At 37.8% G+C, this 57,671-nt stretch carries 44 protein-coding genes, 2 tRNA genes and 2 pseudogenes (1 of these 48 cut by a window edge); 46 read left to right on the top strand and 2 right to left on the bottom strand.

Annotated elements, in window-relative coordinates; all coding sequences use genetic code 11:
- From QUE18_RS10945 to QUE18_RS10790, 32 genes are all read left to right on the top strand, one after another.
- Window positions 1-5,702, top strand: partial view of a SpaA isopeptide-forming pilin-related protein gene (locus QUE18_RS10945; protein ID WP_242852723.1) — the 3' portion only. It extends 760 nt beyond the left edge of the window; the window shows 5,702 of its 6,462 coding nt (coding positions 761-6,462); its start codon lies beyond the left edge, outside the window; its stop codon occupies window positions 5,700-5,702.
- A gap of 178 nt (window positions 5,703-5,880) precedes the next feature.
- Window positions 5,881-5,953 (top strand) — tRNA-Val (locus QUE18_RS10940).
- 37 nt (window positions 5,954-5,990) lie between these two features.
- Window positions 5,991-6,064 (top strand) — tRNA-Met (locus tag QUE18_RS10935).
- 106 nt (window positions 6,065-6,170) lie between these two features.
- Window positions 6,171-6,647: a 2-C-methyl-D-erythritol 2,4-cyclodiphosphate synthase gene (gene ispF / locus QUE18_RS10930; protein ID WP_009203589.1), complete on the top strand. Its 477-nt coding sequence runs from the start codon at window positions 6,171-6,173 to the stop codon at window positions 6,645-6,647.
- Between the two features lie 16 nt (window positions 6,648-6,663).
- Entirely contained in the window at window positions 6,664-7,824 is a 1,161-nt protein-coding gene (locus QUE18_RS10925) for a GNAT family N-acetyltransferase (protein WP_242852716.1), read from the top strand.
- A gap of 3 nt (window positions 7,825-7,827) precedes the next feature.
- Complete coding sequence (locus QUE18_RS10920; protein ID WP_009203591.1) at window positions 7,828-9,417, top strand: MBL fold metallo-hydrolase RNA specificity domain-containing protein; 1,590 nt, start codon at window positions 7,828-7,830, stop codon at window positions 9,415-9,417.
- A 2-nt stretch (window positions 9,418-9,419) separates the two neighbouring features.
- Window positions 9,420-10,154: a pseudouridine synthase gene (locus tag QUE18_RS10915; protein WP_009265473.1), complete on the top strand. Its 735-nt coding sequence runs from the start codon at window positions 9,420-9,422 to the stop codon at window positions 10,152-10,154.
- 10 nt (window positions 10,155-10,164) lie between these two features.
- On the top strand, window positions 10,165-12,102 hold the full coding sequence (gene ligA / locus QUE18_RS10910) for an NAD-dependent DNA ligase LigA (protein WP_040344280.1): 1,938 nt from the start codon (window positions 10,165-10,167) through the stop codon (window positions 12,100-12,102).
- A 109-nt stretch (window positions 12,103-12,211) separates the two neighbouring features.
- The gene (gene metA, locus QUE18_RS10905) at window positions 12,212-13,129 is read left to right on the top strand and encodes a homoserine O-acetyltransferase MetA (protein WP_009203593.1); all 918 of its coding nucleotides are present in this window, start codon (window positions 12,212-12,214) and stop codon (window positions 13,127-13,129) included.
- An 81-nt stretch (window positions 13,130-13,210) separates the two neighbouring features.
- Window positions 13,211-14,005, top strand: a complete 795-nt coding sequence (locus tag QUE18_RS10900) for a Cof-type HAD-IIB family hydrolase (protein WP_242852717.1) — start codon at window positions 13,211-13,213, stop codon at window positions 14,003-14,005.
- Window positions 13,999-15,264, top strand: a complete 1,266-nt coding sequence (locus QUE18_RS10895; protein WP_009203595.1) for a bifunctional folylpolyglutamate synthase/dihydrofolate synthase — start codon at window positions 13,999-14,001, stop codon at window positions 15,262-15,264. Before QUE18_RS10900 ends, QUE18_RS10895 begins: the two co-directional genes overlap by 7 nt.
- Window positions 15,251-16,450 (top strand): tetratricopeptide repeat protein, encoded by a 1,200-nt coding sequence (locus QUE18_RS10890; RefSeq protein WP_040344269.1) that lies wholly within the window; start codon window positions 15,251-15,253, stop codon window positions 16,448-16,450. The genes QUE18_RS10895 and QUE18_RS10890 overlap by 14 nt, the downstream gene beginning before the upstream one ends.
- 103 nt (window positions 16,451-16,553) lie before the next feature.
- Entirely contained in the window at window positions 16,554-16,913 is a 360-nt protein-coding gene (locus QUE18_RS10885; protein ID WP_008390562.1) for an STAS domain-containing protein, read from the top strand.
- Window positions 16,914-16,932: 19 nt separating this feature from the next.
- The gene (gene spoIIAB, locus QUE18_RS10880) at window positions 16,933-17,361 is read left to right on the top strand and encodes an anti-sigma F factor (protein ID WP_008390559.1); all 429 of its coding nucleotides are present in this window, start codon (window positions 16,933-16,935) and stop codon (window positions 17,359-17,361) included.
- On the top strand, window positions 17,354-18,079 hold the full coding sequence (locus QUE18_RS10875) for a SigF/SigG family RNA polymerase sporulation sigma factor (RefSeq protein ID WP_009203597.1): 726 nt from the start codon (window positions 17,354-17,356) through the stop codon (window positions 18,077-18,079). The genes spoIIAB and QUE18_RS10875 overlap by 8 nt, the downstream gene beginning before the upstream one ends.
- 90 nt (window positions 18,080-18,169) lie before the next feature.
- Window positions 18,170-19,537, top strand: coding sequence for a transcription termination factor Rho (gene rho, locus QUE18_RS10870; protein WP_009203598.1), 1,368 nt, complete (start codon window positions 18,170-18,172; stop codon window positions 19,535-19,537).
- A 130-nt stretch (window positions 19,538-19,667) separates the two neighbouring features.
- Window positions 19,668-19,868: a 50S ribosomal protein L31 gene (gene rpmE, locus QUE18_RS10865; protein WP_008390552.1), complete on the top strand. Its 201-nt coding sequence runs from the start codon at window positions 19,668-19,670 to the stop codon at window positions 19,866-19,868.
- A gap of 105 nt (window positions 19,869-19,973) precedes the next feature.
- Window positions 19,974-20,921, top strand: a complete 948-nt coding sequence (locus QUE18_RS10860) for a DUF1385 domain-containing protein (RefSeq protein ID WP_009203599.1) — start codon at window positions 19,974-19,976, stop codon at window positions 20,919-20,921.
- A complete protein-coding gene (gene prmC / locus QUE18_RS10855; protein WP_009203600.1) occupies window positions 20,914-21,765 on the top strand; it encodes a peptide chain release factor N(5)-glutamine methyltransferase in 852 nt (283 codons plus the stop codon). Before QUE18_RS10860 ends, prmC begins: the two co-directional genes overlap by 8 nt.
- Before the next feature lies 1 nt (window position 21,766).
- On the top strand, window positions 21,767-22,840 hold the full coding sequence (gene prfA, locus QUE18_RS10850; RefSeq protein WP_009265461.1) for a peptide chain release factor 1: 1,074 nt from the start codon (window positions 21,767-21,769) through the stop codon (window positions 22,838-22,840).
- Between the two features lie 71 nt (window positions 22,841-22,911).
- Window positions 22,912-24,810 carry an NAD(+) synthase gene (locus QUE18_RS10845; protein WP_009203602.1) on the top strand — a complete coding sequence of 633 codons (1,899 nt, stop codon included), beginning with the start codon at window positions 22,912-22,914 and terminating at the stop codon, window positions 24,808-24,810.
- 100 nt (window positions 24,811-24,910) lie between these two features.
- Window positions 24,911-25,891 carry a sugar ABC transporter substrate-binding protein gene (locus QUE18_RS10840; RefSeq protein WP_009203603.1) on the top strand — a complete coding sequence of 327 codons (981 nt, stop codon included), beginning with the start codon at window positions 24,911-24,913 and terminating at the stop codon, window positions 25,889-25,891.
- Window positions 25,892-25,903: 12 nt separating this feature from the next.
- Window positions 25,904-27,226 (top strand): sensor histidine kinase, encoded by a 1,323-nt coding sequence (locus tag QUE18_RS10835; protein WP_008390541.1) that lies wholly within the window; start codon window positions 25,904-25,906, stop codon window positions 27,224-27,226.
- Window positions 27,223-27,891 (top strand): response regulator transcription factor, encoded by a 669-nt coding sequence (locus QUE18_RS10830; RefSeq protein ID WP_009203604.1) that lies wholly within the window; start codon window positions 27,223-27,225, stop codon window positions 27,889-27,891. Before QUE18_RS10835 ends, QUE18_RS10830 begins: the two co-directional genes overlap by 4 nt.
- Entirely contained in the window at window positions 27,892-29,211 is a 1,320-nt protein-coding gene (locus QUE18_RS10825) for an ABC transporter substrate-binding protein (RefSeq protein WP_009203605.1), read from the top strand.
- A 161-nt stretch (window positions 29,212-29,372) separates the two neighbouring features.
- Window positions 29,373-29,807 (top strand): PTS sugar transporter subunit IIA, encoded by a 435-nt coding sequence (locus QUE18_RS10820; protein ID WP_008390535.1) that lies wholly within the window; start codon window positions 29,373-29,375, stop codon window positions 29,805-29,807.
- Window positions 29,808-29,827: 20 nt separating this feature from the next.
- Window positions 29,828-30,325, top strand: a complete 498-nt coding sequence (locus tag QUE18_RS10815; protein WP_009203606.1) for a PTS sugar transporter subunit IIB — start codon at window positions 29,828-29,830, stop codon at window positions 30,323-30,325.
- 26 nt (window positions 30,326-30,351) lie between these two features.
- A complete protein-coding gene (locus tag QUE18_RS10810) occupies window positions 30,352-31,206 on the top strand; it encodes a PTS mannose/fructose/sorbose/N-acetylgalactosamine transporter subunit IIC (protein ID WP_008390531.1) in 855 nt (284 codons plus the stop codon).
- Between the two features lies 1 nt (window position 31,207).
- Window positions 31,208-32,044, top strand: coding sequence for a PTS system mannose/fructose/sorbose family transporter subunit IID (locus QUE18_RS10805; protein ID WP_009265455.1), 837 nt, complete (start codon window positions 31,208-31,210; stop codon window positions 32,042-32,044).
- A 15-nt stretch (window positions 32,045-32,059) separates the two neighbouring features.
- Window positions 32,060-32,344 (top strand): hypothetical protein, encoded by a 285-nt coding sequence (locus QUE18_RS10800; protein WP_009203607.1) that lies wholly within the window; start codon window positions 32,060-32,062, stop codon window positions 32,342-32,344.
- An 81-nt stretch (window positions 32,345-32,425) separates the two neighbouring features.
- Entirely contained in the window at window positions 32,426-36,469 is a 4,044-nt protein-coding gene (locus QUE18_RS10795; protein WP_009203608.1) for a GH32 C-terminal domain-containing protein, read from the top strand.
- Window positions 36,470-36,577: 108 nt separating this feature from the next.
- Window positions 36,578-37,378, top strand: a complete 801-nt coding sequence (locus QUE18_RS10790) for a Cof-type HAD-IIB family hydrolase (protein ID WP_040344271.1) — start codon at window positions 36,578-36,580, stop codon at window positions 37,376-37,378.
- Between the two features lie 348 nt (window positions 37,379-37,726).
- On the opposite strand, the gene QUE18_RS10785 is transcribed toward QUE18_RS10790, so the two are convergent.
- Window positions 37,727-39,481, bottom strand: coding sequence for a penicillin-binding Tp47 domain C-containing protein (locus QUE18_RS10785; protein ID WP_009203610.1), 1,755 nt, complete (start codon window positions 39,479-39,481; stop codon window positions 37,727-37,729).
- Window positions 39,482-39,873: 392 nt separating this feature from the next.
- On the opposite strand from QUE18_RS10785, the gene QUE18_RS10780 reads away from it, so the two are divergent.
- The 11 genes and pseudogenes from QUE18_RS10780 (at window position 39,874) to QUE18_RS10730 (ending at window position 53,429) form a co-directional block, all read left to right on the top strand.
- The gene (locus tag QUE18_RS10780; RefSeq protein WP_009203611.1) at window positions 39,874-40,581 is read left to right on the top strand and encodes a response regulator transcription factor; all 708 of its coding nucleotides are present in this window, start codon (window positions 39,874-39,876) and stop codon (window positions 40,579-40,581) included.
- A complete protein-coding gene (locus QUE18_RS10775; protein WP_242852718.1) occupies window positions 40,553-42,706 on the top strand; it encodes a sensor histidine kinase in 2,154 nt (717 codons plus the stop codon). Before QUE18_RS10780 ends, QUE18_RS10775 begins: the two co-directional genes overlap by 29 nt.
- A 336-nt stretch (window positions 42,707-43,042) precedes the next feature.
- A complete protein-coding gene (locus tag QUE18_RS10770; protein ID WP_227085324.1) occupies window positions 43,043-44,242 on the top strand; it encodes a glycoside hydrolase family 3 protein in 1,200 nt (399 codons plus the stop codon).
- 100 nt (window positions 44,243-44,342) lie between these two features.
- Entirely contained in the window at window positions 44,343-45,770 is a 1,428-nt protein-coding gene (gene purF / locus QUE18_RS10765; RefSeq protein ID WP_008393191.1) for an amidophosphoribosyltransferase, read from the top strand.
- Window positions 45,771-45,786: 16 nt separating this feature from the next.
- Window positions 45,787-47,217 carry an adenylosuccinate lyase gene (gene purB / locus QUE18_RS10760; protein ID WP_040344282.1) on the top strand — a complete coding sequence of 477 codons (1,431 nt, stop codon included), beginning with the start codon at window positions 45,787-45,789 and terminating at the stop codon, window positions 47,215-47,217.
- A 199-nt stretch (window positions 47,218-47,416) separates the two neighbouring features.
- Window positions 47,417-48,073, top strand: a complete 657-nt coding sequence (locus QUE18_RS10755; protein ID WP_009203614.1) for an acyltransferase family protein — start codon at window positions 47,417-47,419, stop codon at window positions 48,071-48,073.
- 320 nt (window positions 48,074-48,393) lie between these two features.
- Window positions 48,394-49,848, top strand: coding sequence for an RNA-binding domain-containing protein (locus tag QUE18_RS10750; protein WP_286257501.1), 1,455 nt, complete (start codon window positions 48,394-48,396; stop codon window positions 49,846-49,848).
- A gap of 25 nt (window positions 49,849-49,873) precedes the next feature.
- Window positions 49,874-50,146 (top strand): DUF1294 domain-containing protein, encoded by a 273-nt coding sequence (locus QUE18_RS10745; protein ID WP_040344272.1) that lies wholly within the window; start codon window positions 49,874-49,876, stop codon window positions 50,144-50,146.
- Window positions 50,147-50,207: 61 nt separating this feature from the next.
- Window positions 50,208-51,560, top strand: a pseudogene (locus QUE18_RS13750) (diguanylate cyclase).
- A gap of 32 nt (window positions 51,561-51,592) precedes the next feature.
- Window positions 51,593-51,817, top strand: a pseudogene (locus QUE18_RS10735) (AAA family ATPase); the annotation flags it as partial.
- 202 nt (window positions 51,818-52,019) lie between these two features.
- The gene (locus tag QUE18_RS10730; protein WP_009203619.1) at window positions 52,020-53,429 is read left to right on the top strand and encodes an ATP-binding protein; all 1,410 of its coding nucleotides are present in this window, start codon (window positions 52,020-52,022) and stop codon (window positions 53,427-53,429) included.
- A 100-nt stretch (window positions 53,430-53,529) separates the two neighbouring features.
- Here the strand turns inward: QUE18_RS10730 and mnmL are convergent, their stop codons facing one another.
- Window positions 53,530-54,447, bottom strand: coding sequence for a tRNA modification radical SAM protein MnmL/YtqA (gene mnmL / locus QUE18_RS10725; protein WP_009203620.1), 918 nt, complete (start codon window positions 54,445-54,447; stop codon window positions 53,530-53,532).
- A 194-nt stretch (window positions 54,448-54,641) separates the two neighbouring features.
- Between mnmL and QUE18_RS10720 the strand changes: the two genes are divergently transcribed.
- From QUE18_RS10720 to QUE18_RS10710, 3 genes are read left to right on the top strand one after another with little or no spacing between them, the layout of a single operon-like run.
- The gene (locus tag QUE18_RS10720; protein ID WP_242852719.1) at window positions 54,642-55,763 is read left to right on the top strand and encodes an efflux RND transporter periplasmic adaptor subunit; all 1,122 of its coding nucleotides are present in this window, start codon (window positions 54,642-54,644) and stop codon (window positions 55,761-55,763) included.
- A 12-nt stretch (window positions 55,764-55,775) separates the two neighbouring features.
- Window positions 55,776-56,480, top strand: coding sequence for an ABC transporter ATP-binding protein (locus tag QUE18_RS10715; protein WP_009203622.1), 705 nt, complete (start codon window positions 55,776-55,778; stop codon window positions 56,478-56,480).
- Window positions 56,458-57,621 (top strand): ABC transporter permease, encoded by a 1,164-nt coding sequence (locus QUE18_RS10710; protein ID WP_009203623.1) that lies wholly within the window; start codon window positions 56,458-56,460, stop codon window positions 57,619-57,621. The genes QUE18_RS10715 and QUE18_RS10710 overlap by 23 nt, the downstream gene beginning before the upstream one ends.
- Window positions 57,622-57,671: the final 50 nt, after the last annotated feature.

Below are 57,671 nucleotides of genomic sequence, written 5' to 3'. Positions count from 1 at the left end.
AAGGAAGTGTAACAACCGATGACAATGGAGAAGCTTCTTATACTGTTCAAAGAACGGTAAGTTATAGTGTGACATCAACGAAAAAGACTTATGTAAAGAATTGGAACGATCTTTCAAAAAGTCAGCAAAAAGAAGCGACAGATAATGGCTGGTACGATTCTTCGGCAAAAGCATATGCTGTGGCAATGCAGGAAGCACAAAAACTTGCAGAGCAGAAGATTTCAGCCTTAAAGAGTGCCTCGGTCCACACTTGGATGGTCAGGGAAACAAAATCCCCATTCGGACACCTGATCCCAGATCAGACAGATCAGAGCAAAATGGAACAGGGTGGAGTCAGATCATTCACATTTAACTATACCAATGAATTTCAAAAGAGTGATCTGGAAATCTTTAAACAGGGAACTGTAAAGAATAAACGAGGGGATCTAGGAGTTGAAGCAAACTTGCAGAATGCTGTCTATGAGCTATATGCTGACCATGATATTACAGGCTCCGATAACAAGAGTGTTGTCTATAAAGCAGGAACACTTGTGACACAGATGGTAACTGATGCGGATGGTTATGCAAAAGTGACAGATCTGTATCCGGGATATTACCGTTTACATGAGAAGTATGCTCCGTTGGGATATAAGTTATCTAGTAATGATATATCAGTCACGGTCAATAAAAATACATCCAAGTATCTGAAGGAACAGCAATATGAAGGAATAATACAAGTTGTAAAGACGTTTGGCGAGGAAAATGTTCCAGAAGCACAGGCAGTTTTTGAGGTTTATGATTCCAAGAATAACTTAAAACAGACGATCACAACGAATGACAAAGGGATCGCAGAAACAGATTTACTTCCTTATGGAGCTTACCGTATTCATCAGACGAAAACGACCGATGGATATGATATGGTACCGGACAAATGGGTAAGCATTGATGGATCTAAAATGATCTATAAGGTTGAATCAAACGATCCAAAGCAGCATGCAGGGATCATGTTGACAAAGGTTACAAGGATCAGTGATAAGGAAACTGGAACTTATACAAAAAAAGAAGAATATAAGGCAGAATTCCAGATCATCGATCAGTCGACAAAGAAAGTCATAGAAACATTGATCACGGATGAAAATGGTGCAGCTCAATCTGGAAAGTTAGATCCTGGCATCTACACGGTTCATCAGACAAAAGGAAGTGATAATTATAAGATTGCTGATGATTTTGATGTAACGATCAAAGATGGCGATAAGAAATTTAAAAAATTTGAGCTGGATAATTATTATAATGGAAACAAGATCCGGGTCAGAAAAACGATGGTCAAGAATGGAAAGTCTAAACCAGAACCAGGGGCTGAGTTTGTTGTACTGGATGAATCTATGGTGAAAGATTTCAAGGATCAGACATTGGCAACGTCACAGGACAGGCTTCATTACATTGAAAAACTGAAAAAAGATAATAGAGATGCAATTCTTGGAACATTAGTCACAGATTCCGAAGGAAAGGCAGCGATGCTCTTAAAAGATTTCGTAAAGAAGACAGGGTTTATAGTCGTGCAGACCAGAGGTGTCGAAGACTATGACCTTGCGCTACCGCAGTATTCCACAGAAATGAAAGCATCGATCGAGGATGAAGTCAAAGTGTATGAATTCGTTTTAAAAGACGATTATACAAAATCCGCAAAGATTTCGATCAAAAAGCAAATGTCCGTAAATAAAGATAAGTATGTACCGGAATCTGGGGCGGAATTTCAGATCATTGATCCGCATGGAGAAGTGGTCGATACTCTGATAACTGATGAAAAAGGAGAAGCAACTTCAATCTCGTTAGCGATCGGTGTTTATACATTGCATCAGATCAAGGGTGATCCAAAGCATGAAATGATGGAAGATGAAGATGTGGTTTTGATCAAGTCTGATGTCCATAAGACAGTCACGTTTGGTCCGTATAAAGATGATGAAAATAAGATCAGGATCGAACTAGTCAAACGTTCATCAGAGACAAAGAAGCTGTTAAATGATGCAGTCTATGAAATCTATGATGAAGATCAGGATATTGTGGCAACTTTGACTACAGGAACGAGTGGAGATGGAACTGCAGAGTGCTATCTTCCATATGGAAAATATACGATTAAGGAAACTGCTGCGCCAGCAGGCTACAACATGGATGACGCAGAAGAAAAATCTTTTGAGTTAAGCGGGGAATCCACAAGCATCAAGATCACGTACGATAATGCTGGAAATGGAAGCTGCAGGTTTGAACAGATGGATACGCCAGTCTATGGAGAAATTACGTTCAGTAAGACGGGAGATATCTTAACAGATTATGACAAGGATTCTCAGAGTTTTATCTATGACAACGATCAGATCGCAGGAGCAGTCTATGGGCTGTATGCGGATGAGAATATCAAGAAAGATGACGGAACGCTTGTCTGGAAGAAGGACGAACTGATCGATCAAAAGACAACGACAAAAGAGAAGGAGATCCATTTTACAAGAAAGGATATGGATGGAAAAGAAACAACTAACTTCTATTTAGGAAAGTATTACATAAAAGAGATCAAGTCTCCGACAGGCTATATCAAAGATCAGGAAAAACATGAAGTAGAACTGACATGGGATACAACTGCAGGAAGTATCAATGATATTCGTGATGATGATAAAGTACCAGACAAGGAAGATCCGTTTGGAAATGAAGACAATAATGTAAGTACAGGTATTTATGTGTTGGAAAAAGGCGAAAAATTGAACCAGAAGATCAAGGATGCGGAATCTGTGACTTTCACGTGGAAGAGTGCACCAGAAGGAGCTGTGACAACGGATGTTTCTCAGAATAAAGATGGCAGTATTGTGCTTTGGAACGATGATGGAGATTGTTATATCTCAAGTCAAAGAGCCGGACAGGTCATCTACATGAATGCAATATCATCTAAAATGTTTAAAAATTGCAGGAATCTCACAGAGATCAATTTTAAAAATATTGATACATCCGCAGTCGTGGATATGAGTCAGATGTTTTATGCCATGGATTCCATCAAAACACTCGATCTTTCATCTTTCAACACCTCCAATGTAGAAGATGTCAGCCAGATGTTCTATGGAAATCCAGTTCTTAAGACAACATATGTCATGGATCAGATATTAAAGATCGAAGAAGATAAGTTTATCGAGGAACATCCGTTAAAGATCGTTGCCATGCCAAAGAACAGGTTCTTAAAAGGTGATAAATTCAAGGCAGAGGACTTTAGCTGGAGAATCCTTTATGATGACGATGGAGCAGAAGATGTGGAAGTGACGGATAAAGATGTGGCATTTACACCGACATATGCAGAAAAATCAGGAAAATACGAGATCAATATCAGTTTTAACAACCAAGGATCGTATAAAGATCTGCCAGAGAAAACGATCAAGACTACGGTAGAGGTTCTGGATCCAGAAGAGGAAGATATTGCCTTAAAGGTTGCAAAGAAAGCAAGTATTCATGTCAAAGCTAATGATACTCTGCAAAAATACGGCATCCATCTGATCAAGACCGATCAAGACGGAAACAAGCTGGCGGGAGCCATATTTGCCTTAAAAGCGAAAACAGATATCGTTAATAGCAAAGGAGAAAATATCTTTAAGAAGGGTGATACGATCGCCACCACTACATCACAGGATGATCAGTTTGAATATCTGGAATTTATTGGATTGCCGACCGATATCTATGCAAAGGATGGAACAGACAGTGATATGTATGAGGTAGAAGAAATCTACGCACCAGATGGATATGAGAAATCGGACAAGACATTAACATTTAAGGGTAAAGTGATCAATGATACGAAAGAAAATCTTATTCATGATGTAAAAGCCGAGAATAATACGGATAATGATACAACAACATATGTGCATGATTCAGATACTTTAGTCAACCAGAAACTGGATTATATTGCATTGAAGAAGATATGGGATGATCATGACAATGCAGCAAAGATCCGTCCAGATGTTGTTACGATCAAGGCAACACATAAGACAACAAAAGAAGTAAAGGTGTATACACTGACAAAAGATAATAACTGGACAATGTTTACGGATATCAAGAAGGATGATCGTGAAAAGTGGGAGTTTCGTGAAGATGTTCCCGAAGGTTATACTTTGACGAGTACACACTGGAATGATGCGATGTATGTAATTTCGTTTACGAACTTCCATGAAAATCCAGAATATGTCGATATCAATGTACAAAAGGTTTGGGAAGATGGTGACAATGGAGATGATCTGAGACCGATATCGATCAAAGCTCAATTATATAGAAATGGTGAGAAATACAAGAATGCTATTACATTAGACGAAACAAATAACTGGTCAGATGATGTAACGTATCATTGCCTCGATAAGTATGACAAAGCTGGCGAACCATTTGAGTATGAAGTGAAAGAAGAAGTCTATGATAAGCTGACAGGTAATGCAAAAACAGGATATGTCGATACTTACGAGACAAATGAGACAATAGATGATGATGGTACAACAACGAAGAATATCATGATCACGAATACGCATACACCAGATACGACGAAGAAAAAGGTTAAAAAGGTATGGAATGATCATGGGAATAAAGATGGCATACGCCCAAAGTCTGTCTTAGTTAATCTGTTGGCTGATGGTAAAGTGGAAGAAACATTGATGCTCAGTGCGAAGAATAACTGGAAAGCGTCCAGTAAGGTACTTCCTGTGAAAGTCAATGGTAAAAAAGTCAATTATACATGGAAAGAAGTCGAAGAAGGATTGATCACGGGAGAATCTGAGATCGGATACAGACCAACCTATGATACGGATGAAAATGATCAGGATCTTACAGTAATCACAAACACACATGACCGTACAGGGCCGAAAGGAAGCATTACGATCACAAAAGCATTGGACCCAGGTAATCTGAATATGGATGTTGGGGATCCGACTTTTATATTTACACTGACTGGAACCGATGTCTATGGAAAGAAACACAGTTATGAGAAGAAAGTCAAATTCACAAAGGCAGAGGTTGAAAAACAGATGAAAGATCATCCGGGAGATCTGATCGAACTGTCTGTGACGTTTGATGATCTGGAATATGGCACTTATACGTGTAATGAAGGAGGTATGATCAAGTATTTCAAATTACTCAATATTACGAGCAACAGCAGCAATGCAACGATCGATCAGGAGAAAGAAACTGTGACGTTCGATATTGGACCAACTGGAACGACAGCTAAAGCACAATTGACAGGTGGAGCGAAGTTTATGAATCAGATGATCCAAGGATCTGTAAAACTTATCAAGAAAGATTCTAAGGGGAAATCATTAAGAGATATCGAATTTGTGATCACATCATCTGATGGAGCAGAAGTAGCGAAGGCCAAAACAGATTCTGCTGGAGAAGTCACTTTTGATGGACTGCTCCCTGATACTTATACGATCACAGAGACAAAGACAGCGGTTGGAAAGAATCTGTTAAAAGAACCAATCATCGTTACACTGCCAATGACGATGTCACAGGCAGAGGTAGATAAACAGAATGTGGATACAAGTAAAGCGATCAAACAGGGAAATGATTATTACTTCTATCATCTGACGTACAATGTTACGAATGATTCTATATTGAATCTTCCAAAGACAGGTGGACGGACAGATGAGCTTTCATTCATAGGAGGAATCATTCTGATTTTAGGAGGATTATTTTTATTGCATAGAAAATTTCGATAAAATCCGAAAAAATATAAAAAAATAAATTATGAAGAAACCACGTAAATAAGCCATTTTTTACGTGGTTTCTATCTATAAAATAAAAATATCAAAAAAAAATTAAAAAAAGTGTTGACATTCATCGAAAATAAGAGTATATTATATTTTGTCGTCAGGCAAGAGAGCTTGAGAGACACAAGGGATCATAGCTCAGCTGGGAGAGCATCTGCCTTACAAGCAGAGGGTCATAGGTTCGAGTCCTATTGGTCCCACTATCCATGAACTACATGGATGAATTTCATAACATATGGCGATGTAGCTCAGTTGGCTAGAGCATACGGTTCATACCCGTAGTGTCAGCAGTTCGAATCTGCTCATCGCTACTTTCGGAAGACATATTCGATATGAATATGTCTTTTTTTCTGCTAAAAATCATGATAAAAGAGTGAAATCATGTTATAATAAAAACAAAAAAAGGAGAGCAAGAATATGCGTGTAGGAATGGGATATGATGTCCATCAGTTAGTAGAAGGAAGAGACTTGATCTTAGGCGGAGTAAATATACCATATGAGAAAGGATTATTAGGACACTCAGATGCTGATGTTCTGCTGCATGCGATCACAGATGCGATCCTTGGGGCAGCAGCATTAGGAGATATCGGAAAGCATTTTCCAGACACAGACCCTGCATATCATAATGCAGACAGCATGAAGTTGTTAGCAGAAGTTGTAAGATTGATCGAGGAAAAAGGATACGAGATTGGAAATGTGGATGCGACAGTCATTGCACAGAGACCAAAGTTATTAAATTATATTCCAACAATGAAAGAAAATATCAGTAAGACCCTCAAAGTAGATCCAGATCAGGTGAATGTCAAAGCAACGACAGAAGAACATTTAGGATTCACAGGAGAGGGACTCGGGATCAGTGCACAGGCAGTGTGTCTGCTTAATGAAACAAAATAAGAATAAAGGAAATAGCATGGAGATCGTTTATCAGAAAAACAAAGACAAACAGCCAGTATATGACATGTATCAGGAGATTTTTGAAGATCCAGAGCCGTTTGCACAGTATTATTTTGAAGAGATATATGCAACGAATCAAGTGATACTGGCAGAAGAAGACAACAAGATCTTAGGAATGATCCATTTAAATCCATACCACATAAGAGCAGGAAAGAAGACATATACATTAAATTATATTGTAGCAGTTGCGGTGTGGAAGGAATATAGAAGAAGAGGCATCATGGCAGAGATGCTTAAGAAGTGTTTCAATGATATGCATGAGCAGCAACAGCCATTTACGTATCTGATGCCTGCGAATAAAGCATATTATGAACCATTCCAGTTTCGATTTGTGATGGACTGGGAAGAAACAATGATCGATGATCATAACATTTTATATACAGATGATACAACGGATAGAAATCATAAGATCGTTCATATAATGGCAGAAGATTATCAGACGATCCAGAATTTTTTAGAGCGGTTTATGGAACAATACAAGATATATACAGTTCCGGATGAACCATACCTGAGACGACTGGAAAAAGAAAGCCAGAGTGGAGATGGAAGCCTCTTAGCTTATTATGAAGACGATCTGTTACAAGGCGTATTTGCAGAAAGTTTTGAAGAAGATGAAGTATATATCCGATGGGCGTATTCTTTAGAGCCAGAACATATGCTTAACCAGATCAAACAACGACACCAAGGTAAGAAGATTTATATCACAGAAGGGAATTTATTCAAGGAAAATTCAACAGGAAAGGATTTTATACAAAGCAAAAAAGTACCAAAGATCATGGCAAGGATCACGAACCTTACTGCTTGGGGAGATATCTTGCAAGGAAAGAATGATTTTACATTCAGGATATTGGTGAAAGATCCATATATCAAGGATCAGAATGGAGTATTCCAGTTTCAATGTCTGAATCATAAGATATCCATTCAACGTGCAGACATACCACAAGATGAGACATTAGACATACACACAACGGAGGCACAGGGATGGAAAGATGAAATTTCAATCGACGAGCTGACACAGGTGTTTTTTGACTACGATGCAGGACAGATATTAAAAGAGCATGAGTATCTAAAAGATATCGTGCCGGCTGGCCCAATCTATATTTCAGAGGAGGTATAAGCCATGAAGTTAATGTTTATCGGAGCGGATCATGAAGTGACCGGAAGTTGCCATTATGTGGAAGCTTGCGGCAAAAGATTTATTGTTGACTATGGAATGGAACAAGGGTTAAATGTATACGAGAATGTTGATCTTCCAGTGAATGCAGGGAATCTTGATTTTATCCTGCTGACACATGCACATATCGATCATTCAGGGCTGATCCCGCTGTTGTATGCAAAAGGGTTCAGAGGAAAGATCTATGCGACAAGAGCAACAACCGATCTATGTGAGATCATGTTGCAAGACAGTGCACACATTCAGGAATTTGAAGCGGAGTGGAAGAACAGGAAAGCAAGGCGATCTGGAAAACCAGAAGTTGTACCGATCTATACGATGGATGATGCGATCAATGTCATGCAGTATTTTGTGCCATGCCCATATGGCGGACAGATTGAAGTTGCTGACGGCATTACGATCAAATTTACAGATATCGGACATCTGTTAGGATCTTCCAGCATTGAAGTGTGGTTAAGAGAAGCAGATGTAGAAAAGAAACTGGTATTCTCTGGAGATATCGGAAACTTTAACCAGCCATTGATCAAAGATCCGAGCTATACGAGAGAAGCAGATTATGTTATTATGGAATCTACGTATGGTGACCGTTATCATGGAAAACATCAGGATTATGTGACAGAATTGACCGATGTGATCCAGAGGACCTTTGATCGAGGCGGGAATGTTGTGATCCCATCATTTGCAGTTGGAAGAACACAGGAACTGTTATATTATATCCGTCAGATCAAGGCTGAAGATAGGATCAAGAATCATGGAGATTTCAAAGTTGTTGTAGACAGTCCATTGGCAGTGGAAGCAACGAAGATCTTTAATATGAATATCGATGAAACATATGATGAGGAAGCTATGGAATTAGTGAAACAAGGAATTAATCCGATCACATTTTCCAATCTTCATTTATCCATTACGACAGAAGAATCAAAGGAGATCAACTTTGAAACAGAACCGATGGTGATCATTTCAGCATCCGGAATGTGTGAAGCTGGACGAATCAGACACCATTTAAAACATAACCTGTGGAGATCAGAGAATACGATCATATTTGTAGGATATCAGGCATATGGAACTCTGGGAAGATCACTGATCGAAGGAGCCAAAGAAGTAAAACTGTTTGGTGAGGTAATCAAAGTGGCAGCAGATATCGTACAATTAGAAGGTTTAAGCGGACATGCAGACAAGAACGGGTTATTAAAATGGGTCAATAGTTTCGAGAAGAAACCAGAAGAAGTATTTGTAGTTCATGGAGAAGATGCGGTCTGTGAAGCATTTACATCATGCTTAAAAGATGAATACAAATTCAAAGTCAGAGCACCATACAGCGGAGATGTGTTTGACCTTATTACAGGCGAATGGACTGAATGGGGATCAAGAGAACGCATCCAGAAGAAACCAAAACAGAGCAGTGCTTATATCAGACTTCTTACAGCCAGCGAGCGTTTGAAATCTGTAATTGAGCACAATGAGGGTGGAACGAACAAAGACCTGGGCAAATTTGCTGACCAGATCATCGCCCTTTGTGACAAGTGGGAAAGGTAACAATGCAAGAGACAAAACGTAAAACAGAAGATGCAGTGCGTATAAATAAATATTTAAGTCAGGCAGGAATCTGCTCCAGAAGACAGGCGGATACTTATGTCGAGGAAGGCAGAGTCGAAGTCGATGGAGAAGTTGCAGTAAGCGGAACTAAAGTACTTCCGGGGCAGAGCGTGACATTTGATGGAAAGCCGGTAAAGATTCAGGAAGATCTGATCTTTCTGGCTTTTCATAAGCCAAGAGGAATCGTATGCACAGCAAGCAAAGAAGAGAAAGATAATATTATCGACTATATTAACTATCCAACAAGGATCTATCCTGTAGGACGATTAGATAAGGATTCTCAAGGATTGATACTGCTTACCAATGATGGTGAAGCAGCCAATCAGATCATGAAAGCAAGAAATTATCATGAAAAAGAATACGAAGTAACAGTGAATAAACGAATTACGAATGAATTCATTCATGATATGAGGAATCCAGTACCATTAGATGAGATTAATGCAGTAACAAGAAGATGCAAAGTTATAAAAGAAGGACCAAACGAGTTCAGGATCATCTTGACACAGGGATTAAACCGGCAGATTCGAAGAATGTGTGAACACTTTGGATACCGTGTGACAAAACTTAAGAGAGTCCGTGTTATGAACATTAAACTCGGCGATCTGAAAGAAGGAAGATATCGAAAATTAACTCCGGATGAATTACGAGAGTTAAAGAAGGAGCTAAAAAGTGAATGATTTAGACAGAATGAAAGAACTCATTCATACACTAAATGAAGCAGGGAAAGCTTATTACCAGCAGAATAAAGAAGTTCTGAGCAACCTCGAATACGATAAGATGTATGATGAACTTTTAGAACTAGAGAAAAAGACGAACACTGTTTTATCAAACAGTCCAACGATCCATGTAGGGTATGAATTGATGACAGCATTGGAAAAAGAAGCACATCCATCTCCGATGTTATCATTAGACAAGACAAAGGAGCCAGATCAGCTGGCAGCATGGCTGAACGGCCAGGAAGGAATCCTGTCATGGAAACTCGATGGTTTAACGATCGTTCTGACCTATGAACATGGAGAACTCATCAAAGCCGTGACCCGTGGAAATGGGGAAGTCGGAGAAGTTGTAACAAACAACGCAAGGGTTTTTGAAAATGTTCCAAGACACATTGCATATCAGGGAACATTGGTCATTCGTGGAGAAGCGATCATTCCATATTCAGATTTCTATAAGATGAACGAAGAAATCGAAGATGTTGACAGTCAGTATAAGAACCCAAGAAACTTATGCAGTGGTTCCGTCAGACAGTTAAACAATGAGATCACAGCCAAACGCCACGTTCATTTCTATGCGTTCAGTGTCAGTGATGTTGAAGGTATGGATTTTGATAATTCCTTCGAGAAGAAATTAGACTGGGCAGCAAGTCTTGGATTTGATGTGGTAGAACATATCAGAGTCACAGAAGATACGATCCGAGATGAGATTGAGGAATTCTCAAAGAAGATCGAACAATTTGATCTGCCATCAGATGGACTGGTATTAGTCTATGATGATCTTGCATATGGAAAAAGTCTTGGAAGAACAGCCAAATTCCCAAGAGATTCCATCGCATTTAAATGGGCAGATGAGACAGCGGAGACAACATTAACTGAGATTGAATGGAGCCCATCAAGAACTGGACTGATCAATCCAGTGGCAATTTTTGAACCAGTAGAATTAGAAGGAACGACTGTCAGCAGAGCCAGTCTCCACAACATTAGTGTGATGGAAGAATTGCAGTTAGGAATCGGCGATGAGGTCGTTGTATACAAAGCTAATATGATCATTCCACAGCTTGCAGAGAATAAAACAAAGAGCGGCAATATAGAGATTCCGCATACTTGTCCTGCATGCGGTGGTGAGACAAAGATCGAAGATGAAAATGGAATCAGAACCCTAGTCTGCACCAACGAATTTTGCAGTGCAAAGAAGATCAAATCATTCTCGCATTTTGTATCAAGAGATGCAATGAATGTTGATGGACTATCCGAAGCAACATTACAGAAGATGATCGATGTTGGACTATTAAATGAAATTTATGACCTCTTCACTTTAAAAGATCACAAAGAAGAGATTCTGGAATTAGAAGGATTTGGAGAAAAATCCTACCAAAATCTGATCAATGCGATCAATGATTCCAAACAGCCTGCATTGGCAAACTTTATTTATAGTCTGGGAATTCCGAATGTAGGACTTTCCAATGCAAAATTGATCTGCAAACATTTTAAAGAAGATTTCAATGCGATCAGAGAAGCCGATGCAGAGGATTTTATTGCGATCGATCAGATTGGACCGATGATCGCAGAAGCTATGGTATCATATTTTCATACACCACATAATCAGAAGATCTTAGAACAACTGTTACAATATGTGCAGTTTGAGAAGAAAGAAGAAAGTAAGACAGAACAGATCTTAGAAGGAAAAACATTTGTTGTGACAGGATCACTTGATCATTTCGATAACAGAAAACAACTAAAGGAAGAGATTGAACAGATGGGAGGCAAGGTCACAGGATCAGTGTCAAAGAAAACAGACTATCTGATCAACAATGATAAAATGTCGCAGTCATCAAAGAATAAGAAAGCGATGGAATTAAACATTCCAATACTGAGCGAAGAAGATTTCCTTAATCTGATCGGACGATGATAAATATAGATTGCATAAAAAATGCAAGAGTTTTATAATAAATATCTGACAGGAAAAATGCTGTCAGCTTAAAAAGCAATCGAAAAAAGAGAGAAGGAGATTTGATAAAATGCCAATTCGAATAGATAACGATCTGCCGGCGAAGGCAGTCTTAGAAGAAGAGAATGTATTTGTGATGGATAAAGAAAGGGCATGTACACAGGATATCAGGCCTTTAAAGATTGCAATTTTAAATCTGATGCCAAACAAATTAGACACAGAACTTCATTTGCTGAGAAGTTTATCAAATACACCATTACAGTTAGATATTACATTTTTACAGACAGAATCTTATGTTCCGACTCATGTATCAGAGTCACACATGGAGAAATTTTATAATTATTTCTCAGAGATCAAAGACAAACGTTTTGACGGACTGATCATTACAGGAGCACCAGTAGAGTTAAAAGAATTTGAAGAGGTTGATTACTGGGATGAAGTTGTTGAGATCATGGAATGGTCCAAAACACATGTTACATCAACTTTGCATATCTGCTGGGCAGCACAAGCAGGACTTTATTATCACTATGGAATCAAGAAACATATCTTGAATAAGAAGATTTCAGGTGTTTATGAACACCATCCATTACATAATAAACTTCCTATTATTCGAGGATTTGATGATAAGTTCTACGTGCCACACTCTAGAAATACAGGAGTTGACGGAGAAGCCATCCGCAAGAATAAAGAATTAACGATCGTAGCAGAATCAGATGAGACAGGACCATACATTATTTTGAATTCCACAGGAAGTCAGGTATTTGTCACAGGACATCCAGAATATGATGTGATGTCACTGCATTATGAATATGTAAGGGATGTAAAACGAGGACTGAATCCAGATATACCAAAGAATTATTACAAAGATGATGATCCAACGAAGAAACCAGTGAAGTCATGGAGATGTCATGCAAATGCTATGTATTATAACTGGCTGAATTATTATGTATATCAGGTGACACCATACGATCTGGAAAAAGACAAATAAAACAAAGGTTGCTGTACAAAGTATGGCAGCCTTTTTGAAATAATGATACAGCATGTAGATGGAGAAAAGAAAGGAAAACAAATGATCAAACTAATCGCAACAGACATTGATGGAACATTAGTGGCAGATGGGACACTGGATCTGAATCCGGAATATTATGACGTGATCAAAGAACTGAAACGAAGAGGAACGATCGTGTTAGCGGCAAGCGGCCGTCAGAGAGCAAGTATCGAGAAAGTATTCACGCCAGTACTTGATGATATCAGTTTTATTTCAGAAAATGGAACTTGTATTCATTCCAAAGATTATCAATATGTAGATGTGATCGACCCAGAAATCGTAAGAACTTATATTGAAGAAGCAAGACAGTTCCCAGGATGTGAGATTGCGATCAATAAAGATAACATGACATATATGGAGAATATCGGGATTTACCAGCATCTGGTCGGAGACTATGGCTACAGAGGTGATCTTGTAGATGATGTTTTAGGGGATCCAGAAGGTGTATGTAAGATGAGTATTTTTCATCACAATTGCGCCGAAGATGTAGTTGGGGATGAGTTCATCAAACGATGGGGCAAGAAGATGAATGTTGTAGTATCCGGAAAATGCTGGGTTGATTGCGCCAACAAAGGTGCGAACAAAGGAAGTGCCTTAAGACATTTTCAGGAAGAATACGGAATCACACCAGATGAAACACTGGCATTTGGAGATAATTTAAATGATATCGAGATGTTAAAACGTGCAAGTCACAGTTTTGCAGTGGAGAATGCCAGAGATGAAGTAAAAGAAGCAGCGAATTTTGTAGCACCATCTTACAAAGAAGATGGGGTACTTCAGGTATTGAAAGCAGTACTGAGTGGTGAATTATGCTAACAGAAGAAATGACCATGACTTATGAAGAGTCTGTAAAATATTTATACAAAATCGCAGGATTCGCCACAAAATCTTCTCTCGAAGATATAAAATACTTTTTAGAACGATTGGGAAATCCTCAAAAAGAGCTGCATATGATCCATGTAGCAGGGACGAATGGAAAAGGATCCGTCTGTGCATTTTTAGAAGCACTCCTTACCCAGCATGGAAAGAAGACAGCTTCCTTTACCTCGCCACATGTTGTGAAGATCAATGAACGAATCAAGCTGTGTGCGAAAGAGATCAGTGATGAACGATTTGCATCAGCTGCGGTGAAGGTAAGACATGCCATTGAAACTGGAATAACAGAAGGAAAGAACAGTCCATCATTTTTTGAGGCAGTATTTCTGATGGCGATGGTGATCTTTCAGGAAGAACAACCAGATATCTGTATGATCGAGACAGGAATGGGTGGAAGATATGATGCTACCAATGTTATCTGTCCGAAGGTCAGTGTGATCACTTCAATCAGCGAAGATCATATGGAATTTCTGGGACAAACATTGGAAGAGATCGCAACACACAAAGCAGGGATCATTAAGCCAGGAATTCCAGTTGTGACAATAGAACAGGAACCCAAGGTAAAAGAAATCCTTTCTGAAGAAGCAAGGCAGAAAAAATCACGAATTTATGACATTTCTGAAGATAATCTTAATTTTAAAGAAAAAGCAGGAAAATATATTGATTTTTTAAATGCCAATGCGTATGATAAGGAAAGAGATGTGCGGACCAACATTGCAGGAGAATTTCAGAAGTCCAATCTTGCAGCAGCATTGCAGACAGCAGAACTTATCTGTGGACGACTCGATGAAGATAAGATTTATGAAGCACTGAGCCAGATCAGGATCAGCGGAAGGATGGAAGAGATCGCACCAGGGATCATTGTGGATGTATCGCACAATATCCAAGGAATGCAAGGATTTGTACAGACTGTGGAGGCAAACTACCATGGAATGAAGAAGCGGATCTTATTTGCAGCATCTCATCAGAATGAAGAAGAATATATGAAGAACATTCTGAAGACGATTCCAGAGATTGAAGCCTTTTATACAGTGGGGATTCATAAGAGAAGAATCAATGAAGCAGAATTTCAGGATGCTTTTCGTAAGATGATAGACAGGAATCAGGAAACAACGGTATGCTTTGTTGTCGGATCTTTTTATCTGGCAGGCATGGCCAAAGAGTTTATAAATCAGGAGGAAGAGAATGTTAGACTTTAACGAAGAATTAGCCAAGTTTCAACCATGTGCAGATTTGGAAGAAGCGGAAGAGAATATATATGGGAAAGAATTAGAAGAGATCAAGAAGAATAAGACAGAATTATATAAAGCCAACCAGATGATCAAGAAATACAATCAGGCATTAAACTACGCCAAGCAAGGGAATGATGACCTTGCGATGTTACAGTTAAAGAATGTTGTGGCAGCTATTCCTAATTTTGTAGATGCATATCTTTTAATGGCATTATTATCCATCAAGGGAGAGAATTATGATAATGCAAGAACATTCCTTGATACGATCTTAAAGATCGATCCAAACAACGAATCAGCAGTGGAATATGGCAAAGAATTTGAGACAAAAGTAGTCGAAGAAGAGCCACAGACAACTGAGCCAGAGAAGAAAGACAAGAAGAAAAAAGAGAAGAAAAAAGTTGTGAGCCAGCCAGAAGAACCAAAGAAAAAGAAGAATCCATTTAATATTTCTTCAATTCAGGAAAACGAAGCTGGAAAGAGCCCGATGTTTTACATGGTAACAGGAATTGTGATCGGTGTGATCGTGGCAGCAGTTTTGATCTATCCAACAGTACGTGCAAGCTTCAGTCATAAGAACTCTACACAGGTAGAAGATTATAAAGAACAGATCCTTGCCAAAGACACACAATTGAAAGCAAGCGAGAAGAAAGTTAAAGAAGCAAAGGCAGCACAGAAGAAAGCAGAAGATGAATTAGACGAGTACATTGGAACAAGCAAGAAAGACGGTGTCTATGATCTGCTGTTAAGTGCCTTACAGAAATACAGCGATCGTGATTATACAGGATCTGCAGATGCGTTATTAGATATCGACAGTAAGAAACTAACAACAAAGAATATGAAAGCGATTTACAAAGATCTGACAGCAAAGGTATATCCAAGTGCAGGAACTGGATTATATAGCAAAGGAAAGAATGCATACTGGGCAAAAGACTACAAGACAGCGATCTCTTATTTAAAGAAAGCGATCAAAGTCAGCGATACAAACCGTTATGCATATGATTACCTTGCCAAAGCTTATGAAGGTGCTTCCGATCAGAAGAATGCGAAGAAGACATATCAGACGATCATCGAAAAGTTCCCAGGAACATCTCAGGCGATCAATGCGAAGAGTCGAATTGATGCAATGGGTAAAAAGAGTGCCAAAAGTTTATAATTAATATTACACAGAATACAAGTTTACAAACAAAAGATAAAGGAAGAAGAACAAGCGAAAGTTTGAACTTCTTTCTTTTTTATTTTCTATCAGGAAATTCAAGATGATCTTGGAAAGGAACGTATCACAGCAAAGAGCAGGAAGGAGCGATCAGAATATGGCAACAGAATACAAGATAGAAAACAGGGTTTTATATATTTATCTGGATGGTGATCTAGATCATCACTTAGCGAAGAAAGTAAAACATAAATGCGATATCATTTTAAAATCATATCCGATCAAAGATATTGAGTTTGATTTTAAAAATTCAGGATTTATCGATAGTTCAGGGATTGGAGTGATCTTAGGAAGATATCGTCAGGTACAGGCGATGGGAGGAACGGTGAAAGTCAGCAATATGAGTGCATCAGTAAGAAAGATCATTCATATGGCAGGATTGCATCAACTGATAGAAGAAATATAGAGAAATGGGAGGATAAGAAATGTTGCATTTAGAATTTAACAGTGACTCAGAAAATGAAGGAATCGCAAGAATTGTGACGGCTGCTTATATCATGAAATTTGATCCGGATATGGAAGAAATGGATGATATCAAGACCGCAGTGTCAGAAGCAGTGACAAACTGTATTGTACATGCGTATCACAACCCAGATGGAAAGATCAGCATGGATCTTTCCGATCAGAATGGAATCCTGCGAATAGAGATTAAAGATCAGGGTATCGGAATTCCAGATGTCAAGAAAGCGATGGAACCGATGTTTACAACAAAACCAGAAGAAGAAAGGACTGGAATGGGATTTTCTTTTATGGAAGCATTTATGGATCAAGTAGAAGTTATTTCAAAACAAGGAGAAGGAACGACAGTGATCATGACAAAGAAAATAGGAGATCAAGACAAGCTGAATGGATAAGACGAGGGAACTGTTACGGCTTACCAAAGAAGGAAACGAAGCAGCACGAGAGCAGATCATTCTTAATAATGTTGGATTGATCTGGAGTGTTGTGAGACGATTTACAAACAGAGGATATGAGTCTGAGGATCTGTTTCAGATCGGAAGTATTGGACTTATGAAAGCCGTGGACAAGTTTGACCTGTCTTATGACGTGAAATTTTCGACTTATGCAGTACCGATGATCACAGGAGAGATTCGTAGATTCCTAAGAGATGATGGTATGATCAAAGTCAGCAGATCTTTAAAAGAAAATGTATACAAGATCATGAAAGCAAGAGAAAAGTTTTGCCAGCAGTATCAAAGGGAAGCAACGATCGAAGAAATCAGTGAGATTACGAAGATCACAAGAGAAGAGATCGTAACATCCTTAGAGGCAAGCAATGAAGTAGAATCCATTCATCAGAGTGCATATCAGAAGGATGGCAGTGAGATTTCTCTGCTGGATAAGTTATCAAAAGGAGAAAATGAATCTGAGAAAGTGGTAGATCATGTTCTGTTAAAGGAAGCCATGAAACATTTGGAACAGAAAGAACAGCAAATGATCTATTACCGATATTTTGAAGGAAAAACTCAACAAGAAATTGCGAAGATCTTTCATATTTCACAGGTACAGGTTTCAAGAATACAAAAAAAGATCTTAAAAAAACTAAGAAGACAAATGATTGGAAATATCTGAAAAACTATGCTAGAATAAAGAAAACACAAATCTGGATCGATCGTTAAAGGATAATTCATCCATTTTCCCAGGTAAAAGGAGTAAGATAGAATGACATATGAAAAAAAGTCGGTAATTGAATTACGTGAAATTGCCAAAGAAAGAAAAATAAAAGGCATTTCGACCTTAAAGAAACAAGAACTGATCGAAGTATTAGAAAACTATGATCAGGAACAATCAAAACAAAAGGAAGAACCGCAGATACAACGTGAACCAAAACAATCTTATTCAGAGCATCAAGAAAGAAAACATCATCAGAAAGAATTTCCAAAGAATATAAAGAGTCTGGACAGCGGAGAAAAAGCACATGGGATTCTGGAAGTTATGCCAGACGGGTATGGTTTCATCCGATGTGAAAACTATCTTCCAGGGGAGAATGATATCTATGTATCTCCGGCTCAGATCCGCAAATTCAATTTAAAAACAGGAGACATCTTAACAGGAGCGATCCGTATCAAAACCCAGAGTGAGAAATTCAGTGCCTTATTATTCGTAGAATCTGTCAATGGATATAAGCCAGAAATGGCAGCGAGAAGACAGCATTTTGAAGATCTGACACCAATCTTCCCTAACGAAAGATTAGGAATGGAAACAGAGAGATCATCCATACCAATGCGAATGGTTGACCTGCTATCACCCGTTGGAAAAGGGCAGCGAGGAATGATCGTATCGCCTCCAAAGACAGGAAAGACAACACTGTTAAAACAAATGGCACAAAGTATCAGCCAGAATTATAAAGATATCAAATTAATCGTATTATTGATCGATGAACGACCAGAAGAGGTCACAGATTTTAAAGAATCTATCGAAGGAAAGAACGTTGAAGTTATTTATTCCACATTTGATGAATTACCAGAACACCACAAGAGAGTGTCAGAGATGGTATTAGAACGTGCAAAACGTCTCGTAGAACATAAAGAAGATGTCGTAATTTTATTAGATAGTATCACAAGACTTGCAAGAGCTTACAACCTTACAGTACCGCCAAGCGGAAGAACATTAACTGGTGGACTTGATCCAGCCGCTCTCTATATGCCGAAGAAATTTTTCGGTGCAGCCAGAAATATGAGAGAAGGCGGAAGTCTTACCATCCTTGCCACAGCACTCGTAGAGACAGGAAGCAAGATGGACGACGTGATCTTTGAAGAATTCAAGGGAACAGGTAATATGGAATTAGTCTTAAACCGTCGTCTGGCAGAAAAAAGAATCTTCCCAGCGGTTGATATTGCCAAATCAGGAACAAGAAGAGAAGAGCTGTTGCTTACTAAAGATGAAAGAGAAGTTGTCACAGCACTTCACAAAGAATTATCCGGAAACCGTTCGGAAGAATTTATGGAACAGATGTTAGATTTATTTAAACGAACCCAAAACAACAAAGAATTTGTAGCACTAACCAAACGATCATTATTAAGAAAATAAAAAAAGTGATTGCAATTTCAAATAAATTGTGATAGAATAAAAAAGCTGTTTATAAAACAAGAAATGACGAAAGTCAAAGTATGTAAATGTTGGCAAAATCCAACAAATTTTTTAGAAGAGGTGAAAGAACATGCGTGAAGGAATCCATCCAAATTATTATCAGGCAAAAGTAGTATGCAACTGTGGTAACGAATTCGTAACAGGATCTACAAAGGAAGATATCCACGTAGAAATCTGCTCAAAATGTCATTCATTCTACACAGGACAGCAGAAAGCTACTCAGGCTCGTGGACGTATTGATAAGTTCAATCGTAAATATGGTGTTAAGTAGAAAAGTAAGAAATCAGGTTGAGGTTATCGAAATCTCAACCTTTTTTTTATGTAACGAGAAACTCAATGTAACGAGAAAAATCTCATAGAAATATAGGAGACAACAATGGCGGTTCGTATAGGCGGGCAGGCAGTGATCGAAGGCGTAATGATGAAGAATATGGATCGTTATGCAGTATCCGTGCGAAAGCCCAATGGCAAGATAGAGACGAAAGTAGAAGAATGCGTAAGCTTCGCAGAGAAACATCCATTATTTCAATTACCAGTTTTTCGAGGAATGGTAAATTTCCTGGAATCTATGGTGATCGGGATGAAGACACTGAATTATTCTGCATCTTTTTACGAAGACGAAGAAGAACAAACAGAGAGCAGGACAGAACAGCTCTTAGAAAAGATTCTTGGAGAGAAAGCAGAGAAGATCATCATGGGAATCGTACTGGTATTTTCACTGGCAATTTCCATCGGATTATTTATGATCCTTCCATACATCGCATCCGAAGCACTCGGAAAGCTGATCAGGAATGAATATGTGATTTTATTTATGGAAGGTATTATCCGAATAGCGATATTTCTTGGATACATTGTGTTGATCTCAAGAATGGAAGACATCAAGAGAGTCTTCATGTATCATGGTGCAGAACATAAAACGATCAACTGTTTAGAAGCAGGTGTTCCTTTAACTCCTGAAAATGTGGATAACTTTTCAAGATTACACAAAAGATGTGGAACAAGTTTTATTTTTATCGTTATGATCATCAGTATGGTATTTTTCTTCTTTATCAGAGTGGATACCATCTGGTTACGAATCGTATTAAGATTATTATTTTTACCATTGGTAGCTGGTGTTTCCTATGAATTTATCCGGCTGGCAGGAAGCAGTGACCACCCGCTTGTTCAGATATTTTCAAAACCAGGACTGGCACTTCAGAGACTGACAACGAAAGAACCAGATCACTCCATGATCGAAGTTGCGATCGCATCAGTGGAAGGTGTCTTCGATTGGAGAGAATATTTAGAAAATCTTCATAAAGGGGAACAAAAAGAAGATGAATAGAAGAGAATGGGTCCTCTATGGACAAAAGGAATTAGAAGAAGCACAGATCGAGAATGCATCCGGTGATGCATGGTATTTATTTTCCGAATGTTTTCATATATCAAGGGAAGACTACCTGTTTGGGATGACCGATGAGATCAATGATAAAGAAGCGGAAGAAAGATATAAGGAACTGATTCAGAAGAGAAAAGAACATGTTCCACTGCAATATATTTTAGGAACACAGGAATTTATGGGATATACATTTAAGGTAACACCAGATGTACTGATCCCAAGAGCAGATACAGAAACAGTATTGGAAGAAGTGCTTGATCAGTTAAAACAGTCAAAGAAACCAGATACGATACTGGATATCTGTACAGGATCTGGCTGTATTGCGATCAGTCTGGCATTGATTTTAAATCCAGAAGTATGTATTGGGACAGATATCAGTGAAAAAGCATTAAAAATCGCAAAAGCTAATGGCGAAAATCTCGCACCTATGGTAAAATTTATTCAAAGTGACCTTTTTGAGAATGTCACAGCAAGCTATGATCTGATCATTTCCAATCCACCATATATTACAACAGAAGAATGTGGAAAGTTAATGCCGGAAGTGAAAGACCATGAACCGATGTTAGCACTTGACGGGAAAGAAGATGGACTTTATTTTTATAAGAAGATCATCAAAGAAGCGAAAAATTATTTAAACCCAGATGGAATGCTCGCATTTGAGATCGGATATGATCAGGGAGAAGCAGTGAAGAATTTGATGGAAGCACAGGATTTTGCCTGTGTTGAGATAAAAAAGGACCTGGCAGGATTAGACCGGCTGGTCTTTGGATTTGCAAGAGAAGGAGAATAAGATGTTTGATAAGTTAGAAGGTTTAGTAGATCGTCTGGACACTGTACTGCAGGAATTGAATGATCCAGATGTAGCAGGTAACCAGAATCGTTTCCGTGATCTGATGAAAGAACAAAATGAGCTGACACCGATCGTGGAAAAATACAAAGAATACAAAGCAGAGAAACAGAATATCGAAGATAGTTTGATGCTTTTAGAAGAAGAGTCTGACGAAGAGATGAAAGAACTTGCCAAGGAAGAACTGAATGAATCTAAGGCAAATGTGGAAAGATTAGAAGAAGAGTTAAAGATTCTCTTAATTCCAAAGGATCCAATGGATGACAAGAATATCATCGTTGAGATGCGTGCCGGTGCCGGTGGAGATGAAGCTGGGTTATTCGTCGCTGACGTTGCACGTATGTATCGAAATTATGCAGAAAGCAAACGTTGGAAAGTAAATACATTAAGTTTTAATGAGAGTGGAATCGGTGGATTTAAAGAACTTGTATTCATGGTATCTGGACAGGGTGCATACTCAAGATTCAAGTACGAAAGCGGTGTACACCGTGTACAGAGAATCCCTGCAACAGAGTCTGGAGGAAGAATCCATACATCTACAATTACGGTAGCGATCATGCCAGAAGTGGAAGATGTGGAAGTAGAGATCGATATGAATGATTGTAAGTTTGATGTATTCCGTGCATCAGGAAATGGTGGACAGTGTGTCAATACAACAGACTCTGCGGTACGTTTAACACATATTCCAACAGGAATCGTTGTATCATGCCAGGATGAAAAATCCCAGTTAAAGAATAAGGACAAAGCGTTAAAGGTATTACGTTCCCGTCTGTATGAATTAGAACAGCAGAAAGCACATGATGAAGAAGCAGCAAAGAGAAAGAGCCAGATCGGTACAGGAGACCGTTCTGAAAAGATCAGAACATACAATTATCCACAGGGTCGTGTTACAGATCACAGAATCAAGCTGACACTTCACAAATTAGATTCTATCATGAACGGTGATTTAGATGAATTGATCGACAGCTTAACAGCAGCAGATCAGGCAGCAAAATTAAGTAACATGGAAGAAGAATAATACAAAGAGATTTATAAGGGGGTCAGGTGATCAAACCTGGCCCCTGCATATATTTAATTGAGGTATACAAAATGAAAGATGGATTTATCAAAGTTTCAGCCGCAACACCAAAGATCAAAGTGGCAGATCCTGCATACAATACAGAAGAAATTTTAAAGATCATCGATGAGACAGAAAAAAATGGAGCAAGTATTCTGGTATTTTCTGAATTAACGATCAGTGGATATACATGTGGTGATCTATTCTTGCAGCAGCCACTTTTAACAGAATGTAAAAATCAGCTTTTAAGAATTGTGAAAGCAACTGAAAATAAGAGTATGTTAGTTGTTGTAGGATGTCCGATCGTTATAAAACAAAAATTATATAACTGTGCGGTTGTGATCAGTGATGGCAGTATTTTAGGAATCGTGCCAAAAACACATTTACCAAACTATTCAGAATTTTATGAATTACGTCATTTTACATCTGGAGAAGGATTAGAAGAAGATCTTTGGTTTGGAGAAGAATTTGGTTATGTAAATGTAGCCGTGAATCAGTTATTCAAATGCAAAGAGATTCCAGAACTTGTGGTAGCATGTGAAATCTGTGAAGATCTCTGGGTACCACTTCCACCAAGCACATATCACGCAATGGCAGGAGCAACGGTGATCTGTAATCCATCTGCAAGTGTAGAGACAACAACAAAAGAATCTTATCGAAGAAGCCTTGTATCAAATCAGTCAGCAAGATTGTTAGCGGCTTATATCTATGCTGATGCAGGAGAAGGAGAATCCACACAGGATGTTGTATACAGTGGACACCATCTCATCTGTGAAAATGGTTCAGTTTTAGCAGAAGCAAAACGATTTACAAATGAGATTATCTATGCAGATATCGATGTGCAGAAATTGGCAGCAGAACGAAGAAAGATGACTTCTTTCCCAGGAGGCCAAACAGATGATTATTTTGAACAGGAATTTTCACTAGAAGTCAAGGAAAACAAGATCACAAGAACATTCCCGAAAGCACCATTTGTACCAGATAATCAAGATGAAAGAGATAAACGATGCGATGAAATCTTATCTTTACAGTCTATGGGACTTAAGAAACGTCTGGAACACACAAACTGCAAACATGCAGTCGTAGGAATTTCAGGTGGATTAGATTCCACATTAGCAGTCTTAGTTACAGCAAGAGCCTTTGATCTGTTAGACATTCCAAGAGAAAACCTGATTTGTGTGACAATGCCATGTTTTGGAACAACAGACAGAACTTACCAGAATGCCGTATCCCTGATCAAAGAATTAGGAGCGACACTCAAAGAAGTAAGAATCGAAAAAGCAGTCCGCCAGCATTTTGCAGATATCGGGCATGATGAAAATAACCACGATGTAACTTATGAAAACTCTCAGGCAAGAGAAAGAACACAGATTCTGATGGATATGGCAAATCAGTACAATGGTATGGTCATCGGAACTGGAGACATGTCAGAATTAGCGCTTGGTTGGGCAACATATAATGGCGATCATATGTCCATGTATGCAGTGAACTGTTCTGTACCAAAGACATTAGTACGCTATCTTGTACTCTATTATGCTGAAACAACAGATAATAAGAAATTATCAGAAGTACTGATGGATGTCCTAGACACACCAGTCAGCCCAGAATTATTGCCACCAGTTGATGGAGTCATCTCACAGAAGACAGAAGACTTAGTCGGACCATACGAACTGCACGATTTCTTCTTATATTATATGTTACGATTTGGATTCCCAAAAGCTAAACTATACCGCATGGCAAAATTAACATTTGACGGTGTATATGATGATGAAACGATCAAGAAATGGCTGGATAAATTTTACTGGAGATTCTTCAGCCAGCAGTTTAAACGTTCATGTCTGCCAGACGGACCTAAGGTAGGTAGTGTGGCGGTATCACCTCGTGGAGATCTACGAATGCCTAGTGATGCTAGTCCAACGGCTTGGTTGTAGAGAAATAAAAGCTATCTGGAAACGCGCTCTCGCTCGATTCGCACATAGCGGACACTTAATGAGCAGCGATGATTTTATGTTAACTGAGGAGTAAACGAATATGAACCAACAATCAAAAAAAAATCTAACCAATAGGATTGTCGCTTTAGCAGGAATCACAGTTTTTGCTTTTTTTATTGGAATTTATGTCTGTGTATTTTCAAACTATTTGGAACAGCATAACACAAGAAAAAAATTATTCGGTGCAACTTATATGACGATGAATAATGAATTCTATAAGATAGTTAATAACCAGATTCGGATGCAGGTTGAGAAGAATGGGGACCAGATGATCACATTAGATCCAGCACTCGATCAGAAGAAGCAGAATGAACAGATTAAACAGTTGGTCAAACGAAAAGTAGATGCGATTTTTCTAAATCCAGTAGACTGGAAAGCAGTAGAACCAGGACTTGTAGCTGCAAAGAAAGCGAAGATTCCCGTGATTGTTATCGACTCACAGGTTTACAGAAGTGATCTCGTCGCAATGACGATCGTGTCAGATAACTACAAGGCAGGCGTTTTATGTGCCAAGGAAATGATGAAGCAAAAAGATCAGGCGAATATCGTCTTGTTAACACATAATGCAGCAAGATCTGCGGTAGATCGTATCAATGGATTTTTAGATACGATCAAGAACAATAAAAACTATAAGATTCTTGCATCTGCAGATACTCAAGGACAGATTGAACGTGCACTTCCTAAGGTAGATAAGATTATCGAAGAATACCAGAACATAGATATTGTCATGGGATTAAATGACCCAGCGGCGATGGGAGCTTTGGCGGCTCTTGACAGCAAGGGTGCAAGAGAAGGGGTTCTTGTATACGGAATCGATGGTTCGCCAGAAGGGAAAAAGCTGATCAAAGAAGGTATGATGACAGGAACAGCGGCACAATCTCCCAAACAGATGGCAGACACAGCGGTCAATGCGGCATACCAGATTCTGCAAGGGGAGAAAGTAGAGAAGAAAAAGGTAATCTCTGTTCAAATGATAACAAAAAAGAATGTAGAGCAGACTGATATTAGCCGTTGGCAGTAAAGAGGAAATGATATGGATCGAAAAAATCAAAATTTATATTATATCAAGATTCTGATGGGAGTCATAAATTTCATCATTTTATCCTTCCTTTCTGCAGTTTTTATTTTAACATTAAATAAGATCAATTGTGATTTTGGAGCAAGGAATTTCTTAGAGAATATCACATATCTCCCAAACGAACCAGTGACATCAACAGTGTTGATATTTATTGCTTTTTTCTTATTGTTAGGCATTATAGAAATTCGAAGAAAACAAAGAAAAAGGCAACAGGTATCTGTGATCTTATATGCAGCAGAGATTTTGTTATGTCTGATCATTATTAAATTTGTTTATGTAAATTATAATGGAATCATTCTTCTTGTCATTGCAGATATTGTAACGGATATCAAAGATAAACACACTAGGGGAATTTTCTTTGTCATCATGGGAATGATATATTTATTCTCAGACTACGATATCATATCAATGTTTATAGATATGATATCGTTCCAACAATTTTTGAGTGTATACCCGGCGAAAGTCAGTATGATGATCCAAGGAACAAGAAATATACTAGTTGCATTGAATGCGATCGCATTTATTGCATACATGATCATTTTGATGAGAAATCAGATGAAAGAGAATGCAAGGATTGGATTGTTAAACCTTCAGCTTCAGACAGCCAATATACGTTTAAAAGAAATGAATGAACAGCTGAAGGACTATTCAGAGATGACAGAGAAAATGGCGGAGACAAGGGAACGAAATCGAATTGCCAGAGAGATTCATGACACACTGGGGCATACGATGACTGGACTGTCTGCAGGAATTGACGCATGTATCGCGATGATCGATTTTTCTGTAGATGCAACGAAAGAACAGTTAAATAAAATATCACAGGTTGCAAGGCAAGGAATTAAAGATATTCGAAGATCGGTCAATAAATTAAGACCAGATGCCTTAGAGCATAGTGGATTGCAAGAAGCTTTAGAAAAGATGATCAATGAGACGATGCAGGTATCAGATGTTAAGATTAATTATGATTGTCAGGTAGAGGTCTTGAAATTCAATCAAGATGAAGAAGATATGATCTATCGTGTAGTACAGGAAAGTATTACAAATGCGATCAGGCATGGAAAAGCGAAGCAGATTGATGTAAACTTATGGAAGGAAGATAAGTGGCTCAATCTAGAGATCAAAGACAATGGAATCGGATGTGAAGAGATTCATACAGGATTTGGATTGATCCATATCGAAGAGAGGATCAAGATGTTAAAAGGAACTGTAGAATATGATGGAAGTAATGGATTTAAAGTCACAGCCAGAATACCGATCAGATGGGGTGAAAAACTATGATTAAAGTAATGATAGCAGATGATCAGGAACTGATCAGACAAAGTTTACAGATCGTACTTGAGATGAAAGAAGGAATCGAAGTTACTGCAACTGCCAAGGACGGAAGAGAAGTCATTCAGGAAGTCAGGAAAGACAAGCCAGATGTTATTTTAATGGATGTGCGTATGCCAGAAATGGATGGAGTGCAATGTACACAGATCATCAAAGAACAATATCCAGATGTCAAGATCATTATTTTGACAACGTTCGATGATGATGAGTATGTATACAATGCATTAAAACATGGAGCAAGTGGTTATCTGTTAAAAGGAATTTCTATGGATGAATTAGAAAAAGCGATCAATACAGTACATAGCGGCGGGGCCATGATCAATCCAGAAGTGGCAACAAAGGTGGTCGATTTCTTCTCTGAAATGGCACAAAGCAATTATGATACATCAATTCATGCACAGAATGTAGAAGAGATCACAGATGCAGAATGGGAGATCATTAAATTAGTCGGAAGAGGCATGTCAAATAAAGAAATCTCGACGGAACTAAGCCTTTCCGAAGGAACTGTACGAAATTATCTCAGCACGATCTTAAGTAAACTAGACCTAAGAGACAGAACCCAGCTTGCAATCTGGGAAGTACAGTCAGGTTCAGCCAAATACGGGAGAAGATAGATGAGACAGAAACTAGAAAAATGGTGGAAACGAATCATTGCTGTTGGATTGGTCATAAGTTTATTATCTGTTGGTTTTGTGATCTATCCCAAACAACAAAAAATTGTTTTAACCTTTGGAATGTTTGCAGGAAACAAGTGGGATGTTCCAGATGATAATTGCTATCAGATGATCGATCAAGTAATCAAAGAATTTGAAAAAGAATATCCGAATGTCACGATCAAATACGAAAGTGGTGTGATGAAAGATGATTATTCAGAATGGCTGTCACAAAAGGCACTAAAAGGAGATCTGCCAGATGTTTTTATGGTCTTGCCAGAAGATTTTAGCACATTTTCATCCGTAGGAATGTTAAAGAACTTAGACTCCTATACAAAGATTGATAAAGCGTTCAAAAAAAGCAACTATTATGAAGGAAGTTATGATGCTGGAACCTATAAGGGAACGCAATATGCTCTTCCATACGAAAGTGTACCAACTTTGATGCTAGTCAATAAGACACTACTAAAAAAAGAGCATATCAAAATGCCAGGGAATCACTGGACTTGGGATGATTTTTATAAGATCTGTCAAAAAGTAACCAAAGATACCGATGGAGATGGCCGTTTAGACCAATTTGGTGTATATAATTATAAATGGAATGATGCAACTCTGAGCAATGGCGGAACATTGTTTAATCAAAGTGGAACAAAATGCAACTTGTCATCCGAACCAATTGAAAATGCAATCCTCTTTACAAAGAAGATTGAAAAAATATCATCTTTTCGAAATCTGACATCTGATGATTTTGATTCTGGAAATATTGCATTTCGTCCTATGACATTTTCAGAATTTAGAACGTATAAACCATATCCATGGAAGATCAATAAATACTTTGATTTCAAATGGGATTGTATCAGATTCCCTTCCGGACCAGATGGAGAGAATAAGACACAGGTAGATAATCTGCTGATGGGAATCAGCAATCAGACCAAGCAAGGAGATATGGCATGGCAGTTTTTAAAGAAATTATGTTATGAAACAAAGACACAGCAAAAGATCTTTCAGTATCGTCAGGGAATCTCACCATTAAAAGCTGTGACGAATTCAAAACAAGCACAGCAGGTATTAGAAAAAAGCATGGGTGAGAATATGACAGATAAAATGAAATTGTTAGATGAACTCATGAACAATGCCTTGCAGATTCCAAAATTCCGAAGATACAATGAAGCCTACCAAAAGATTGACAGTGAGATGACAAGAATTCTTACAGATGAAGAAGAATTTGATTCCAATATCTTGAAACTAAAACAAGAGATTGATAAGTTTTTAAATCAGTAACAATAAGAAAATCAAAACAAATAAAACACGAATATGACATTTGTCACATAAAAAAGGACATTTGTAAATTGAAAGTCATGACAATTTACAGATGTCCTTTTTTTACATGCTTGGTAGAATAAGTTTGTAAATAAGAGATAGGAATAAGAAAGGAGAAGAGGATGAAATACGTAGTATTAGTCAGCCACGGAACATTTGCACCAGGACTTCACAGTGTACTTAAGATGTTAGCTGGTGGAGAAAGAGAAGACGTGATCAGCGTCGGATTAGAGGACGGAATGAGTGCTGATGAATTCGCAGAGAAATTCAGCAATGCGATCAGCAAGATCACAGAAGACGATGAGATCATTCTTCTTGGTGACATTGTGGGTGGATCACCTCTTACAAATGCAATTGAACAGGTATCAAATAAAGGACTGATCGGTCAGACAGTGATCTTTGGTGGAATGAACCTGGCAATGGCATTGACAGCAACATTAATGAAAGACGGCGTAGACACAGACATGCTAAAAGACAGCTTGATCAATGAGGCAAAAGATGCAGTTAAAGAATTTGTTATGACATCAGCAAACGATGATGAAGAAGACGATATTTAAATTTTAAGGAGGAAAAAAATATGTCAGTTTCATTTTTAAGAATTGATGACCGTATGATCCATGGTCAGACAGTAACACGTTGGGCACTAGAGTATCCATGCGATGGGCTGATCGCAGTGAACGACAAAGCAGCAACAACAGATGCACTTAAGATGGCATACAAGAGTGCCAGCACAAAGAAAACATTTGTTTGGACATATGAAGCATGGAAAAAGAAAAACCAGAAAGTATTAGACAGCAAAGACAATTACTTCCTGATCACAAAAGATCCAATCCAGATGAAGAAGATCTTAGTGGATGATGGATTTGTTCCAAGTGATGTAAAGAAAGTAATCGTAGGACCATGTAATGACAGACCGGGAGCTGTCAAACTTGGTAATAACCAATCTATTACACAGGAAGAAGCAGAAGCTTTAGAAGCGATCAGCAAAGCTGGTTATGAAATCGAATTCGCACTGATCAAAGAAGCGTCCATCGGAACATGGGACAAATTCAGAGGTCAGTTTGGATTTAACTAAAAAACCAATAGAGAGGAGAAACTATTATGACAATTAGTTGGTTACAAGCAATCATTTTAGGTATTTTTGCCTGCTTATCCAGTATGCCTGGTATGGGAGGTACAACCATTGGTAACTACACATTAGGAAGACCATTAGTTGCAGGTCTTGTCTGTGGTATCGTACTTGGAGATATTCAGGCAGGTGTTTTAGTCGGTGCGGCAATGCAGGTTGTATATATCGCATTGGTTACACCAGGAGGAACTGTATCAGCAGACGTTCGTGCCGTATCTTATATCGGTATTCCACTGGCAATGTTAGCATTAAATTCATACGGATTAGATCCTGCATCAGCAAAAGGTATCTCCATGGCAACATCATTTGGAGCAATGGTAGGAACAATCGGTACAGTATTATTCTATGGAACAGCAACGATCAACCTTGTATGGCAGCACATTGGATGGCAGGCCGTTGAAAAAGGTGAATTCAAGAGATTATACGTTGTAGATATGGTTCTTCCATGGATTTCTCATATCATCTGCAGCTTCTTACCAGCAGTTGTAATGTGTAAATTAGGAGTTCCAGTTGTAGAAGCGATCAAAACAACATTACCAATGGATGGAATTGCAATGAAAACACTGTTTACAGTAGGTAGCTTACTTCCTTGCGTAGGTATTGCGATCTTATTAAAACAGGTAGTAACAAAAGCAGTTGACTTTATACCATTCTTCTTCGGATTTACATTAGCAGCAAGTATGGGATTAAACCTTGTATCAGTAACAGTTGTAGCAGCAATGTTCGCAATTATTTACTACAACATTAAAATGGTAGGAATCAGAGCAAAAGAAGCAGCCTTAGCTTCTGGCGGTTCCTTTGACGATGATGACGAGGAGGATATTTAATATGGCAGAGAAAAAACTATCTAAAAAAGCGTTAAATAAATCATTCCGTAACTGGGCTTATGGAAACTTAACATGTTTCTCTCAGGAACATATGCAGACATTTGGTTATCTGTGTGCAATGCTTCCATTGGTAGAAGAGTTATATGATACAAAAGAAGAACAGAAAGAAGCAATGAATACATACACAGCTTTCTTTAATACAGAACCACAGGTTGGATCTATCATCGTAGGTATCACAGCTGGTCTTGAGGAAGCAAAAGCAAATGGAAATGAAGATATCGATGCAGAAGCAATCAATGGTATCCGTGCCGGTCTTATGGGACCTTTAGCAGGTATTGGTGATTCCTTAGTTGTAGGTACATTAATTCCTATCTTACTTGGTATCGCACTGGGATTATCAACAGGTGGATCTGTCGTAGGACCGATCTTCTATATCGTAGCATGGAACTTGATCATGGCATTTGGAATGAAGTTCTTATACTTCAAAGGATATGAACTGGGTGGAAAAGCCGTAGATATCCTGGTTGGTGAGCAAGCAACCGCGATCCGTGAAGCAATCGTTATGTTAGGAACAATGGTTGTTGGATCTGTAGCAGCAACATGGGTATCAGTAAAAACATCATTCCATCTTGTAAACAGTGCAGGAAAAGAATTCTTAAATCTTCAGAATCAGTTAGACGGAGTATATCCAGGATTCTTAACAGCAGCTTTTGTAATCTTCTGTTGGTGGTTAATGTCAAAGAAAAAAGTATCTCCAGTTGTTACAATGTTGATCTTAGTAGTTGTAGCATTTATCGGAGTTATGATCGGATTCTTTAACCCAGGATTAAAATACTAAGAAAGGAAGTATATTATGACAACACAAACAAGAGCACAGCAGTTAAAAGAAATTGAATTTCAGACACAAATGCTCAATAACCTCAAAAAATGGATTCGCAATCTCATTATTCTATCTTCTATCGGAATCATACTTGCGTATTGGGGACTAGGTGCCCAAAGTAAAATGCCATTTACAGTATTTGGTGTAGCTGGAGTGATCATTACGATCATCAGTGTGATACTTTGTGTTGTCATAGGCCTTGGTATTAAGCGAGGAAGAGCAAACGTAGACAAGATATTACAATTAGTGAAAGCCTAAGCATAGAACTATTGTTTTTTGAGTGAAAAAGGACGATTATAGTTAGATCGTCCTTTTTTTCTACAAAGAAAGGGAAAAAATATGAGGAAAGTTAGCCCAAGATTAGTAGCAATAATGATGGCAAGTGTAGTCAGTGTCACTTCTATCGCGCCAGTAACAGCATACAATCATGTAACTGTAAATGCAGCACAATTACAGCAGCAGGCGATAGATTGGACATTTACAGGGAATGGAAAAGTAGACAATGATAAGATCCAGTTATCAGGAGCTGGTGATAATATCGGTATCACAAACATCAAAAAAGAAGATAATTATGCGGTCAAAGCAAAACTGACACAAGGAGAAGAAGACGGAGCTGTCGGTGTGATTATGGGAGCAAAGGAAGCAAAAGATCCAAAGAAAGGTTCTGTAGTAGCCAATGTTACTCCATCTACTGGAGCTGTACGTTTGATCTGTTTCCAAGGAGGACGCAACAACGATCTTCAGAAAGAAAAAGTATTTGATGAATTAAAAAATAAAGATACTTATGATTTTGACATTTCTGTAAAACAACGTCATTTAACAGTTAAGATCAATGGTGTAAAAGTCATCAGTATGGAGATCACAGATACAATTTTTGAAGGAAAGGTTGGTCTTATTTCCTTCAATGAAACAATGACAGCATCTGATTTTTCTGTAGAAGATATCGCGATTCCAAAAGCAACAGCACATTTAACAAATTTACAGGTAACAGGTGGCGACTTAGATAAGAAATATACACAGGATACAAATGATTATGCGATCACAGTGCCTAATACAGTTGATAAATTATCTATCACACCAACTGTAAGTGATAATGGAACAGTGACGATCGGTGAACAAAAAGCAGAAAATGGAAAAGTAACAGAAGTATCATTAAAGATTGGATCTCAGGAAATTCCTATCACAGTGACAAGTACAAATGGTGCAGTAGAAACTACAACATTACATGTATTAAGAAATGTAGATGGTTCAGCATATACAGTGCCAACCAGACCACAATATCATTTTTCACAGGCAATGGGATGGAGCAATGACCCAAACGGAATGCTTTATTATAAGGGAGAATGGCATTTATTCTTCCAGCATAATCAGGCAAGAACGACATGGGGAGAGTTAGAATGGGGACATGCAGTTTCTAAAGATCTAATCCACTGGGAAGAATTGCCAAGACCATTAAATTATCAGGAAGATAATGGAGCAATGTTCTCTGGATGTGGTGTTGTAGATGATGAGAATACATCCGGTTTATTTGGAGATGAAAAAGGACCTGGAAAAGGTGGACTTATCGCGCTCTATACACAGAACAATGAATTAAATGGCCACAGAGGACAGGATCAGTGCATCGCATATAGCAAAGATAACGGAAGAACATGGACAAAATATAAAGGAAATCCAATCTTAAAATGGGATGAAGATCATCTAAAAGATACAGCATTCCGTGATCCAAAAGTATTCCGCCACGATGGAAAATGGTTTATGGTATTAGCGGGAGGAATCTTAAGAATTTATTCTTCTGATGATCTGATTCATTGGAATATTGAAAGTACATATAAAGGAAGTGATGATATCGGTAATCCAGCAGGATTGAGAGTTGAAACAGAATGTCCTGATATGTATCCTTTAACAGCAGATGATGGAACAACAAAATGGGTTATCAGTGAAGGAGGACGTTATTATCGCATCGGTGATCTCAAGAAGATTGATGGACATTGGACATTTGTACAGGATAAAGACAGCGACCGTTATGTCATGAACTTTGGACCTCATTCTTATGCAGCAATGACATATTATATTGGTAATGGGGAAACAACCAATGGAAAACCAGAAAACCGAAGAATCATGATCAACTGGGCAAGTACATGGGCTGATGGATACTGCAATAACGTTGATAAAGTGACTGGACAGTGGGGATACAATGGATTCTTTAATCTTCAGACAGAATTAAATGTGAAGAAGATTGATGGTAAATATAAACTGGTACAGACACCAATTGACGAATATAAGACGTTACGTGTCAACGAAGCAGCAACCAAACTTGAAAATGTTACGATTCCAAAGAAGACAGAAAACAGCGAAAATCTGTTATCAGGAGTCAAAGCAGGACAATATGAAGTTGTCGCAGAACTTACACCACAGGCAGGAACAAAAGAAGTTGGATTCAAATTAAGAACAAACAAATCTGGAAGTCAGGAAACAGTTGTATCTTATAATACAGAAACAAAGAAAGTATCCATCAATGGAGAAAAATCTGGTACACATCCAGCGGGACAGCAGACAAAGAACATCGTATCTGATGCGATCGTCACGGAGAAAGATGGAAAAGTAAAATTAGATATCTTTGTTGATGAATCAAGTGTTGAAGTATATGGACAAGATGGACAGGTTACAGGAGCATTAGCAGTATTCCCATCTGTCAGTAGTACAGGAATGGAAGTATATTCTGAAGGTGGAGAAACAACAGGAAATATCACAGTTTATCCAATGAAGAGTATCTGGGAAAATAAGATCACAGATGCAAACACAGCAACAGATCTATATATCAGTACAGACTCTGGAAGTGGAGAATATAATGTCGGAGATAAGATTAGTGTAAATGCTGCAATCTCTCCAATGAAAGCAGATCAGAAAGTAACATGGAAAGTAAGTAATAACAAAAGTAATAAAGTTAAAGTTGTTAAAACAGAAGATGATGAACTTCAGTTAGAAGCACTAAAAGAAGGAAGTGTCACTGTTACAGCAACAACAGCAAATGGATTATCAAGAAGTATTGATATATTTGTTTCAGCAGCAGACGATGGTATTTCACTTAGTGACTGGAAACAACATGGTGGTACATGGACGATCAGTGAGAATTCTAACAGTTGTACAGGAGAAGCCAGTGGAGACGCATTCTTAATGTCAGGAACAAAGATCAGTTCAGATGATTACATTTTTGAATCAGATGTTGTTTATCACAGTGGACAGGCATTTGCATTATTATTCCGTGGACAGAACCCAGATTCTACCAGTGCATATGCAGCTAATGTAGACACACAAAGAAAAGGTAGTACAGCAAGAATCTTTACATTTGGAGGCGGAACCGGAGACATCGGAAAAGATGGAAATTACAACTTAAGCGAAGGACAGAAATATCATTTCAAAGTTGTAGTAAAAGGTAACCAGTATAAAGTGTATATTGAGGACAAGCTGGTACTGAATGTAAGAGATGTAAAAGTTGAGAATAATTACAAAGAAGGAAAATATGTTGGATTTAATGTATTCAATGGAAAAGTAACATTCCAGAATATGAAAGTCACACCATTAGAAGTGAAAGTTCCAACAGTTTCTGATAAACTTGCATTAACAGCAGGCGAGAAAGCAACAATTGATGTTTCCAATATCGAGGACAACAGTTTCAACATCATCAAATACAAATCTTTGGACAAAACGATCGCAGATGTAGATGAAGATGGTAACATCACAGCAAAGAAAGCTGGAACAACACAGATTGAAACGCAGGTTACAACTTTTGGAAGAAGTTACACATACAAGACTCAGGTAACAGTAAAAGAAAAAGAAGTAGAAACTCCAAAAGTTTCTATTACAGCAACACTAAAAGGTAATGCAGGAAAGACTGTCACAACGATCAAAGATGTGAAAGCAGGAGATACTCTGCCAGCATGGAACAAAGCAAAATATAAAGCAGCTGGTAAGAAAGGTTATGTATTTGCAGGATGGACATACAATGGAAAAATTGTTACAAAGATGCCAGAAAGCGACAAGAATATTACATTAACAGCTAAATTTGTTAAAGTAACAGTTGGAAAAGCAGGTTCATTATCTGTCAGATCCAAAGCAGGAAAAGGTGTAGGATTTGTAGCAAGATCAACACAATCTGTCAACAAATATGGAGAAAAACGAGGATTTAGATTCCGTTATTCCACAAGCAAAAAGATGAAATCTGCAAAATACAAAACAACAGGTTTAGCGAAAAATGTTTATACAAAAACAGGTCTAAAAAAAGGCAAGAAATATTATGTACAGGTTCGCTATTACTACTATGATTCAACAAATCAGAAAGTATACGGAGCATATTCTAATGCGAAGTCAGTGAAAGCAAATTAAAAATGAAAAGCCATCTGGGATATTTCACTCTCGCCAGATGGCTTTTCTTGCTTTATAATAATGGAAGAAATAGACAACAAAGCAGAGAAACGAAAGGATGCAGACATAATGAAAAAATATAAAGCAGTATTTAGTGATATTGATGGAACATTATTAAATTCAAAACATCAGATACCAGAAAATACAAGAAAAAAAATAAAACAGATCAACCAAAATGGAATCCCATACGTCTTAGTATCCGCAAGAATGCCCAAAGGCATGACAGCTATCAGAGCAGAATTAGAGGCGAAGAGTCCAATGATCTGCTACAGCGGAGCTTTAGTTGTTGATGAAGAAGACCATCCAATCTACAGTGTGGCAATGCCACAAGAAGTTGCCATGAAGTTATGCAGAAGAGTCTATGAATTGAATCCAAAGATTTCGGTTAACATTTACACAAACGATGAATGGCTGGTAAAAGATAAAAAAGAATATTGGGCAGCGCAGGAAAGTGATATCACAGGCGTGATTCCACAAGAAGTGTCTTTTGAAGATGAAGAAGTCTACAAAGAAGTACACAAGGTGTTATGCATGGGAGATAAAGAAGATATTGCAGCGTTGGAACAACAGTTAGTAAAAGAATTCCCACAGATCAGAATTTATCGATCCAAAGATACCTATTTAGAGATCATGTCCATGAAAGCATCCAAATCCGATGCAATCCATATGTTAAAAGACCATTTTCATGTGAAACAAGAAGAGATAATGGCATTTGGTGATAATTTCAACGATATCGATATGATCAGATATGCAGGACTTGGAGTCGCCATGGGCAATGCCGCAGATGAAGTAAAAGAGGCAGCAGATATTGTCACAGACATCAATGACAATGAAGGAGAACGCCAGATTCTGGATAAATATTTTAGATAGACGGAATTATTACAAGAAAATTTAGCACAAGGGTAATAGTAAGAGCCGTAAAATAAACGTAATCTTAGAGATTAGAAAGTTTATTTTATGGCTCCTTTTTCTTATATATAACAAACATTTATATAAGAAAGTTGGAAAAGTTGCAAAATTATCAAAAAATTGGTTGGAAAAGTTGCAAAAACTAAGGGATTATCATTAAATGATTTTCAAAATAGAATATTATCAATTTATCAACGGTAAAAAAGAAACATAGAATAAGTAATAAAATAGGAACCGCAGACCAAATGCAGTTCCTATTTTATTTAATAATATTAAGATTGAGATGTAATTGATATTATTTAAGAGAAATTATTTCTTTTTAGTTTTTAAAGCTTTTTTAGCAGACCAAGCAGAGTAAACATTCTTAGATTTGTTGTTTACTTTTGTTACTTTGTAGCTTCGAACTCTTACATAATATTTCTTATTCTTTTTCAGCTTCTTTAAGACTTTAGAAGTTGATTTTGCAGAAACTTTGACAGTTTTTGCATTTTTGAAGTTCTTAGAAGTACTATACTGAATCTGATAAGCAGCAACTCCGGAAACTTTCTTCCAAGATACTTTGATAGAAGTCTTCTTAGCCTTGCTTAATTTCACAGTTGTCTTTGCAGGAGCTTTCACAGTAGTTGTGTTTGTTGCAGTAGTTGTAGCTGCTGGTTTTGTTGTAGAAGGTGCAACAGTAGTAGTTGCAGCATCTTTTGTTTTTAAAGCTTTGACTGCATTGATCGCTTCTGTTAAATGAGTGATCTGCTCACTAACCTCTGCAGAACTTAAATCTTTTTTGTTAAGTAAATCTTTTGTTTCATCTAGTTCAGTTTGAAGATTAGCAAATGCAGTTTGCTTGTTAGAACTATCAACATAGGAATCTTTCTTCAAAGATTCAGCTTCTGTTACTAATTTCTGAAGAGAAGCTTTTTCTTCGTCGCTTGCAAGAGCCTTTTTGGAAACAATATTGTCTTTTGTAGCTTCAAAGTTAACTGTATAATCCTCGTAACCAAGAGCATAAACTGTTAAACTCCAATAACCTGTACCATCTGTATTTTCAGGTAACTGGCAGCGAATAGAATCTGTTAATCCAAGCTGGATTCCATTAGATTTATGCATCCAGTTATCAGCTGCAAATTTTGTTCCGTAAGAAGCTAAAGCTTTTGTACGAGTGCTGTCATTTCCGTAGTATGTCCATTTAACAGCCTGCATCTTGTCACCTAAAGCACCATAGTCATCTCCATTTAGATCCACACGAAGAAATTCTCCATATGATCCAGAAGCAGCTTTTACAGTTGGAGTGATTTTTACAGCTTTCTGTAATGTCTGATCTTTAATACCAGAGTCAGTACCAGTTGTTCTGGCTTTGAAAGAGAAGGAACCGTCAGAACCTTTGACTGCTTCCTTTAATCCATTTGTATCTGCTGTTACATTTGCAGATGCTTCATAAGAACTTAAAACACCTTCTGCATATCCACCGATCAGTGTACCATTGTTTTCAACAACAGAGTATTTTGCTTCGAAATCGTTGTAGTCAGAAGCCTTTACTTTTACAGGAACATATTTGATTCCAGAAACACTATAGTGATCCATTTTTTTTGTGGAATTGTCAGCAAATGTTAAAGTTCCTTTGTTAAAAGTAACTCTTCCTTCCACGTCTTTTAGATGTAAATAAGTGGCTGTTACTTTACCATCAGAATCTTTTACCTGTTCCCAATTAGAGATCTGATAAGCACTTCCATCGGTTGTATAGATCGTAGTGATACACTGGAAACTTCCTCTATGAAGGCCATGGTTTGTTGTAGCACGAGTAACGGCATCGTATCCACCATTATCAAGTTCACTATGACTATCTAATGTATCAGAAGAGCTGTCATTACCGGCAGCATAAACACCCTCAGATGCCCAATATTCATTCCAGGTAAGTCCAGCATAGCAATAAACATATTCATCAGATTGTTCATCAGCAGCCTTAACAATGTGAGCAACATTAAAGATATTAGCTGTCACAGGAGTCGCAGTTAAAACCATTGCACCACTCATAGCGATAGCAAAGGCTTTCCCGATTAATCTTTTACGCATATAGTTTTTCCTCCGTTTTCTGTAATATAAAATAATAGCGTGTACGTAGTTAGAAAACTCTAACTGATGAAAGATATGATACCACACGAAAGGTTAGTGAACAATAACTATAAATGAGAATAATTATCAATATCTTGCTATCTATTAAGCACAGGAACACTCTTATGGACATTGGACAGGATATTGATAATTATTCTGGAAGTTACTATAATTAAGGAAGTCATATTAAGATGAGAGTGTCAATAAGTATAAATTGCTTATTTGTGCAAGCACAAACGCAATTTATACTTTTGACACTTACATCATATTAAGAAATTCGTAAGAATTATATCCGCAGAAACGAAAGAACCACCTGATACACTAAAACCATCAAAGATACGAGGAGGAAAAGTATGAACCAGCCAAAGATCCTGGTCGTTGACGACGACAAAGAGATCGTAGGAGCGATCAAGAAACGTCTGGAAATGGAAGACTATGAAATCATAACGGCATATGATGGTCTGGAAGCCATGGATGTCCTGATGGAGCAAGAAGTCCAGCTTCTGATCATAGACGTTATGATGCCGAAGATGGACGGACTATCCGCAACGATGAAGATCAGGGAAAGCAAGAACATCCCGATCATCATTCTTTCAGCCAAGACAGAAGAAAGCGATAAGATCCTGGGACTATCTATGGGAGCCGACGACTATATCAGCAAACCATTCCGCCCAGATGAACTAGTAGCGAGAGTGAAATCCCAGCTGCGAAGATACATGCAGTTTGGAGGAATGAACGCCGCAGAAAGCAATAAGGAACAGATCATCAATGGCGGACTGATCCTTGACATGAAAGGAAAAAGGATGATGGTAGACGGAGAGCCAGTGAAACTGACTGCAACCGAATACAAGATCGTAAGCCTTCTGATGAACAACCTGGGCAGAGTATTTTCAGCAGATGAGATCTACGAACGCGTATGGAACGAAGAAGCCTATGCAACAGAGAATACCGTTATGGTCCACATCCGTCGTATCCGCGAGAAAATAGAAATAGATGCAAAAAATCCAAGATATTTAAAGGTGGTGTGGGGAATTGGATACAAGATCGAGAAAATGGACTAACAAAGTATTGATCACACTTGTGATGATCGTCATGACCCTGTCAGGGATATATGGACTCAACATGATCCATAACATGGCATTGACAGGAGATAACAGCTTCAGTCTGGATGAACAGGATCAATCAGACTATATCAAACACACACAGATGTCACTGTTTGACAAATGGGCGGATCAAGAAAGTAATAAAGTCTATTATACACAGGTAAATCATGTATCAGAAAGTTTACTGAATAAGATAAAAAAAGAATCGTTTGTGAAAGTAACGATGAAGGTCAAACCATATGATAAAAAGATGGTAACGACAACATCAACATATGGAACAGAAAATGCGAACTATACTGGGGGCAGGATTGAACATTTTCATATAGAAAGAGACAAGACAGAGAAATTAAACAAAGACGGAAGTTTCAAAGGATGGGATCCGTATGATGATTACGATGAGTACAGTGAGTACATTGTGCCTCAGACAGAATACTATGAATTCTCAGGAGATAATTATACACTGCGGGATATATTCCCAGAACAGCTTCTGATCAATGATGAGAAGAATCAGCGTCTGGAAAATGCAGACATTGAGATTTCTTTGACAAAAAAAGCATTAACAGAGATTGAAAATTTTCGAAAAGGATCAACAAAACAGATTACGACGGGAATCAAAACGATTATCGTTGTTTCGATCATTGAAGTAATCGGAACGATCCTGCTGTGCATCTTATTTGCACTTCAGGAAAAGCGAACCAGATTCTTTAGAGGGCTTGACAGGTTCTGGTGGGAGATCATACTGGTGACAGTAATTACGCTGCTTGGACTGGTGATCGCATTATGCTTTGCAATCTGGGAATATACGATAGAATATACACAGGGCGGGATCACAGGTTCAACGATCGAGATGATCATGACGCTGAGTTATATCTCAGTTCCATTTTTCATCATGGCATTTGCCGTATGTATTCAGACTACGGTATGGAGGATTCGCCAGAAGAATCTTCTGGATTCAACATTTTGTCTGGGATATATTCGAAAATGGAGCCGTCGGGCAAAGACAAGAAGAAAGCTGGAAGACGAAGCAATGTCATTTGCACAAAAACATGCAAGAGACAGGATCAGACAGTACAGGGTCTTACGATATATTTTAACTGTCGGTACACTTGCTTGTATCATCATGGGAATGAGTGGAATGAATATTCCATCCCCACTCTTGTTTATAGCAGCAGTCATTTTTGTTTTCCTTATCAGATATTTTTCAAGATATTCAGACAAATACGCAAAAGAACAGAGAGATTTAAGCATGCTTGTCGATCAGATCGAACGTATTTCCAATGGAGAACTGACGGCAACGACCGATATTTCAAAAGAATCTGCGTATTATGAATACAGTCAGAAACTGACCAATATCGGGCAGGGAATGGAAAAAGCATTAGAAACACAGATGAAGGGCGAGAGAATGAAGATCGATCTGATCACAAATGTATCACATGATCTGAAGACACCGCTGACTTCTATCATCGGATACGTCGATCTCTTAAGCAGAGATCAGACATTATCTGCAGAATCAAGAGATTATGTAACCATCCTGATCAACAAGACCGAACGCTTAAAATCCATCATTTCTGACCTATTTGAACTTGCGAAAGCAACAAGTGGAGATGCGAAAGTAGATCTGGAAGAAATGGATATGAAACGTCTGGTAGAACAGACACTGGGGGATATGGCAGATCAGATAGAAAAATCTGGATTTGCGATCAGATATCAGTGCGAAGCTACACACACAAGATTTATCGGAGACAGCAGCCGCATGTACCGAGTGGTACAAAATGTCATAGAAAATGCCTTAAAATACTCCCTGAAAGGAACCAGAATCTTCCTAAGGATCACCGAAGCAGATCAAAATATAAAATTAGAAGTTATAAACACAGCATCCTATGAGATGAATTTTACAGAAGAAGAGATCATGGAACGGTTTGCCAGAGCGGAAAAATCACGTACCAGCGAAGGAAACGGATTAGGACTTTCCATCGCAGACAGTTTTACAAAGAATTGTGGAGGAGAGTTTTCGATAAGAATAGACGGAGATCAATTCCTGGTTACTATACAATTTAAACAACATTTAGATGTAAACAAATAGATTTCATATATTTTTTGACAAAATTGTAAAAATTGAAAAAAACTATGTTGAAAGGGTAGAAAACATAAATATAAAAGTATATACTAGTGGTGTCGACAATATGCAAATAGACCATTTGAGAGAGTGGTTTTTAAATCCTTTTTTTCATGAAGTTTTGATACATGGTGACTTATGGAACGGTTGCGTATTTGGAGACATCTGCTTTTAAAGTCTCTTCAGACATTAAGATCTGGAGGGGCTTTTTTTCTTAGAAATAGGACGTAACAGCATTTGATACAAACAAATGCTTCTGGTATAATAAAAAGAAAAGAGCATGCACGGAAAGGACACGAAAGAATGAAGAGACGTTTAATCAGCCTTGTCCTTGTATTGATGCTTGTCATGACAGCAGGATGCGGGAAGAAGAGTACAACAAAGAAACTCAAGACAGAAGATTTGGATGAAACAACCCTGCAGGGAATGGCAAAAGATATCACAAAGGAGATGTCCTTAAAGAATAAGATCGGACAACTATTTATGGTATCTGTTTATCAATTAGATGAGGCAGAAAGCAAGAATCAGACAAGTGTGACGAGTCAGATGAAGAAGACATTGAAGAAGTATCCAGCAGGTGGAGTGATCATGTTTGCGAAGAATATCAACACACCTGATCAGACAAAGAAGATGACGGATGAGCTTCAAGATGCCTCCTATATTCCACTATTTATGGCAGTGGATGAGGAAGGTGGACAGGTTTCAAGAGTCGCATCAAATCCCAAGATGAAGATGACAGTATATCCATCTGCACAGGAAGTTGGAAGAACTTACAATAACAAGAAGATCGCGCAGATGGGAAAGACACAGGGAAAGGAATTAAAAGAGCTTGGATTTAACATGAATCTGGCACCAGTCGCAGACGTTTTAACGAATAAGAATAACACAGAGATTGGAGACCGAAGCTTTGGGACAGACTCAAAGAAAGTTGCTGATATTATTACAACACTGGTAAAGAACATGCAGAAACAACAGATCTCAGCGACATTAAAGCATTTTCCAGGAAGTGGACAGACTGGAGGAGACACACACCGCGGAAGTACAGAGACCGATCAGACGATCAATACATTAAGAGATACAGATTTTAAACCATTTAAAGCAGGGATCAAGGCAAAAGCTGATGCAGTGATGGTGTCACATCTGATGCTGTCTAATGTGACAGATGAGAAGGAGCCTTCAAGCCTGAGCAGCAGAGTTGTATCAGATATTCTAAGAGATGAACTTGAATATAAGGGCGTTATCATGACCGATGCGATGAACATGAAAGCGATCACAGATAACTATAGTTCCGGAGAAGCAGCAGTGAAAGCAATTCAGGCAGGAGTTGACCTGATCGTGATGCCGGATAACTATAAAGAAGCATACAAGGCAATTAAGAAGGCACTAAAAAGTGGCAAGATCAAAGAATCAAGAATCGATAAATCTGTAAGAAGGATCATATATACGAAGCTTAAGCGAGGAGAGATCCCTCCAGATACTACATTATTAAAAGAGAATCAATAACAGGGATGCTTGCAGATTTAAAATGAATATGTTACTATCAAAAATGTGTATTTTACAAACGAAACTAAAGATTGTATAACAGAAAGGTCAAAAGATCACGATGAGCAGAGAGAACTTTGATAAGTTGGGAGAAGAATGTGGAGTTTTCGGTATCTACGATTTCGATGGCAATGATGTAGCGTCAACGATCTATTATGGATTGTTTGCACTGCAGCATCGAGGTCAGGAAAGCTGTGGAATTGCAGTTTCTGATACGAATGGTCCAAAACGTAATGTCACATCTCAAAAAGGTATGGGATTATGTAATGAAGTGTTTACACCAGATTCCCTTCAGGCATTAAAGGGAGATATCGGTGTGGGGCATGTAAGGTATTCAACAGCAGGAGAGAGTGTTCCTGAGAATGCCCAGCCACTGGTTTTAAATTATGTAAAAGGTACTTTAGGACTTGCACATAATGGTAATCTGATCAATGCAATAGAACTTCGCGAAGAATTAGAAAAGACAGGAGCTATTTTCCAGACAACGATCGATTCCGAAGTTATCGCATATCATATCGCAAGAGAACGCGTGAATACATCATCAATTGAGAAGGCAGTAGCCAGAGCAATGCAGAAGATCAAAGGTGCGTATTCCCTGATCGTTATGTCACCAAGGAAACTGATCGGGGCAAGAGATCCATATGGATTTAAGCCACTATGTATCGGTAAGAGAGATAACGCTTATGTATTAGCATCTGAAAGCTGTGCATTAGATACGATCGGAGCAGAATTTATCCGTGACGTGAATCCAGGAGAGATCGTAACGATCACAAAGGATGGAATTCAGTCAGACTGTGATTTATGTCTTCCAAAGGAAAAAACAGCAAGATGTATCTTTGAATACATTTATTTTGCAAGACCAGACAGTGAGATTGACGGAGTTGGGGTATACCACTCAAGAATTCAGGCAGGAAGATACCTCGCACAGGATTCACCGGTAGAAGCAGACTTGGTTGTCGGAGTACCAGAATCAGGAAATGCAGCAGCTCTTGGATATTCCTTAGAGTCAGGAATCCCATATGGAACCGCGTTTGTCAAGAACGGTTATGTTGGAAGAACTTTCATCAAACCAGGACAGAGTAGCCGTGAATCAAGCGTGCAGATCAAGTTAAATGTTTTAAAAGAAGCAGTCAAAGGAAAGAGAGTCATCATGATCGATGATTCCATCGTACGAGGAACAACAAGTGACCGCATTGTGAAGATGTTACGCGATGCAGGAGCGACAGAAGTTCACGTAAGGATCAGTTCCCCACCATTCCTGTGGCCATGCTACTTTGGAACTGATATTCCAGAGAGAGAACAGCTGATCGCATATAACAGATCGATCAACGAGATCTGTGAAGTGATCGGAGCAGATAGTTTAGGATACTTAGGAGAAGAGAGACTTTCACAGATGGTACAGGGATTACCAATCTGTAAAGGATGTTTCACAGGTGAGTATCCAATGAAACCGCCAACAAGAGATATTCGTGGAAATTTTGAAAGATAAGGATAAGGAGATTTTTATGAACGACCGTTACCAGAGCCCATTATCAGAACGTTATGCAAGCAAAGAGATGCAGTACATCTTTTCTCCAGACAAGAAGTTTAAGACATGGAGAAAGTTATGGATCGCACTTGCTGAGACAGAGAAAGAATTAGGACTTGATATCACACAGGAACAGATCGACGAATTAAAAGCACATGCAGAAGACATCAACTACGATGTAGCAAAAGAACGTGAAAAATTAGTCCGTCATGATGTTATGTCTCATGTATATGCATACGGAGTACAATGTCCAAAGGCAAAAGGAATTATCCATTTAGGAGCAACATCCTGCTATGTTGGTGATAACACAGACATCATCATCATGACAGAAGCATTAAAGCTTGTCAGAGTAAAATTATTAAATGTGATCAACGAATTATCCAAATTCGCAATGAAATACAAAGATCTTCCAACACTTGGATTTACACATTTTCAGCCAGCACAGCCTACAACAGTAGGTAAGAGAGCAAGCCTTTGGCTGATGGATCTCGTATATGATCTAGAAGATCTTGATCACGTGATCGCTAACATGAGATTATTAGGATCAAAAGGAACAACAGGAACACAGGCAAGTTTCTTAGAGTTATTCGAAGGAAACCACGAAACGATCAAGAAGATTGATGGAATGATCGCCAAGAAGATGGGATTTGACAAATGCCAGCCAGTATCTGGACAGACATACTCTAGAAAAGTTGATTCCCGCGTGATCAACGTATTAAGTCAGATCGCACAGTCTGCTCATAAGTTCTCAAACGACATCAGACTTCTTCAGCACTTAAAAGAAGTAGAAGAACCATTTGAAAAGAACCAGATCGGATCATCTGCAATGGCATATAAGAGAAACCCAATGAGAAGTGAAAGAATCGCTTCCTTAGCAAACTACGTAATGTCAGATGCTATGAACCCAGCATTAGTAGCATCTACACAGTGGTTTGAAAGAACATTAGATGACTCAGCCAATAAACGTTTATCCGTACCAGAAGGATTCTTAGCGATCGATGGTATCTTAGACCTTTACTTAAACGTTGTAGACGGATTAGTTGTATACCCTAAGGTTATCGAAAGCCGCTTAAGAAGCGAACTTCCATTCATGGCAACAGAGAATATCATGATGGATGCAGTAAAAGCTGGTGGAGACAGACAGGAACTTCATGAGAAGATCCGTGTACATTCTATGGCAGCAGGAAAAGTTGTCAAAGAAGAAGGAAAAGCAAACGATCTGTTAGAGAGAATCGCAGCAGACCCAGCATTTGGTATGAACATGGAGCAGTTACAGGCGATCATGAAACCAGAGAACTTCGTAGGACGTGCACCACAGCAGACAGAAGAATTTGTGAATGAAGTGATCAATCCAATTCTGGAAGAGAATAAAGAAGTACTCGGATTAACAGCTGAGATCAACGTATAAAAAGATAAAATTTTAACATAAAAAGAGATGGAAAGATCAAAACAATATAGATTTTTCCATCTCTTTTTGCTGTATTTTAAGAAAAAATTACCAAAAAGCAGGAAATGAGCAGGAGTAGATATAGGAAATTAAGAAAAAAGGTACTATAATAAATTTTATAATAAAATATATAGAAGGATTATAGTTTTTTGTACAAGGAATGCATGTAGGAGTATTAGGTGCAGATCATACATGGTTTATGACAACGTTAATGATTTGTTATATATTAACACCGTTGATAGAAAAAATCTGGAAAAGAATTCAATATAAAAAGACAAAATGGGGCATACTAGTTGGATTACTTATAGTTCCGTTTATTATGGCATATCTGCTGCCGAATTATATATTTTTCATTACATATCATGTGTGCTTTTATGCAATAGCATATTATGTAGGAAGTAATTGGGAAAGACTTGGAAAATCAACTAATAAATCAGCAGTTATATATTTTATTGTTATGTGTCTGGCATTTGCAATGAGATTTATTGGACGAGTAATGATTGATGGTACGAAATTATATAATCTTGTTGTTGTAAATTATACACATTATGTGGCAGCAGCATGTATATTTATGCTATTTTCAATTATCTTTTCTAAAGCGAAAATGCTAAAAATTGTACAATTGGTTGATGGTATAAGTTTTGAAATTTATCTTTGCCACTATATGTTTATTGTGGGACCAGTATCAGTAATGTATATTACGGGGAATTGGATAATTAACAGCATTATTGCGGTGTGTATTGCGTTATTATTTGCAGTAATATTACATAAATTATCGAAAGGGATAAGAAAAATCTTAAGGGTTCATAGCACTTAAGAGGTGCTTTGAAAAATAAACTTATAAATAAAGAGAATACCACATGGATATATTGATTATAATAAAACTGTTTGTTAAAATATATATCAGGTGTTATTACATTGACATGAATGGCTGTTTGCTTCCTACAGGGAGTTCTAGTGCGTGGAAAGCATGATGCCAAGACAGAAAAATAACCGCCCTAGCCTGGAAAGTTAAGCGGTTATTTTTATAACGTATTAATAATCAGGCGAACCGTCATCGGTAGCACCTTTCTTTATTAATATATTAACATTTGGTATATTTTATGTCAACAAATAAAGGAGAGATGAATATACACTATGGATCAAGAAAAATTAAGAACCATATTGCAGATAGGTGAAACAATAGCAGTAGAATTTAAAAGATGCAGCAACCGAATAGAAAATGATGTATATCAAAGTGTATGCTCCTTTCTGAATCGTTTTGGTGGAGATATTTACCTTGGAGTAGAAGACGATGGGACTGTTTGTGGAGTTCCTGAAAATGCAGCAGGAGATATGGTAAAGAATTTTATAAAGATTATCAGTAATCCCAATATGTTTACTCCAACCATATATCTATCGCCGGAAATTATAAAGTATGAAGGAAAAACGATCATTCATATTCATATACCAGTCAGCGCAGAAGTACACAGTTTCAAAAAAGAAGTTTATGACAGAGTAGATGATGCAGATGTAAAAGTTACTGCAACAGCTCAACTTGCAATGATGTATATTAGAAAACAGAATAGGTTTACAGAGAAACAGATTTATCCTTATATTTCACTGGAAGATTTTAGATTAGATTTATTGCCACGAATTAGAAAAATGGCAACAAATAATATAGAAGGTGTGCATAGTTGGGAAAGTATGAGTGATGAGGAATTATTGAGAAGTGCGGGATTATATGGAAAGGACAGAGCGACAGGAGAAAGTGGATATAATCTGGCAGCAGTTATGTTATTGGGAAAAGATGATCTGATCATGGATATTTGCCCAGCTTATGAAACGGATGCGTTGGTAAGAAGAATTAATGTGGATCGCTATGATGATCGAGAAATCATTAGAACAAACTTAATAGAAAGTTACGATCGATTAATGGAATTTGGAAGAAAACATTTGCCTGATAAATTTTTTATAGAAGGGGTGGAACGAAAAAATCTGAGGAATATTATAACCAGGGAAATGATTGCAAATACATTAATTCATAGAGAATTTACGAGTTCATATACAGCTAAATTTGTAATAGAAAAAGATAGGATGTATACAGAAAATGCGAATCGGTCATCAGGAGATGGAATTATTACACCTGATAATATGGAACCAAATCCAAAGAATCCGATTATTGCTTCATTTTTTAGAAATATAGGATGGTCAGATCGATTAGGTTCAGGAGTGAGAAATATATTTAAATATTCGAAATATTATTCAGGAGAAGAACCAGAATTCATAGAAGGTGATGTATTCAGACTTATTGTGCCATTAAATGAAGATTATTCCTATGATAATGTAAAAAACGGCGATAAAAAAACGGCGATAAAAAACGGCGATAAAAAAACGGCGATAAAAAACGGCGATAAAAAGATTTCAAAAAAGACAATACAAAATTATAAAAAAATACTTGAATTTATGGAAGAGGGTAAAGAATATACGATTCAGGATTTTTGTAATTTATTAAATTTAAAACCCTCCAGAACGAAAGAGTTATTAAAAGCTTTGACACAAGATATAGAACAAATAGGCAATAATAAAAATCGAAAATACAGATTAAAATAAAAGGCTATGGGGAGGAAACCTACAAATGCAATCAGCATATATTCACTTATATCTGATCATGATCAACGTTATAACATTTGCATTGTATGGACTAGACAAATGGAGAGCGATGACAAGACAGTGGAGAGTCAGAGAGAAAAAATTGATCATACTTGCACTGATCGGAGGCTCCATTGGAGCAATGATCGGTATGACAGTATTTCATCATAAGACAAGAAAATGGTATTTTAGATTAGGGATACCTTTGATTTTGGGCATTCAGGTGTCGTTGATACTTTGTTTTTATGATATGATGTAAGTAAGCAAAGAAGAATTGGGAAGAAGTTTAAGAGACCCAAAAGCAAAGGAAGATTAGAGATATGAAGCAAAACAAATGGAAGCATTTAAAATTTGAAAAATATGTTTTTGTGCTATTATTGGCGATCGAGCTTATTATGTCATTTACTTTTTTAGGATTCATCCATATTGATCCAATTTCACTTACAACAGCATATATCCCGATCGTAGTTGCGGGATGTTTGCTTGGACCTTTGGAATCGACACTGATCGGATTGGTATTTGGACTAGCAAGTATGTATAAGGCATCAGCACTTTATGTTGTATCAGATGATAAGATATTTTCGCCGCTATACAGTGGTAATCCAATAGGAAGCATTTTACTAAGTGTTGGGGCAAGAGTTCTGTTTGGCTTTGTGATCGGATATCTGTTTTCTATCATAAAAGGACGAAAGTATGAGAAAATAGGAATCTGGATCCTTTCTTTGATCTCACAGTGGATACATGCTTTCTTAGTGTTCATTGTTATGGGAGCCTGTTTTCCACAGCTTGGCTATACTGGAATGTCAACATTTCATATGGGGATCAATGATGCACTTATTGCACTATGTTGTCTTTTCTGGGTAGAGGTGGCATATAAGATTTATCACAAGGAACGCATTCAAAAATACAAGGATACGGTAAATCAATCTTTGGATGATCCATATCTGTCTTCTAAGATAGTCGCTATATCATCAGGGATCAGTTTTTTGATCATTTGTATAGCGATATTTTCTACTGGATATTTTGCAAATCGGTCTACATGTATGTTGAAACAGCACAGAGTTCATGTAACAAGAACAATAGAGATTGATCTGCTACATTTACAGGTACAGTTTTTGATCGCAATGCTTGCATTGGATTTTATCTTAATATTGACGATGCTTATGATCTACCAATATATGAAATATCGGGAATATCAAGGGGAGATTGATTTTTTGACTGGAGTAATGGGAAGAAGACTGTTTTTGCAACACTGCCAAAATATTCAAAACGATCAGAGAATCCATGGCCATCAAGGATGGTTTTTATTCTTGGATGTGGATTGGTTTAAGCAGATCAATGATAAACTGGGACATATAGCAGGAGATGAAACCTTAAAGAAATTTGCGACATTTTTACAAGAACAATTTGAGCCATATGGAGCAGTCGGAAGAGTTGGTGGAGATGAGTTTGCTGTGATGATCGAAGAAGAGATGAGCCAGGAAGTGTTAGAAAAGGAACTGGAATAATTCTTTCAAAATATCTCAGGAATTCAGAAGGAAGTCACAGTAAGCTGCAGTATTGGAGTATATCGTTTTAAATATCCAAAAACGATCAAGGAACTTCTGACAAAGACCGATGAGATCTTATATGAAGCAAAAGCAAACGGAAGAGGATGTTTTGTGATTAGATAAAATCTAAGAAGGTGGTAACGGTGGTGTTGGCAATGAACAATATGAAATTACCAGTAGGCATCGATCAATTTGATAAACTGATAAAATCCGGTTTCTACTACGTAGACAAAACCAGATTGATCGAGCAGCTTTTACAAAACTGGGGAGAAGTAAATCTATTTACACGTCCTCGACGTTTTGGAAAGACTTTGAATATGAGTATGCTGAAATCCTTTTTTGAGATAGGAACAGATAAAACACTGTTTGATCAATTATACAAGATCCAGATCACGGCAGCAAAAACATCGAAGTATCAGAAAGCGGTGAAATATGTGACGGTTAAGGTAAAATAAATCAACAAAGAATTATGCAAAGTTATTGATTGAAAATTTTAAAGTATGTTATAATTACCTAATTACTAATTGTTCGATTAGTAATTAGGTAATTAGTAATTAGTCAATTAGCAAAAAGGATGATGTTATGAGATTTGTTGGAAGAGATCGTGAACTTAAGAAGTTAAATGAATTGTATCAAGAGGAAGAATTTCAGTTTGTTGTTATCTATGGAAGACGGCGGGTTGGAAAAACGATGTTGATCAATGAATTTTTGAAAAAGAAAAGATCCGCATATTATATGGCAGTTGAAGGTACATCCAAAGAAAATCTGTCAGGTATTTCAAAAGTGTTATTAGCTGAAAAAAATGAAGAATTTTATATGCCAGAATTCCCAGATTTTGAAAGCTTGCTTTCATATATCGATCATTTATGTAAGAATACAGATGATCAAGAACGTCTTGTGATAGCAATTGATGAATTCCCATACCTTGCAGGATCTTATCCTGCGATTTCTTCAATGTTACAAAGTCATATTGATCAATGTTGGAAAGATTCCAATTTGTTTTTGATTCTGTGTGGATCTTCTATGAGTTTTATGGAAGAGCAGGTGTTAGGGTATAAAAGTCCCTTATATGGAAGAAGAACGGCCCAGTTTAAACTACATCCTTTCACTTATTTTGAAGCCAGACAGATGCTTTCAGGTTTTAAAGCAGAAGAACAGGCAGTTTTATACGGTGTGACAGGGGGGATTCCAGAGTATTTATCAAGGATTCATAATGATTGGTCAATGGATGATAATATTAAGAAATTATTTTTTGATGAAAGCGGACGTTTATTTGATGAACCAGGGAATCTTTTAAAACAGGAACTTCAAGATCCATCAAGCTATCATTCAATCATAACAGCGATTGCAGGAGGTGCAAGCAGGTTAAATGAAATTGCAACGAAAACAGGACTTGCAAGCAGTGGATGCAGCGCACAGATTCAGTCTTTGATAACGTTAGGAATCATTAAGAAAGAAACACCATTGACTGAAGGTATCAAAAGTAGAAAAACATTATATACCTTAGAAGATTTTATGTTTTTATTCTGGTATCGATTTGTCAGACCGAATTTAAGCGGTATTATGAGAGGAATCGGGGAGACAATCTATGAGGTATCTGTAAAACCTCAGATCAGTCATTTTATGGGATATATTTTCGAAGAAATCTGCAAGCAATATTTATATTTTCCACAAATCTATATGACACTTCCATTTCCAACAGGTGAATTTGGACGATGGTGGGGAAATAATCCAAAGAAGAAACGACAAGAAGAGATTGACCTAATGGCGGAGAACGGCTCAGAAGCAATCTTTGGAGAATGCAAGTGGAGAAATGAGCCAGCAGATGTGGATATATTGGAGACATTACAGGAAAGAAGTGGATTGTTTCATTATCAAAAACAAAGTTATATGATATTTTCAAAATCAGGTTTTACGGAAAAATTAAAGTTGCGTGAGCAGGAAGAGGAAAATGTCAGACTGATATCATTCGAAGATATGAATCAGTTGTAAAAAAATATGGAGACAGTTTCAGATTTTGAAAACCGTCTCCATATTTTTATTCCATGTGTAACATACAATTGTTGAAAAATATTAAAAAGTTGGTTACAATCTACAACAAATCCCCCTGCCAAACATCCTTCACCTTCATCTCATGCGCAATCCTATTCAAAACTTTCCGCTTATAAACACTCCACTCAGGAGCAATCAACAAATCTCTCGGTCCATCTCCAGTTAATCGATGAATCACGATCTCAGGACTCAGATTCTCAATACATTTCAAAATCAGATCAACATAAGATTCCAAAGTAAACACATCAAAGGGATGTTCCTCATAATGATCAGCCAGATCCGTATTCTTCAAAATATGCAGCATAGAAAATTTAACCCCATGAATCGGAAGGTGATTCAGATAACGAACTGACTCAAGCATCATATCATCCGTTTCACCAGGAAGCCCAAGAATCAGGTGAACAACAGTCAATACACCGATCTTATGAAGATTCATAACTGCTTCATCAAAACAAGACAAAGGGTACCCACGCCGGATAAAAGAAGCGGTCTCTTCATGAATCGTCTGCAGACCAAGTTCCACAAACACAGGTTTGATCTTATTTAATTGATTTAAAAGTTCCAAAACCTCGGCAGGCAGGCAATCCGGTCTGGTACCGATCGCAAGAGCAATGATTCGCGGATCATTGACCGCTTCCATATACAAAGTTTCCAGTTTTTCAATCGGACCATAAGTATTCGTAAAAGCCTGAAAATAAGCAATATACTTCCCATTCTCGATCTTTCTAGAAACCATCTCAATTCCAGCGGTGATCTGATCTGTCACAGACAAAGCAGCTGAAGAAGCAAAATCCCCGGAACCGCCCTCACTGCAAAAGATACAACCACCAGTTCCAAGTGTTCCATCTCTGTTTGGACAGGTAAAACCACCATCTAAGGATACTTTATAAATTTTCTCACCAAAATAATTCTTTAAAAAACTATCAAACGAATAATAACGTTTTCCATGCCAATTCATATGATCATAACTCCTAACTACAAGTTTGTTATCTACAAGATAGCACGAAAAATGTGGAAATTCCAGTGTTTTCAAGTCACAAAATGTTCATAACATTAACACGTACTGTTCATAAAACTATCATGAGATGTTCAAAAAGATTTTCTACAATAACAAACAGAAAATCAAAAACAGCACATGAATTGGAGGCATATATGGAAAAGAAAAATATGATATCAAAAATAAAGAATCATAAACTATGTTGTATTGTGATCATTTTAGCATTACTTGGTGGCGGAGGATTTGGAATTTATAAATTCTTCTTCCAGAAAAAGCAGCCACAAAAAACGGTACAGACACAGAAAGCAACAACAGGAACGATTGAAAAGACAGTAGAAGGAAGTGGTTCTGTAAAAGCAACAACGCAAAATGTCACATTTTCCAGTGATGTCACCGTACAGTCAGTTCTTAAAAAAGACGGAGCGGCAGTCAAAAAAGGAGATGTGATCGCTAAGCTTACAAGTTCTGATCTGGAAGATTCGATCACGCAGTTAGAAAGCCAGATTGAAACTCTAGAAGATACGATCGAAGATAGTGATTCATCCGATGATGATTATGCAAGTAATGTACGAAAATATAAAGATCTGACAATGAAGTTATCAACCTTGAAAACAGAAAGAAGTAACCTGACAGTTACATCAAAATATAATGGAATCGTAAGTGGCACGATCACAAAAGGAAAAACGATCAGTAAAGGCCAGAGTGTATGCAAAGTACTGAAAACAAGCAGTTATAAAGTAACGATCAATGTTGATGAATTAGATATCAAAAGTGTCAAGAAAGGCCAGAGTGTTACAGTAACAGCAGATGCAGTGGAAGATAAGACATTTACAGGGAAAGTAACAAAAGTATCGAAAGTTGGATCAACAAGTGATGGAGTTGCGACATATCCAGTCACGATCCAGTTAAGTAATGCAGCTGACCTTTTGCCATCCATGAGTGTCACAGCAACGATCACAACAGCCAAAGCAGAAAATGCGGTCTTAGTCCCAGTATCAGCAATCCAGACAAAAGACGGGGAAAGTTATGTAACAGTAGTAACGGATGACAATGAAAATGGAACACAGACCAAAGTAGAGACAGGGATCATCAATGATACTTATGCACAGATCACATCAGGAGTCAGCGAAGGAGATCAGGTTAAGACCATCACAAGAAGCAGTAGCAGCTCTGATGAAAAATCCGATATGAAAGGTGGAATGGATGCACCATCTGGTGGTGGAATGCAAGGTGGAAATAAGCAAGGCGGTGGAATGTCATCTGGTGGAAAACAGTAGGAGGTGATCATTATGATATCCGTAAAAAATCTAAAGAAAACTTATTTTCTTGGTGGAGAAGAAGTTCATGCATTGGATGATGTGTCACTTTCGATCAAAGAGCACGAATTTGTGGCAATCATCGGGCAGTCAGGAAGCGGAAAATCAACATTTATGAATATGCTTGGATGCCTTGACCGCCCGGATTCTGGAGAAATAACACTGGATGGAACAGATATTTTAAAATGTAAAGAAAAAGAATTATCAGTGATCCGCAATAAAAAGATTGGATTTATCTTTCAACAGTTCCATCTGCTACCAAAACTCTCCGCACTGGAGAATGTAGAACTTCCGCTGATCTATCAGGGAATGCCGACAAAGAAGCGAAGAGAAAAAGCAGTAAAGGCATTAAAAGCAGTTGGTTTGGAAAAACGAATGAACCACAAACCTAATCAGCTTTCCGGAGGACAGCAGCAAAGGGTCGCGATCGCAAGAGCGTTAGTCGGAGAGCCATCCCTGATCCTTGCCGACGAACCGACAGGAAATTTAGATTCCAGATCAGGAAAAGAGATCATGATGTTGCTGCATAACCTTTATGAAGAAGGAAATACGATCGTATTGATCACACATGACAACAATGTGGCAATGGAAGCACCGCGACAGCTACAAATCAGCGATGGAAAGATCATAAAAGATTCAGGAGGTGAGGCAGAATATGAAGATCACACAAGCAATTAAAATGGCATTTGCTTCTATATGTTCAACAAAATTAAGATCATTCTTAACCATGCTTGGAATCATTATCGGTGTGATGAGTGTTACAGTTCTTGTATCGATTGTACAAAGTACGACAAATAACGTCAGTGACACATTATCACAATTAGGCGGCAATGTGATCTCAGCAACGGTAACAAGCAGAAGAAGCAATAAGATCACAACCAGTGACATTAAAAGCCTTGAAAATAACCCAGCAATCGAGAGTGTATCACCGATCATTTCAGGAAGCTCTACAGCAAAAGCATCTGGAAATTCATCCAGTGTAACATTAAAAGGAATTACAGAGGAATACGAAGATATTCAAAATATCAGTGTACAAAAAGGACGTTATATCTTAGATGTAGATAATGATAACCGGCTGCAAGTCTGCCTCATTGGAGTCACAGCAGCCAAAGACTTATTTGGACATACCGATGTAGAAGGAGAAACAATCCGAATCTCAGGAAGAAACTTCAAGATCATAGGAGTCTTAGAAGAAGATGGATCATCTCAGAGAGACTCCAACGATTCAGTAATCTATACTCCATTTACAACAGCACAAAGGATCATGCAAAACAGCACGATCAGCAGTTTTTATGTATCTGCAACAAATGAAGGAATGCTTAACATGGCAGAAAGTGCAGTAGATAGCTTCCTGTTAGAAAAAACAGGAGATGAAGATTCCTATACGATCACAAATCAGTCTGATATCGCAGACAGCGTCAGCGACGTTACAAACTCCATGACATATATGATCGGAGGAATCGCAGGAATCTCACTTCTGGTAGGTGGGATCGGAATCATGAACATCATGCTTGTGTCCGTTACAGAACGAACAAAAGAGATCGGAATCCGAAAAGCCATCGGGGCGAAGAAGAAAGATATCCTGGCTCAATTTATGATCGAGTCAACCGTTCTGTCCTGTATGGGAGGTGTGATCGGAATCGCATTAAGTGCAGCAACCATTTTTGGAATGAATCAGTTAATGTCAGCAGATTATACGATATCAGCAGGAATTAGTCTGATCGCATTAGCATTTTCAGCGATACTTGGAATCGTGTTTGGATTATATCCTGCTAATAAGGCAGCGAATTTAAAACCAATCGAAGCGTTGAATTTATAAAATATTTTGAAGCCTCTTGCGTAATGTATTATAATATATACATTACACAG

Source organism: Anaerostipes hadrus ATCC 29173 = JCM 17467 (genome assembly GCF_030296915.1).
GTDB classification, from domain to species: Bacteria; Bacillota; Clostridia; order Lachnospirales; family Lachnospiraceae; genus Anaerostipes; species Anaerostipes hadrus.
This window is presented reverse-complemented; position numbering and strand designations above follow the sequence as displayed.

Bases quoted from the DNA above. Each gene is read 5' to 3' on its own strand.
- ispF (WP_009203589.1), top strand. From the start codon at position 6,171: ATGCGTGTAGGAATGGGATATGATGTCCATCAGTTAGTAGAAGGAAGA.
- QUE18_RS10925 (WP_242852716.1), top strand. From the start codon at position 6,664: ATGGAGATCGTTTATCAGAAAAACAAAGACAAACAGCCAGTATATGAC.
- QUE18_RS10920 (WP_009203591.1), top strand. From the start codon at position 7,828: ATGAAGTTAATGTTTATCGGAGCGGATCATGAAGTGACCGGAAGTTGC.
- QUE18_RS10915 (WP_009265473.1), top strand. From the start codon at position 9,420: ATGCAAGAGACAAAACGTAAAACAGAAGATGCAGTGCGTATAAATAAA.
- ligA (WP_040344280.1), top strand. From the start codon at position 10,165: ATGAAAGAACTCATTCATACACTAAATGAAGCAGGGAAAGCTTATTAC.
- metA (WP_009203593.1), top strand. From the start codon at position 12,212: ATGCCAATTCGAATAGATAACGATCTGCCGGCGAAGGCAGTCTTAGAA.
- QUE18_RS10900 (WP_242852717.1), top strand. From the start codon at position 13,211: ATGATCAAACTAATCGCAACAGACATTGATGGAACATTAGTGGCAGAT.
- QUE18_RS10895 (WP_009203595.1), top strand. From the start codon at position 13,999: ATGCTAACAGAAGAAATGACCATGACTTATGAAGAGTCTGTAAAATAT.
- QUE18_RS10890 (WP_040344269.1), top strand. From the start codon at position 15,251: ATGTTAGACTTTAACGAAGAATTAGCCAAGTTTCAACCATGTGCAGAT.
- QUE18_RS10885 (WP_008390562.1), top strand. From the start codon at position 16,554: ATGATCTTGGAAAGGAACGTATCACAGCAAAGAGCAGGAAGGAGCGAT.
- spoIIAB (WP_008390559.1), top strand. From the start codon at position 16,933: ATGTTGCATTTAGAATTTAACAGTGACTCAGAAAATGAAGGAATCGCA.
- QUE18_RS10875 (WP_009203597.1), top strand. From the start codon at position 17,354: ATGGATAAGACGAGGGAACTGTTACGGCTTACCAAAGAAGGAAACGAA.
- rho (WP_009203598.1), top strand. From the start codon at position 18,170: ATGACATATGAAAAAAAGTCGGTAATTGAATTACGTGAAATTGCCAAA.
- rpmE (WP_008390552.1), top strand. From the start codon at position 19,668: ATGCGTGAAGGAATCCATCCAAATTATTATCAGGCAAAAGTAGTATGC.
- QUE18_RS10860 (WP_009203599.1), top strand. From the start codon at position 19,974: ATGGCGGTTCGTATAGGCGGGCAGGCAGTGATCGAAGGCGTAATGATG.
- prmC (WP_009203600.1), top strand. From the start codon at position 20,914: ATGAATAGAAGAGAATGGGTCCTCTATGGACAAAAGGAATTAGAAGAA.
- prfA (WP_009265461.1), top strand. From the start codon at position 21,767: ATGTTTGATAAGTTAGAAGGTTTAGTAGATCGTCTGGACACTGTACTG.
- QUE18_RS10845 (WP_009203602.1), top strand. From the start codon at position 22,912: ATGAAAGATGGATTTATCAAAGTTTCAGCCGCAACACCAAAGATCAAA.
- QUE18_RS10840 (WP_009203603.1), top strand. From the start codon at position 24,911: ATGAACCAACAATCAAAAAAAAATCTAACCAATAGGATTGTCGCTTTA.
- QUE18_RS10835 (WP_008390541.1), top strand. From the start codon at position 25,904: ATGGATCGAAAAAATCAAAATTTATATTATATCAAGATTCTGATGGGA.
- QUE18_RS10830 (WP_009203604.1), top strand. From the start codon at position 27,223: ATGATTAAAGTAATGATAGCAGATGATCAGGAACTGATCAGACAAAGT.
- QUE18_RS10825 (WP_009203605.1), top strand. From the start codon at position 27,892: ATGAGACAGAAACTAGAAAAATGGTGGAAACGAATCATTGCTGTTGGA.
- QUE18_RS10820 (WP_008390535.1), top strand. From the start codon at position 29,373: ATGAAATACGTAGTATTAGTCAGCCACGGAACATTTGCACCAGGACTT.
- QUE18_RS10815 (WP_009203606.1), top strand. From the start codon at position 29,828: ATGTCAGTTTCATTTTTAAGAATTGATGACCGTATGATCCATGGTCAG.
- QUE18_RS10810 (WP_008390531.1), top strand. From the start codon at position 30,352: ATGACAATTAGTTGGTTACAAGCAATCATTTTAGGTATTTTTGCCTGC.
- QUE18_RS10805 (WP_009265455.1), top strand. From the start codon at position 31,208: ATGGCAGAGAAAAAACTATCTAAAAAAGCGTTAAATAAATCATTCCGT.
- QUE18_RS10800 (WP_009203607.1), top strand. From the start codon at position 32,060: ATGACAACACAAACAAGAGCACAGCAGTTAAAAGAAATTGAATTTCAG.
- QUE18_RS10795 (WP_009203608.1), top strand. From the start codon at position 32,426: ATGAGGAAAGTTAGCCCAAGATTAGTAGCAATAATGATGGCAAGTGTA.
- QUE18_RS10790 (WP_040344271.1), top strand. From the start codon at position 36,578: ATGAAAAAATATAAAGCAGTATTTAGTGATATTGATGGAACATTATTA.
- QUE18_RS10785 (WP_009203610.1), bottom strand. From the start codon at position 39,481: ATGCGTAAAAGATTAATCGGGAAAGCCTTTGCTATCGCTATGAGTGGT.
- QUE18_RS10780 (WP_009203611.1), top strand. From the start codon at position 39,874: ATGAACCAGCCAAAGATCCTGGTCGTTGACGACGACAAAGAGATCGTA.
- QUE18_RS10770 (WP_227085324.1), top strand. From the start codon at position 43,043: ATGAAGAGACGTTTAATCAGCCTTGTCCTTGTATTGATGCTTGTCATG.
- purF (WP_008393191.1), top strand. From the start codon at position 44,343: ATGAGCAGAGAGAACTTTGATAAGTTGGGAGAAGAATGTGGAGTTTTC.
- purB (WP_040344282.1), top strand. From the start codon at position 45,787: ATGAACGACCGTTACCAGAGCCCATTATCAGAACGTTATGCAAGCAAA.
- QUE18_RS10755 (WP_009203614.1), top strand. From the start codon at position 47,417: ATGCATGTAGGAGTATTAGGTGCAGATCATACATGGTTTATGACAACG.
- QUE18_RS10750 (WP_286257501.1), top strand. From the start codon at position 48,394: ATGGATCAAGAAAAATTAAGAACCATATTGCAGATAGGTGAAACAATA.
- QUE18_RS10745 (WP_040344272.1), top strand. From the start codon at position 49,874: ATGCAATCAGCATATATTCACTTATATCTGATCATGATCAACGTTATA.
- QUE18_RS10730 (WP_009203619.1), top strand. From the start codon at position 52,020: ATGAGATTTGTTGGAAGAGATCGTGAACTTAAGAAGTTAAATGAATTG.
- mnmL (WP_009203620.1), bottom strand. From the start codon at position 54,447: ATGAATTGGCATGGAAAACGTTATTATTCGTTTGATAGTTTTTTAAAG.
- QUE18_RS10720 (WP_242852719.1), top strand. From the start codon at position 54,642: ATGGAAAAGAAAAATATGATATCAAAAATAAAGAATCATAAACTATGT.
- QUE18_RS10715 (WP_009203622.1), top strand. From the start codon at position 55,776: ATGATATCCGTAAAAAATCTAAAGAAAACTTATTTTCTTGGTGGAGAA.
- QUE18_RS10710 (WP_009203623.1), top strand. From the start codon at position 56,458: ATGAAGATCACACAAGCAATTAAAATGGCATTTGCTTCTATATGTTCA.